This is a genomic window from Caballeronia sp. TF1N1 (assembly GCF_022878925.1).
Classification (GTDB): Bacteria; Pseudomonadota; Gammaproteobacteria; order Burkholderiales; family Burkholderiaceae; genus Caballeronia.
In genome coordinates, this window is sequence record NZ_CP084628.1 from 401,694 (window position 1) to 459,364 (window position 57,671).

The following is a 57,671-nucleotide window of genomic DNA, read 5'->3' on the forward strand; positions in this document are numbered from 1 at the left end:
GATGTCTGCGTCACGCTGGTCGCCACTATGGACGATGCCCGCCGCGTGCGCCATCGAGCATTTATGTCGCGAGGTTTCACGTCTTTCGCGGCCTTCGCGGCCCGCGCCGGCGCACCGCTTGTGCAGAGGTGCACCACTTCTGGTTACCATGACCGCCAGGCGTCGCGCGAAGTGGCGCGCCGCATCCACGAATCGTTTTCAAGGAGCGCATATGGACCTCAAGATCGCCGGCAAGCTGGCATTCGTATCCGGATCGACCAAGGGCATCGGGCACGCCATCGCGGTGGGACTCGCGCGCGAAGGCGTGCGGGTGATCCTCAATGGCCGCTCGCAGGCTTCCGTCGATGCCGCCCTCGCCAAGCTCAAGGGGCAGGCGCCGGGCGCACAGGCCGAGGGTTTCGCGGGCGACGTATCGGATGCCGCTCAGGTCGCGGAACTCGTGAAGCGCTTCCCGAGTGTCGATATTCTCGTGAACAACATGGGCATCTTCGATCCCAAACCCTTCGAAGAAATTTCCGATGAAGAATGGCTGCGCTTCTTCAACGCCAACGTGATGTCGGGCGTGCGGCTTTCGCGCGCCTATCTGCCGAAGATGAAGGAGAAAAACTGGGGCCGCGTGGTGTTCATCAGCAGCGAGAGCGGTATTCAGATTCCCGTCGAGATGATTCACTACGGGTTGACCAAGACCGCGCAGCTGGCGCTGTCGCGCGGTCTTGCCGAGACGTGTTCGGGCACGAACGTGACGGTCAATTCGGTCTTGCCCGGTCCGACGAGTTCGGAAGGCGTCACGGAATTCGCGGAGAAGCTCTCGGGCGGCAAGAGCCTGAAGGACTTCGAAAAGCAGTTCTTCGAGGAAGCCCGGCCGACCTCGATTCTCAAGCGCTTCATCACGCCCGAGGAGATTGCGAACACGGTCGTGTATGTGTGCTCGGAACTGTCTTCGGCGACCAACGGAGCGGCGGTTCGCGCGGATGGCGGCGTCGTGAAGTCGGCGTTTTAGCGCGACGCGTTCACTTCGGCGGCCTTTTTGAGCGCACTGACGATAGCCGCGACGGTTTTCTCGCGCGCGGCTTCGTCGTTCTGCCGCAGCGCATACGAAGGGTGATACGTGGCGACGATGAACTTGTCGCCATACGGCACCACGCGGCCGATATGCGCCTGCAAGGTCGCCCGCTTGCCGAGCAAGGCAGTCAGCGCCGTGGCCCCGAGCGTGACGATCACGCGCGCGCCGGTCTCCTGAAGCTCCTTGTCGAGCCAGTACGAACACGCTTCGATTTCCTGCTGCCCGGGCGTCTTGTGCAAGCGCCGCTTGCCGCGCGGCTCCCATTTGAAATGCTTGACCGCATTCGTGAGATAGACCTGCTCGCGCGGAAGCTGCGCGCGGCGCATGGCGTCGTCCAGTAACTGCCCTGCCGGGCCGACGAATGGTTCGCCCTTCAAATCTTCCTGATCGCCCGGTTGCTCGCCGAGCAGCATGATGCGCGCGTCGGCCGGGCCGCTGCCGGGTACGGCTTGCGTCGCGTGCTTCCACAGCGAACAGCGGCGGCATTCATCGAGCGATGTAGGCGCGTCGCGTTCGGGTTGCGCGGCGTCGGCTTCGACCTGCACCGCCTTGCCGCCGAGTGCGCCGACGCTGCGCGCCTGGCCGACACGCCGCGCGCCGCCGCGCGCATCGCTCACGAGCTTGGGAATGAGCGCGCCTTCGGGCAAACCTTTCCAGAACCGCACCGGCATATGCTGTTCGAGCGCGTTCTCGTTCAACCGCGCCGGGTTGAAGATGCTTCGGTAGTAGGTCATCCAGAGCGCCTCGGCGGCGTCGGCGGTGTCGTTCGCGTGATCGGCGGCGAGCGCGCGGCGGCGCTCGAGTTGCAGGCGCTCGCCGTTGAAGAGCGCGGCGCCATCGGGCGTGGTGATGAGCCACGACGAGCGTCCCATGCGCGCCGCGAAGTGTTCGGCGGCCCAAGCGAGCACGTCGTGATCCGGCTCGTACCATGCGACGTACTCGGGTGCGCCGAGTGCCTCGTCGCGCTGCCGGAAACGCACGTAGGCGATCATGTCGTGCTGCGCGCGCCGCACGGCCTTGGCCATCTTGTAAAGCCGCGCGCCGTCTTCATCCGCGGGAGATGCCACCGAACGGTCGCCATGCGTCCAGCGCCATAGCACGAGATAGAGGAAGCTCCAGCGGCGTTCGTCGCGAAAGCAGGCTGCGTCTTTCAGCAACGCCGCCAGTTCCTTCGAAACCCGGATCTGTGCGGGCTTCACCTCGGAAGCGGCGGCGTCTTCAACGACGTCGCCGAACAGGGCAGGCGCTTGCGCCGCGCCTTCGGCCGTGCGCCATTCGATCGATTCGGGCGCGCGCTCTTTTGCCAGCGCGATGAGCGCCGCGCTCCGCCAGGAGTCGAAGTCGTCGTCTATCTCGATGACGTGCATGATCCGCTCAGATGAGCGACAACTGCACGGGCTCGGTCGCGAGCGAACGCCGCAACTGCTCCGTCGAAGCCTCGCGCAACGGCGGCCGATAATCGTCCGTCACGATGAACGGTTTCACCTTGTCCATTGCGCAACGCAGCCGCGCGACATCGTGATACCGCACGCGCCGAGAACGGCGCAACTCGACGATACGCTTGGCATTGCGCATGCCGATGCCCGGCACTCGCGAGATCATGCGCACGGGCGCGGCGTTCAGATCCACCGGAAAGCGTTCGCGATGCGACAGCGCCCAGGCGAGCTTAGGATCGATATCGAGCGAGAGGTTACCGGCCGTTCCGAGCAATTCCTGCGCTTCGAAGCCGTAGCCGCGCATCAGAAAATCCGCCTGATACAGCCGATGCTCGCGCAACAATGGCGGCGCCTGCGACGGCACACCCGACGGGCTGTCGGGGATCGGGCTGAAGGCCGAGTAATAGACGCGCTTGAGCTGATAAGAACCGTACAGCGTTTCCGCCGTGCCGAGGATAGTGCGGTCATCGGTCTCGTCCGCGCCAACGATCATCTGCGTGCTTTGCCCGGCGGGCGCGAAACGCGGCGCGCGCGGCTCCGCTTCCGACTCTTCGCGCGCCACGCGAATGTTGCCCATCGCGAGCTTGATGGTGCGGCCGCTCTTCTCCGGCGCAAGCCGTTCGAGGCTGATTTCGGTCGGCAGCTCGATGTTGACGCTCAAGCGGTCCGCATAACGCCCCGCCAGTTCGATGAGTTCCGGGTCGGCATCCGGTATGGTCTTCAGATGGATATAGCCGCGAAAGCGATGCTTTTCACGCAGCGATCGCGCCACTTGCACGAGCTGATCCATCGTGTAGTTCGACGAACGGATCACGCCTGAACTGAGAAACAAGCCGTCGATGTAATTGCGGCGATAAAAGTCCAGCGTGAGCTTGACGACTTCGTCCGGCGTGAAGCGGGCGCGCGGCACGTTACTCGACCGGCGGTTGATGCAGTAGCGGCAATCGTAGAGACAAAAGTTGGTCAGCAAAATCTTGAGCAGCGACACACAGCGGCCGTCCGGCGTGAAGCTATGGCAAATGCCCGAGCCCGTGCTCGCGCCGAGCCCGTCGATGCCGCGCGATTCCCGTTTCGGCGCGCCGCCGCTGGCGCACGACGCGTCGTACTTGGCGGCGTCAGCAAGAATTTCGAGCTTTTCGGACAGATCCATCTTGGCTTTTATACTGTATATACGTACAGTATTCTATGTGTGTGGGTAGCGGAAAGCAATCGACCGTTTTGGCGGCTTATTTGAGAGGATCATGGCCCCAGTTCATCAGCGAATAGCGCCAGTGCGAGTGCTCGACGTCACTCGGTCGTTGCGCGAGGTGTCGCTTGATATAGCCGACCACTTTGCGCATATGCGCGTAGTCGTCATCGCTCAGGTCGGCCTTCTTCTTGCCGAGTATGTCGATAATGTGCCGCCCCGACTTGTGTCCCACGGACTCGCTGTTGCCGTCTTTCTGGCCAACTTCGCGGGATTGATCCGTCGCGAGCCACTTTTCTATCTGGTGCGGCGTCATGTTCACGAGGTCCTTGAAAGCTCCGTAGATTTGGGCTTCATCTTCGTCCGCAGGGTGTCCATGCTGCGCGTGTCGAGTGGTCATGAGCGTTCATCCGTTAAGTTTCTCGTCACGAAAGAGCAAGCCTTGCACCCGGCAAGACGCCGCAAGCGTGCTAGCCTTTGTCCACTCACCTACGGAGAAATCAATGCGCTTTGATTACCGGTCCTTTCACATCGACTGCACCGCGCCACACGACGAAGACGGGAATTACCAGGCTCACGCGCGAATTACGCGCGCCTCGGAAGACGACACCGCGCATGTGGAAGTTTTCGATTCAGGCGATCTCGACTCCTTCCAGAGCCAGGCGGATGCGCTGCATTGCGCGCGCTCGTGGGCTATCGAGTGGTGTGACGAAGTGCTTGCCTAACCGCTAACCCGGTGTTCTTTCTTTCAGACGTCGACGGCTGAAAGCTGCTCGCTCGCAACGCGGCACGCCGATTGCGGTATGTAAGCAGCGACGTCGCTCCGGACACGAGGCGGCGCGCATCGAAATTCCACTCGGGAGGACATCATGAAGATTGCACAAAAAAGCTTGCTGGTATCGGCGCTGGTTCTGAGCTTGTCGGGCGCGGCATTCGCGCAGGGCGCGGGCGGCGGAGCAGGCGGCGGTGGCGGCACGGCAGGCGGTAATGGCGCGGGTCAAGGTGGCACGGGCATGAGCACACCGAACGCAAACGGCACGACGGGTTCGACCTCGGGCGCCACCGGTGGCGACACTTCCGGTTCGAACAGCAGCGGCTCGCACAAGATGGGCAAGATGAAAAAGGGCAGCTCGGGCATGTCGAACAACGGCATGTCGAACAACAGCACTGGCGGCCAGTCCAACTAAGTCGTCAACAGTTGAAAGCGCCCGGGCCTTGGTCCGGGCGTTTTCGTTTGTTCTTCAGCGAATCGATGAATCAGCGCACGTTGGTCGTGAGCGAAAACGATGCCGTGATCGACTCACCGGCCTGCAGCACGCCTCCTCCCTTCAGCGCTGGCTCGACGTTCAAATTGACCCAGTCCGCGACATTGCTCACCGGCTCCACGCAAAGCAGTGAAGGAAACACGGCCGGCGCATAGATCACCATGAAGTCCAGCGGTGCATCGGCGTTCAGCGTGACCGAGCGGCCTTCGTTCGGCCAATCGATTGTCGCCGTGTGCTTCCAACCCGTGAAGTGGTTATCCAGATCGAAGCCGTTTGCAGACATGCCTTGCGTCGAAGTCAGTGCATCGACGCTAGCATGCGGACCGGCGTGCAGCGGCAGCGGATCGGGACTTGCATGCCACATCGAATCGACATTTGCGTGAACGAAAGTCGCTTCGGTGCGCGGAAAGTACGGGTGATGTCCCATGCCGAAGGGCATCGCTCTTGGCGAGAGATTGCGCATCGTGATCGTCACATGGAGCGCATGTGCGTCGAGCGTGATGCGCTGTTCGGCTTCGTAAGCGAACGGCCAGTGATGCGCGGCTTCTTGCGAAGGCTCGTGCCGCAAACTCAACGTCGCCTGCGCCTCCGATAACGCGCTCACTTGCCACGGCAGCCGCCACGCATTGCCATGCAGCGCGTGCGCAAAACCGTTGCCGTCGCCGGACAGATCGATCTCCACGCCATCGAAGGCAAAGCGCGCATCGCGAATGCGGTTGCAATACGGCAGCAACGGAAAACTGCCCATGCCGAGCGGATTCCTTGCAGCGAGCGCATCCGGCGTGGCGGGCCGCAGCCAGTGAACCACGCCGTCATCGCGCGTTTCAAAGAACGCCGCTATCGCGCCGCCGATATGCGGAGCGAGCACAACACGCCGCGCGCCATGACGCAGTTCGACGAGCGCTTCATTCCCGCGAGCGTTGGAGTCTAGAGCGGCGTTCAATATGCAAACTGCCGGTAGCTTTCGTCGAAGGTGCGCGCCGTGCTTTCGACTTGCGGGTTGTAACGCAGCAAACGCTTCGCGCGAGCGGGCAAGCTGGCGAAGACATCGCGCGGCACGTCGATCCGCACTTCGGGCCGGAAATACCACGCCCGGCTGTAGCCGACCACGACCATAGGCCGGGGCGCACCGGAAAGATTCGGTGTGCCGCGATGCAAGCCGCGTACATCGCGAATCATCACGTCGCCAACTCGCATTGGCACGCGTTCGGCGGGGAAGCGGCCATCGGCGAGACCGGCGAGCGCTTCTTCGCGCGACATGCGATGCGTGCCGCGCGTGGTTTCGAGCGGACCGTTGCTGTCGTCGACATCGACGAGCGGAAAGTTCACCGCAAGCTGGAACGAAGGCGTTTCCGGCGCATCGTCGAAGAGCGCGGGCGTATCGCGATGCCAGTCTTGAAAGTCCGAACCGCGCACGGGCGTATCAGTTGCGAGCTGGCACATGACCGGATCGGCGCCGGCCACGCGCTCGACGATGGCCACGATGTCCTCGTCGCAAAAAATCGATGGATCGGCAAATGCGCCTTCGAAGGGCAAGGTCACGTAATAGCGGCCTGGCCCGCGGTTTCCGTCCGCTGCTTCTCTATGCGGCGCGAGCAAAGGCATGAACGCATCGCGCCAGGCTTCGATGGTTGCGCGTGGAAAGTGTGCCCGCAACAAAACGAAGCCATCTCGTTCGAAGTCCTGCGCGAGCGCATCTCTTGCGCTCTCGTCGTATCGGCCCATGCGTGTCGTCTCCTTGTTTTATGTTTGCCGAAGTGAAGCCAAGAATGGCATGGGCGTAATCCGTCCGTCAATATTATTAGTAATCTTCCACGCAAAACCAGTGAAAACCCCGAGCGGCATTTCGCGGAATCATCATTAATATTAGCGGCACGCTCACGGATGAATCGCCGCCGTTACGACGGCGCGCCAGATGAAGAAAACCACCCAACGCCGCCCGACGATGACCGACATCGCGAAACTCACCGGAGTCTCGCAATCGACGGTATCGCTCGTGCTGAACAACGCGTCCGGCGCGAAGTTTTCCGACGCCACGCGCGACAAGGTGCTGCGCGCCGCGCACGAACTCGGCTATCGCATGACGCAGCGCGAGCCGCTTTCGTTCGCGCCGCTGGATACGGCGGAGCGCAATCTGATCGTCTATTTGGCCGATGAAATCTCGACCAGTCCGCATCCGGTGGTGAGCATCGACGGCGCGCGCGATGCCGCCTTCGCCCACGGCCGCATGCTCGCGGTTTATTCGACGCACGGCAACGCGGAAATCGAGGCGCGCGTGCTCGACGCGACGCTCGGCAATCCGGACGTGCTCGGCGTGATCTACGCGACGGTCTACACGCGCCGCGTCACGGTGCCCGCCGCGCTCGAACAGGTGCCGACCGTGCTGCTCAACTGCTATGCGAGCGAAGCGAACGTGTCTTCGGTCGTGCCGGCGGAGGTCGCGGGCGGTCACACGGCGACGGATCATTTGCTGGCGGCGGGGCATCGGCGAATTGGTTATATCAACGGCGAACCGTGGCAAGACGCGGCGCGCGACCGGCTCAAGGGTTATCGCACGGCATTGGCGACGGCGGACCTGCCGTTTGCGCCGGAACTGGTCCGCGAAGGCGACTGGGGACCGGCCACTGGATTCGAGCAGACGCTTTCATTGATGCGCGAGGCGAATCCGCCGACGGCCATCTTCTGCGCCAACGACCTGATGGCGCTCGGTGCAATCGAAGCGCTCAAGCAACTCGGACTGCGCGTGCCCGACGATGTCTCCGTGCTCGGCTATGACGATCAGGAGATCGCGCGCCATACGCATCCGCCGCTGTCGAGCGTGGTCTTGCCCAACTACGACCTGGGCCGCTGGGCCGTGGAAACGCTACTGCAGGAAGAACACAACCGCGCGGCCGGCGCACCGGTGCGACGCCGCACCGTGAAGCTGGACGGCCCGCTCATCGAACGCGGTTCCGTCAGGGAAATTACCGAAGCAAAGCAACTCGCAATTAATAATATTAGCGATGACGAGTCATAAGCCGACCACGCATTCGCTGGAAATCAACTCTCGCAGCAATAGACCGGGCAACACATAAGCATCGGCATCAATAGAAGAAGGCACCCATCCCTATCGGAGGAAGACATGCTGTCGCTAGAAAAGAACACTCGCCTGGGCTTGCGCCCGCTCGCCGCCACGCTTGCCGCCCTGACGCTTGCCATGGGTTTCAGCGCGGCCCATGCCGCCGATGACGGCTTGCCGAAGATCGCCAACAAGAAGCCGCTCAAGGTCGGTTTTGCGCAGACCGAGAGCAACAATCCGTGGCGGCTCGCGGAAACCAAGAGCTTCAAGGATGTCGCCGCGAAATGCGGCTGGCAGGTGGTCATGACCGACGCGAACAGTTCGGCCGCGAAGCAGGTATCGGACATTCAAAGCATGATCGCGCAGCACGTCGATCTGCTCGTGTTCCCGCCGCGCGAAGAGAAGCCGCTCGTGCCGGTCATCCTGCAGGCCAAGAAAGCCGGCATTCCGGTGATACTCGTCGACCGCAACGTCGATCAATCGACGGTGAAGGCCGGCCGCGACTACATCACGTTCATCGGTTCGGACTTCATCGATCAGGGTCAGCGCGCCGCCGACTGGCTCGTGAAGGCAACCAACGGCAAGGCGACGATCATCGAACTGGAAGGCTCGACCGGCGCCTCCGCTGCAAACGACCGCAAGAAAGGTTTCGACGATGTCATCGCGAAGAACTCGGGCATGAAGATCGTCGCGTCGCAAAGCGGCGATTTCGCGCGCGACAAGGGTCGTCAGGTCATGGAAACGCTGTTGCAGGCGCATCCGGACGTGACCGCCGTCTACGCGCATAACGACGAAATGGCGCTCGGCGCAATCGCGGCGATCAAGGCGGCCGGCAAGCAGCCGGGCAAGGACATCGTGCTCGTGACCATCGACGGCACCAAGGGCGGACTCGAAGCCATTCAGGCGGGCGAACTGGGCGCAAGCGTGCAGTCGAGTCCGTTCTTCGGCCCGCTCGCGTGCGACGTCGCGCAGAAGTTCGCGAAGGGCGAAACCATCCCGCCGTGGGTCAAGGTTTCGGACCGCTTCTACGACAAGAGCAACGTCAAGGAAAGCATGCAGTACGGGTATTGAGCGCAGTTGGCTGGTTCGCGGGCGTCTATTCACGGACGCCCGCTCTTTTCTCCGGACGAACACCGACGCCATGCCCAACGCTCCCCTCCTCGACATGCAGGACATCGACATCGCTTTCGGCGGTGTGCCCGCATTGAAGCGCGCCCGCCTCACCGTGACGGCGGGCGAAGTGCACGCGCTCATCGGCCAGAATGGCGCAGGCAAGTCCACGCTCATCAAGATTCTCACGGGCGCGTATAGAAAGACCGCGGGCACGATTCGCTTCGATGGCCGCGAAACCGATTTCCGCACGCCCAAGGAAGCGCGTGAAGCGGGCATCAGTACGATCTATCAGGAGATCAACCTGGTGCCGTTCCGGTCGGTGGCCGAGAACATCTTTCTCGGACGCGAACCGCGCCGCTTCGGACTCATCGACTGGAAAACCGTGCAGCGGCGCGCGCATGAATTGCTCGAATCGTTCGGCCTTCACATCGACGTCAAAAAGCCCGTGCGCGAATATTCCACCGCCATTCAGCAGATGGTCGCGCTGGCGCGCGCGGTATCGTCGGATGCGAAGATGGTGATCATGGACGAATCGACTTCCTCGCTCGACGAGCGTGAAGTCGAATTGCTGTTCACGGTCGTGCGCCGCTTGCGTGACGACGGCCGCGCGGTCATCTTCGTGTCGCACCGGCTGGATGAACTCTATGCACTGTGCGACCGCGTCACGGTGATGCGCGACGGCCAGACCGTCGCCGAAAGCAGCATGCAGGAGATGGACAAGCTCAAGCTCGTCACGACCATGCTCGGCCGCACGCTTGCCGCCGTCGTACACGAAGACGATACCGTGAAGGAAGCGAATCTCGCCAAGCGCGGCGCGGTGGCGTTGCGCGCGCAGGGTCTCTCGGCGGGCGCGAAAGTCACCGACGTCACGCTCGATGTCCACGCGGGCGAAGCCGTCGGACTCGCCGGATTGCTCGGCTCGGGCCGCACGGAAACCATGCGCCTGTTGTTTGGCGCGGACCGTCCGTCCAACGGCACGCTCGCGGTCGACGGCGCGGAGATCGCATTCAAGTCGCCGAAAGACGCCATCGCGCGCGGCATCGCTTATCTCACCGAGGATCGCAAGGCCGAAGGCATCGTGCCGGAGCTTTCCGTGCGCGACAACCTCACGCTCGTGTGCCTGCCGGCGCTGACCAGACGCGGCGTGATCGACGTGGCCAAACAGCGCGAAATCGTCGATGGCTTCATCACCTCGCTCGGCATCAAGCTGCGCTCGCCGGATCAGCCGATCCGCGAGCTATCGGGCGGCAATCAGCAGAAGGTGCTGCTCGCGCGCTGGCTCGCGACCAACCCGCGTCTCTTGCTGCTCGACGAACCCACGCGCGGTATCGACGTCGGCGCGAAAGCCGATGTCGCGAAAATCGTGCGCGAGTTACGCGATGCGGGGCTTGCGGTGCTGCTGTCGGCATCGGAACTGGAAGAGTTGACGGCGGTGGCCGATCGCGCGGTCGTGATCCGCGACGGCGAAACGGTCGCGCAACTGGACGGCGCGCAGATGACCGAGACCTCGATCATGGATGCGATCGCTTACGGCACGGGCGAGGAATCGACATTGGCTTCGGCCGCTCAAGGAACCGAGTCGTGATAGAGAAAACCGGCGCACCTATCGTCGCGGATACCGCGCCCGCGCGGAAGAAAAAACGCGGCATGGCGATTCAACGCGAGATCGTCGTGCTCGTCGCGATGATCCTCTTCAACCTGCTCTTTACCGATCACTTCTGGTCGCTGCAGACCTTCAACGTGAACCTTACGCAGGTGGTGACGATCGTGATCGTCGGCATCGGCATGACGCTCGTGGTGGCGACAGGCGGCATCGACCTGTCCGTGGGCGCTTCGATGGCCATCTCCGGTGCGCTCGCGCCGATGCTCTTCATGAACATCGACGGGCCGGGCGGCTTGCTGCTCGCATTCACCTTGCCGATCGTGGCGGCGGCACTATGCGGCGTCTTCAACGGCTTTCTCGTGACGCGGCTGAATGTGCAGCCTATCGTCGCGACGCTCGTGCTGTTCATCGCGGGACGCGGCATCGCGCAGGTCGTCACCGATGGCAGCCTGCAGGCCTTCAACAATCCCGCGTTTCAGTGGATTGCGCTGGGCCGCGTGGCGGGCGTGCCGTTTCAGATCCTGCTCATGCTCGCGCTCGTCGCCATCTTTACGTGGATCGTGCGTAAGACGCTCTTCGGCAAATATCTGCTCGTGACGGGCGGCAACGAGGAAGCGGCGTATCTTTCCGGCATTCCGACCGCGCGCGTGAAGATGATCGCGTACACGGCGTGCGCGGCGCTCGCGGGTCTGGCCGGACTGATTTCGATCTCGGTGAATTCGTCGTCGGATGCGAACGTGGTCGGCCTCGGCGTGGAACTCGATGCCATCGCGGCCGTGGCCGTCGGCGGCACCGCGCTCACGGGCGGCAAGGCGTATATCACGGGCACGCTGATCGGCGCGCTCATCATCCAGTTGCTGCGCTATACGCTGCTTGCACACGGCATTCCGGATGCCGCCGCGCTGGTGCTGAAGGCCGCGATCATCATCGCCGCCGTGTACGTGCAGAGAAAGCGAGGCTGACGACGACATGAAGAAGAACCTCCCGATTCTCATCGCGCTCGCGGCGCTGCTCGTGCTTGGCGTCGTGCGGTACGAGCACTTTGCATCCGAATACAACGTGACGTCGTTCTGGCGCTACAACTCCATGTTCGCGCTGATTTCCATCGGCATGGCGTTCGTCATCATCACGGGCGGCATCGATCTGTCGGTGGGCGCGGTGGCCGCGCTCGCAAGCGTGGTCGCGGCGCTCGCGAGTCCGCATGGCGGCGTCGCGGCGGTGCTCGCGGGGTCGGCTGCCGGTCTCGCGGTGGGCCTGCTCAACGGGCTAGTGATCACGCATCTGCGGATACTGCCCTTCATCGTTACGCTGGCGACGAGTCTCGGCGCGCATGGCCTCGCGCTTCTGCTCGGCCATAACGATGCCGTCGCCATCTCGTCGGACACCGGCTTCGCCAACTTCGGCCAAGGCGATCTCTTCGGCTTGCCAATTCCGGGGCTCGTCGCGGCCGCGGCGGCGATTGTCGGCTGGATCGCGCTGCGCAGCTCACGCTTCGGGCGGCATGCGCTGGCTATCGGCGGGAGCGAGGAAGCATCGCGTCTGATGGGACTGAATGTGGATCGCACGCTCGTCGCCGTGTATGCCGTGAGCGGCTTGCTCGCGGGCATCGCCGGCGCGATTCTCGCGGCGCAATTCGGCGCGGGACAGCCGAACGAAGGCATCGGCTGGGAACTGTTCGCGATCTCGGCGGTGGTGCTCGGCGGCACGCGTCTGACAGGCGGCGACGGCTCTATCGCGATGACCATTGCGGGCGTCGCGCTGCTCGGCCTCGTCTTCAATCTGCTCAACTTCGAGAACGGCCTGGGCTATATCTCGTTATCGGCTTACTGGCAGTCGGTGATTCGCGGGTTGTTCCTGCTGCTCGTGATCGTGCTGCAGGCGCGAGTGCTGAACAGGAAAGCGGTGGTGGCCAAGGTGGCGCGGTAGAGTTTGGATGTTGCACGAGCGTTGGAGCTTGATGAAGTCTATCGCGACGAAACGCCGCTTTAGCAAGCAGCGCCGCGCTTTGCGATCGATGCAAACGGCAAAGTGCGGACCCTTCCCCGCGAACGCGTGAAGGGTCCGGTCATGCCTGGGGCACTCTGCTCGCTGCATCGCCATGGAAAGTGGCACGGAGCAGCGAGAGGTGTTGTGGTCGGCATGCTCCTCGCAGGAACAATCGCCCGGCTTACCCAAGCATTAGGGCGACGTCTTCTGGTTCGGCGGGACTGCGAACACCGTTCCCGGCACAAGCGGGGCCGGTTTGAGTTGACGCGTAAGAACGAAGTTGAGCGCATCCTTCGCGCGCATGTCGTCGGGGCGAATGGCCAGCGCCTGACGCAGCGCACCTTCCGCCTCGGCGAATCGGCCGAGATTGAGCATGGCCATGCCTAAACCGATGCTCGCCTCGAAAAACGGCTGACGCCGTGCCAAAGCTTTCTTGAAGTGCGCCTCGGCCTCGGCCGGATTGAAGCGTCGTTCCGACACATTGCCCAGACCGCAATAGGCTTCCGCCGATTTGGGATCGATGTCCAGCGCACGATGGAATGCAGTGTCGGCTTCGGTTAGACGAACGGCGGCGCAAAGGACATCACCGAGCGCAAGATAGCCGGAGACCGACTGCGGCTGCGCTTCGATGGCAGCATGCGCTGCAACCTCGGCTTCCGGCAGACGCTGCCGACGGCGCAGCAGATCAGACAGCGCACAATGCGCCTGAACCATGTCCGGCTGATGATGGATAGCCTGGCGAAAAGCGTCCTCGGCTTCCGACTCGCGCTTTTCGTCGCTGAGGATGCAGCCGAGCATCCAGTGCGCGAGTGAGGAATCCGGCCTGATAGCCAGCGCTTCACGGCAAAAGGATGCGGCGTCGGCGAAACGCTTTTGATCTGCCATGACAAGCGCCAGATTGACGACAATCTCGGCGGACGTGGGCTGCAAAGTCCGCGCCTCGTTCAACAACGTCTCTGCTTCGGCGAAGCGGCCAAGCTGGCGCAGCACCAGCGCGAGATTGTTTTTTGCTGCAACCGAGGAAGGATTTGCCTCGATGTCTTGACGAAACTTCGCTTCGGCTTCAGCAAATGTCATCGTTACGTTTCGATCATTGTCTTCAAGCATGGTGATTATTTCTCTTGCGTAGGAAACCAAACTAATTCGATCTCAGGTAGATCTCTGTTATTTCGTCTTGCGGACGGGAGATGAGGCGTTCGCTTGATCCCTCTTCGCGAATCAAGTCGCGGCGTTGTTTCCACATTCGTACCGGTGCCCGCAAAAACGAAGGCCGAACGATAACGCATCGATTTCAGTATAGTGCAAAAAGTTATGACCAAATCCAACCTGGCCCAGCCATTGAACCACCAAACAAGCCGCCTATGAAACCACTCTCCTCAAGACTCGCCGCATTCGTTTTTATCGCTTTCGGCGCCATTGCCGCGCCTGTTTCCTCGCAAGCCGAGGAGCTTCATGTCATGAGTTCAGGAGGCTTCACCGCCGCCTATAAAATCCTCGGCCCGAAGTTCACGGCCGCAACCAGCAATACGCTCGATACCCAACTCGGCCCGTCGATGGGCAAGGCGCCCGAAGCCATCCCCAATCGACTCGCGCGCGGCGAACCCGCCGATGTCGTCATCATGGTGGGCTATGCGCTCGACGATCTCATCAAGGAAGGCAAGGTCATGCCGGACTCGCGTGTCGAACTCGCCGATTCGCGCATCGGCGTATCGGTGAAAGCGGGTGCGCCGAAACCCGACATCGGCAATGTCGATGCATTGAAGGAAACGCTGCTGCACGCAACATCGATCGCTTATTCGGACAGCGCGAGCGGCGTCTATATCCAGAACGAGATGTTCAAGAAACTCGGCATCGAAGATCAGGTGAAACCCAAGGCGAAGATGATCCCGAAGATTCCCGTGGCCTCGGTCGTCGCGGACGGTCAGTACGAACTCGGCTTCCAGCAAGTGAGCGAACTGTTACCGGTACAAGGCGCGGATTTCGTCGGCAGGATTCCGGAGTCCGTGCAGTCCGTCACGCGTTTCGCAGCGGGCATTCCGGTTGGCTCGAAGCACCCGGAGGAGGCGCGCGCCTTGCTTCGCTACCTCGCTTCGCCGCAGGCACAAGACACCGTGCGCGCCACCGGACTCGACCCGATCGCCGCGCATTGAAGCGCAGGCAGGTGCCACGCGCCGGTTCACCTTGCGTTTCATGCGTATTTGCGAAGCGAAAACGGCGTTCCGTGCGAAAATCGAGATGCTCGCGCAAGCGCCTCCACAGGCAGGATTGGTCCGCTCAATAGTTGAAAAGCCGTTCGCTGGGCCAAGCCGGGTTGAGCCGATCCACACGCGAAACGACATGCAAAAAAGACATGCAGCGAGGAGAACCTGCGTCAATGGAAGCTGACAAGCTGATACCGGACACGCGCACCGACGCGCCCGAGCCGAGCTTTCTTCTCGGCGGCGGCGAGATGGGCGCGCTCATCCGCGCTTTCGACTGGACGCAAACCTCGCTCGGCTCGCCCGAACAATGGCCGCAGAGTCTCAAGACGGCCGTGCGCATCATGCTCACCTCGCGGCAGCCGATCTGGGTCGGCTGGGGTCCCGACCTCCTGTTCTTCTACAACGATCCTTACAAGTCGATCATCGGCGGCAAGCATCCGCAAGCGCTCGGTCAGCCGACGTCGGTGGTGTGGCGCGAAATCTGGAACGAGATCGGCCCGCTGCTCGACACCGCGCTTGCCGGCATCGAAGGCACCTTCGTCGAGCAAAAGCTGCTCATCATGGAACGCAACGGCTTCCCGGAGGAAACGTACTACACGTTCTCCTATAGCCCGATTCCGGACGATCGCGGCGGCGCGGGCGGCATCATCTGCGCCAATAGCGACGATACCCAACGCGTGCTTGGCGAACGCCAGTTGCTCGTACTGCGCGAACTGGCTGCGTCGGCCGCGAACGCGCGTTCGTGGCGCGAGGCCTGCGAACGTTCGATGAACGTGCTCGCGAATGCCGCGCGCGACATGCCTTTCGCGTTGCTCTATACAGCCGAGCCCGGCGACGAAAGCGCCACGCTCACCGGCGCATGCGGCATCGCGCCGGGCAGTGCGGCCGCGCCGGAAGTGCTGCATGCGGCGCAAGCGGGCGCGTGGCCCGTTCACGAAGTGCTGCGCGACAACCAAGCGCGGCTCGTGACCAATCTGAAGGGTTTCATCGAAGGACCGCTGCCCACCGGCTCGTGGAATGCCGCGCCGACGCACGCGGTGCTGCTGCCTATCGCGCCGTCGGGCGAGACCGGGCGCGCGGGCGTGCTGATCGCCGCGCTCAATCCATACCGTCTCTTCGACGAAGGCTATCGCGCGTTCCTGAACCTCGTGGGCGGCCAGATCGGCGCGGCCATCGGCGCCGCGCATGCCTATGAGGAAGAACGCCGCCGCGCCGAGGCGCTCGCCGAAATCGACCGCGCCAAGACCACCTTCTTCTCGAATATCAGCCACGAGTTCAGAACCCCGCTCACGCTGATGCTCGGCCCGCTCGAAGACCTGCTGACGAAGCCGGAGCGCGCGGGCGACGAAGTGCGTCTGCTCGAAATCACGCATCGCAATGGTTTGCGCCTGCTCAAGCTCGTCAACGCGCTGCTCGACTTTTCGCGCATCGAGGCCGGGCGTATCGAGATTCATCGGCAGACCACCGACATCGGCGCGTTCACGGCGGAGCTGGCTTCGTTGTTTCGCTCGGCCATCGAATCGGCGGGGCTGCGCTTTTACATCGACATTCCCTCGACGCCGGTGCTCGCCGACATCGATCGCGACATGTGGGAAAAAGTCGTGATGAACCTGCTGTCGAACGCGTTCAAGTTCACGTTTCGCGGCACGATCGAAGTGACGCTGCGCACGAACGCCGCGCAGCGCGTGGAGATGAGCGTGCGCGATACCGGCATCGGCATCGCGGAGGCGGAACTGGCGCGCGTTTTCGAGCGCTTTCATCGCGTGGCGGGCGCGACCGGGCGCTCGGTGGAAGGCAGCGGTATCGGCCTTGCAATGGTTCAGGAACTCGTCAAGCTGCATGACGGCGCCATCAGCGTGCAAAGCAGTCCCGGCGAGGGCACGCGCTTTACCGTGACGCTGCCCGCCGCGCATGAACGAGTCGACGCGCAACATGCCGATACGCCGCGCGCGCAAGCCAGCAGCGGCGCGCGCAGTTATGTCGATGCCGCCTTGCGCTGGATTCCCGACGCAAGCGAACCGGCGCTCGCCCTCGACGACGAAACGCCGCTCGGCGCGGGCGCGAACGCCAGCGCATCCGCCGATGAAATCCGCGGCCGCGTGCTGGTGGTCGACGACAACGCCGACCTGCGCGAATACATGCGTCGCATGCTGGTCGCGGCGGGCCACGAAGTGAGCGTCGCGGCCGACGGCGAGAACGCGCTCGAAGCGGCGCGCACCGGGCATCCCGAAGTGATCGTGTCGGACGTGATGATGCCGCGCCTCGACGGCTTCGGCCTCTTGAACGCCGTGCGCGCCGACGAAGCGCTGCGCGAGACACCGGTCGTGCTGCTGTCCGCGCGCGCGGGCGAGGAAGCGCGCCTGGGCGGTCTCGAAGCCGGCGCGCACGACTATCTGACCAAGCCCTTCGCCGCGCGAGAATTGCTTGCGCGAGTCGCGAGCAATCTGCGCATCGCGCGGCTGCGGCGCGCGTCCGAGGAGAACCTGCGCGAAGAGTCGCGCATGCTGGAGATTCTGAACGACGTCGGCACCACGGTCGCGGGCGAGCTCGATCTGTCGCGCGCCGTGCAGGTCGTCGTGGATGCCGCCACCGAGCTCACCGGCGCGGCCTTCGGCTCGTTCTTCTACAACCTGCTCGACGACAAGGGCGAGAGCTACACGCTCTATTCCATCTCCGGCGTGCCGAAAGACGCGTTTTCGCGCTTTCCCATGCCGCGCAACACCGCGCTCTTCGGCCCGACTTTCGCGGGCGAAGGCGTGGTGCGTTCCGACGACATCACGAAAGACCCGCGCTACGGCCAGCGCGCGCCGCATTACGGCATGCCGGAAGGTCATCTCAGCGTATGCAGCTATCTCGCCGCGCCCGTCATCTCGCGCACGGGCGAAGTGCTGGGCGGGCTGTTTTTCGGTCATCCCGAACCGGCGATGTTCAACCTGCGCGCGGAGCGGATCGTCGTGGGTATCGCCGCGCAGGCGGCTATCGCCATCGACAACGCGCGGCTCTTTCAGGCGGCGCAGGACGAGATCGCCGAGCGCACCAAGGCGCAGGCCGCGCTGCACGATCTCAACGATACGCTCGAACGCCGCGTCGCCGACGCCATCGCGGACCGCGACCGGCTGTGGGAACTGACCGAAGACCTGTTCGTCGTGACGAGCTTCGAAGGCGCGCTGCTGCGCGTGAGCCCGTCATGGTCGACCGTGCTCGGCGTCGATCTGCAGCGCGTGCATGCGCGAACCATGCTCGACCTCGTCCATCCCGACGACGTCGAAGCGGTCGCGAGCGCGATGGAAAGTCTGCGCCAAAGCGGCGCGTCCGTGCGTTACGAGTGCCGGCACGGCTTCGTGGAAGGCGGCTGGCGCTGGATCGCGTGGACCTTGTCGATCGACCCGGCCACGCGCCGCATCCACGGCGTGGGGCGCGACGTCACCGCGGACCGCGAAACCGCCGACGCGCTGCGGCACGCCGAGGAAGCGCTGCGCATGGCGCAGAAGATGGAAGCCATCGGCAAATTGACGGGCGGCGTCGCGCACGACTTCAACAATCTGCTGCAGGTGATCGGCGGGAATCTGCAATTGCTGGCAAAGGACGTCGCGGGCCAGGAACGCCCCGAGCAGCGCGTGAAGAGCGCGCTCGCGGGCGTGGCGCGCGGCGCGAACCTCGCCTCGCAGCTGCTTGCATTCGGCAGACGCCAGCCGCTCGCGCCGAAGGTCGTCAATCTGGGCCGCTTCGTGCGCGGTCTCGACGACATGTTCCGCCGCGCGCTGGGCGACGGCATCGAGATCGAGACGATCGTATCGGGCGGCTTGTGGAACACGCTCGTCGATCCGTTCCAGGTCGAGAACGCGCTGCTCAATCTGGCGATCAACGCGCGCGACGCGATGAACGCGCACGGCAAGCTGACCATCGAAGCGGGCAATGCATCGCTCGATGAAAACTACGCCAAGCGCCACGCCGACCTGTTGCCCGGCCAATACGTCATGGTCGCTGTTACCGATACCGGCTCGGGCATGTCGCCCGAAGTACAGGAACGCGCGTTCGAACCGTTCTTCACCACCAAGCGCGAGGGCCAGGGCACGGGTCTCGGACTCTCGATGGTGTACGGCTTCGTGAAGCAGTCCGGCGGCCACGTGAAGGTGTACAGCGAGGAAGGACACGGCACGACGATACGCATTTATCTGCCGCGCGCGCGCCAGGAAGAAGACCTCGAAACCACGATCGACGCCGGCCCCGCGCACGGCGGCGACGAAACCATACTCGTGGTCGAGGACGACGAAGAAGTGCGCGCAACCGTCGTCGCCATGCTTGGCGACCTCGGTTATCGCGTGCTTCGTGCAAAGGATGCGCAAAGCGCACTGGCTATCGTCGAGAGCGGCGTGCCCGTGGACCTGCTCTTCACCGATGTCGTGATGCCCGGTCCGCTACGCAGCCCCGAACTGGCACGAAAGGCGCGCGAACGCGTGCCGGGTATCGCGGTGCTGTTCACGTCGGGCTACACGGACAACGCCATCGTGCATGCGGGACGGCTCGATGAAGGCATCGATCTGCTGAGCAAGCCTTATATGCATGAGGCGCTCGCCCGCAAGGTGCGTCAGGTGCTCGCGGCTAGCGGCAAGGGCGCGAGTTCCAGCGCACCGCCCGCGACGGTCACCGGCAACACGGTTTCCGATGCCACGCCTGCCGACGCCCTCTCGCACATGCGCGTGCTGTTCGTCGAAGACAACGAACTCGTGCGCGTAAGCAGCGCCGAGTTGCTGCGCACGTTCGGGCTCGATCTCGTGGAAGCCGGCAGCGTCGCCGAGGCGCTCGCCCTGCTGCGCGAAGAGCGCTTCGAACTCTTGCTGACCGATGTGGATCTGGCGGGCGAATCGGGCATCGAGCTGGCCCTTGCGGCTAGCCGTGAGGCGCCCGGAATCGGCGTGGTGTTCGTCACCGGATACGACCTCGTCCTGAGCGCCGACGAACGCAAGGCCTTGCCGCGCGCGACGCAGTTGCGCAAGCCCTACGACCCGCTGGCGCTGATCGAAGCGTTGAACGCAGCGGTGATGCGTTGATCCGCTAGCCGTCTCCGAAAGCGGAGACGGCTAGGTACGCACGCCTAGCCGCGACGACGCTGTCTCACCGCATCGGCAAGCAGGTCGAGCACCGGCTCGGTCTGGCTCCAGCCGAGACACGCATCCGTGATCGAGACGCCGTGCTTGAGCGGCACGCCCGGCTTGAGGTCCTGCCGCCCTTCGTCCAGATGGCTTTCGATCATCACGCCGGTGATGCGGCTTTCGCCCGCGATCAGTTGCCGCGCGATGTCTTCGGCCACATCTACCTGCCGCAGATGCGACTTGTTCGAGTTGGCATGCGAGCAATCGATCATCACCTGCTCGCGCTGTCCGAGCGCCGCCAACGCCGCGCAACTCGCCGCGACGCTGGCCGCATCGTAATTCGGTGCTTTTTTGCCGCCGCGCAGGATCACGTGGCAGTCGTCGTTGCCGCGCGTTTCGAAGATGGCGGCAAGGCCCATCTTCGTCATGCCCATGAAGGCATGGCTCGCGCGCGCCGCGACGATCGCGTCCGCCGCGACTTGCACGCCGCCGTCCGTGCCGTTCTTGAAGCCGATCGGGCAACTGAGCCCCGACGCCAGTTGCCGATGGCTCTGACTCTCCGTCGTGCGTGCGCCGATTGCGCCCCACGCGATCAGGTCCGCGATGTACTGCGGACTCAGCAGGTCGAGAAATTCGGTGCCCGTTGGCAGACCAAGCTCGCTGATTTCCAGCAGAAGCTCACGCGCGCGGCGCAGACCTTCGTTGATACGGAAACTGCCGTCCAAACGCGGGTCGTTGATATAGCCCTTCCAGCCGACCGTCGTGCGCGGCTTTTCGAAGTACACGCGCATGACGATCAGCAAATCGTCGCCGAGACGATCCGCGACGGTCTTCAGATGGTGCGCGTATTCGATCGCTTGGTCGTGATCGTGAATGGAACACGGTCCGACCACGACCACGAGGCGGTCATCGCGGCCATGCAGAACGTCCGCGATGCGTGCACGGCTCGTTTCCACGAGCGCCTGCACGCCGGGCGTGACCGGCAGTTCGTCGAGCAAAAGCGCTGGCGAGATCAGCGGGCGCACCGCGCCGATGCGCGTATCGTCGATACGGGTCGTGTCTTGCGTGGAGTCGGCCACGCCGGCCTCCTGATCGCGGGAGGGGTTGTCGATGCGGCTCAAGGTCAGCTCCGTCGGGCGTAATGAATGCGTAAAGAGTGCATGTTGCGGCTATTCGATGCGAGAAAACCGCGCACTTTTGGCCGCGCGGTGCAAACATCGATTATCGCATTTGAAGCGCATGCGTCGCGCATTTCCGAAAGCGGACGAGGATCGTGCGTATCATGAAAGGAACCGGAACACGCCATTCATCAAGGGAGCAGACCATGCGAATCGAAACATCCTTTCTCTTCGATCTCGACGGAACGCTGGTCGACAGCGTCTATCAGCACGTGCTCGCGTGGAAAGAAGCGCTGGATAGCGAGGGCATCGAACTGTCGGTGTGGCGCATTCATCGCAAAATCGGCATGAGCGGCGGCCTCTTCACCGATCAATTGCTGCGCGAAACGCATGGGGAGATCAACGCGGATCGCGTGGAACGTCTGCGGCGCCTTCATGCCGACGCTTATCAACGTCTGCGCGCACAGGTCTGCCCATTGCCGGGCGCGCGCGAATTGCTCGACGCGCTGACCGAGGCGGGCACGCGCTGGGCGATCGCCACGAGCGGCCGCATGGAAACGGCGGCGTTCAATCTCGAAGCATTGGGCGTGGACCCAGGCAAGCAAGTGGTCGTCACGCGCGATCAGGTGAAATACGCCAAGCCCGATCCCGACTTGTTCCTTGCGGCGGCCGCGCGTCTGAACGTGCCGATCGAGCATACGGTGGTGGTTGGCGACAGCATCTGGGACATGCTCGCGGCGCGTCGCTGCCGATCGCTCGGCGTCGGCCTGCTCTCGGGCGGTTATGGCAGCGACGAACTGGAACGCTCGGGCGCGCTGCGCGTCTACGAAGACCCCGCCGACCTGCTGTTCCATCTCGACGAAGTGGCCGCGCGCCCTTGAATCATGCTAAAACGCGTGCCGCAAGCCGACAGTGACGCCGACTTGCGTACCTGTCGATGACGGCGACAACGTATTGAGCATCGCCTGCCCGAGCACGGAATCGGGCGGCGCGCCCTTTACGTGCTGATAGACGCCTTCGAGATAGACATCCGTGCGTTTCGAGAGCGAATAGTCGGTCTGCAACATGACCGTATGCCACGACGGATAAGCGATGGATGCCGCGTTGCCGTAAGCGCCGTCCGTGAACGTGTAAGCCGCCGATACGCTCAACACGGGCGTGAGCGCGTAATGCACGTTCGCTTCGTAATTGTCGAGACGCAGGGTGCCATCGAGCGGAATATAGTTGCCGAGCCCGATGGAAAGCACGCTGTTCATGTTGTCGAGCTGCGTGTGCGACCAGACGAGACCGACCGTCGCTGGCCCGAAGGTGGCGTTGGCGCCCGCGCCCCAGATGCGCTGCCGTTGCGCGACGAAGTTCGCGCTGCCATCCCCTTGCGACACCGCGCCATTCAAATTCGTCCCCGCAATGCCGCCGCCCGCGTTGTTCAATTGCAGATAGCCGCCCGCGACCGTGAACGGCCCTTGCGCATACGATGCCGAAAAGCCATACGCGCGGTTATCCGCGAAGTTTCCGGCGCTATTGCCGAAGGAATACATGCTCTCGACCGTCACACCGCGATAAGTGGGGCTGACGTATTTGACGGTGTTGTTGATGACGACCGAGTTTGCCGCCAGATTATCGTTTTCGAACGGATGCGCCGAGATGCTGCCGCCCCACGTATTGAATTCGGCGGTGAGCGGACCGAGCAGATCGTTGAGCACGTCGTATTGACGCCCGGCCGTGAGCGTGCCGTAGTCGTCGTGTTGCAGGCCGACCCATGCTTGCGAGCCGAAGCCATCGCCCGCGAATGCATTGGTGCCGTTATTCAGATTGAAGCCTTGCTCCAGCTTGAAGATGGCTTTAAGGCCGCCGCCGAGATCCTCACTGCCTTTCAGGCCGAAGACCGTGTTCTGCGTGACGCTGCTGAGCATCTGCCAGTTGCTGTGGCCGGTCTGATTGTTGGTGTAGACGATACCCGTGTCGATCAGGCCATATAGCGTGACACTGCTTTGCGCATGCACCGAAGCTGCGCATAAAGCGGCAGGCAGCGCGACGATCAACATTGACCTTTTCATTGCTGAAAGCTCCATGAACGATTGAAAGCGACGGCCTGCCCGGAGAGCGGCGACTGGCAATTGATCGTACGACGCCAAAATTGTGCGGGCGCAATATCGGCATGGCGTTGCATAAATGCTATTCCGGCGCGGTACTGAATTCTTGCGGGTCTCGAATTAAGGCAAGACTGCGTCAATATCCCGTTGCTGGTGCTGCATAAGGTCGTAGAACGTCTAAAACATGCGAGGCCCGCACGGCAGTTACAGCGAATGCGTTTGACGCCTCCGCATGTGCGACATCAGCACGAATAAGAAGACGACGACGCCGAGCCAGCAGGCCACGTGAAGACATAGGAGATATAAAGGCAAGAGCGCACTTGGTTCTGCGGTCGGATCGAGGTTGAATTCGGCATAACGCAATCTACTGCCGCAGATCTGCAAGTTTGGGCGCGGACAAGCTACCGTCCGCGCAAGACAAGGTCGACTAACTCCTCACCCCCACCCCCGCCGCCCCAACTCCACTACGCCCACGCAACACACACCCTACCGCCACCGCGCCGACCAACAAACCCGCCGCCACGACGATCAACGCCACATCCGTGCGTCCCGTCACGTCCTTGAGATAGCCGATCATATAGGGCGACACGAAGCCCGCGAGATTGCCGATGGAGTTGATCATCGCAATGCCCGCTGCCGCCGTCACGCCGGTGAGAAACGCCGTCGGCAAGCTCCAGAACAACGCGGGAATCGACAGCACGCCCATGTTGGCGATGCACAGCGCGATCACGCCCAATACCGGCTGGTTCTGCCACACGACGCACAACGCAAAGCCAAGCGCGGCCATCGAGAACGCGGCAATCAGATGCCACTTGCGTTCCTTGCGACGATCCGCCGAGAATCCGAACGCCAGCATGCTGATGATCGCGCACACGCCCGGCAACGCCGTGAGAAGCCCGATAGTGAATGGATCGGCCACGCCCATCTTCTGCACGAGCGTCGGCATCCAGAAGCTGATCGCGTACAGCCCCATGTTGTAGACGAAATAGATCAGCACCAGCGCCCAGATGCGTCCATGACCCAGCAGGCTCATGAAGCCATGCGCGATCTTGTCGCGATTCTCCGCCGCAAGCACCGTGCTCAGATGCGTCTTCTCGCCATCGGTCAGCCACGTGACGCGGCGAATATCCTCGCTCATGCGGAAGTAGATATAGATGCCGAGGAGTATCGTCGGAATGCCTTCGCACAAGATCAGCCACTGCCAGCCGCGCATGCCGCCGACGCCCGACAGAAAGCCGAGAATCGAGCCGGACACGAGTCCGCCGATTACGCCCGACGATGCCAGCGCGATATAAAACACGCCCCATGCGCGTCCGCGTCGCGCCGCCGGATACCACTGGCTCATGTAATAAATCGCGCCCGGAATGAAGCCCGCTTCGGCAAGACCCAGCAGAAAGCGCATGACATAAAATTGCGTCGGCGTGCGGATGAAAATGGTCGCGCACGAAAGCAGGCCCCACGTCACCATGATTCGCGCAATCCAGCGCCGCGCACCCACGCGATGCAAGATTACGTTGCTCGGCACTTCGAGCAGAAAGTAACCGAGAAAAAAGATGCCCGCGCCGAAGCCATACACGGCATCGCTGAAATGGAGGTCGCTCGACATCTGCAGCTTGGCGAACCCCACGTTCACGCGGTTCAAATAGGAAAAGAAAAATCCAAGCATCAGCACGGGCAGAATGCGCAGGGATATCTTTCTGAAAAGCCTGTTTTCGTCGATGGCGGGCGTCATGTCAGTCTCCTTGATTTCGTGCGGTCATGTTTTTATTCGACGCGATAGAAACGTCGCGCGGTCCCTTCGAACAACGCGCGTAAATCGGTTTCGGTGGCTTGCGGCAAGGCGCCGAGCACATCGGCGACGATCTCCGTGAAGCTCGCCGACAAGTTACCCACCGGCAGATTGCTCGCGAACATCGAACGCTCGTAGCCGAATAGATCGACGGCTTCGCGAATCACGCGGCGATTGCTCGCGCTGTCCCACGTGCCGTTCGGCAAGCCGAGTTCCGATACCTTCAGATAGACGTTCGGACACGCCGCGAGCTTCTCCATTCCACGGCGCCAGATCGCGACGCCTTCGTCCGATCGATCGAGCGGCAAGCCGAGATGGTTCGTGACGATAGGCGTCTTCGGGAATGCACGCGCCACTTCCGCCGCTTCTTCCAAGTGCCAATACGGCACGCGCAAGTCCCACGAGAAGCCGTACTTATCGAGTAAAGCGAGACCCGCAAGCCATGCTTCGTCTTGCATCGTGCCCGGTTGGCCCGCAACGGATTCATGCGGACCGCTGGAGATTTCAGGCTTCGAGCGCACGCCGCGCGCGAGCGGGCTGTTTGCATGACCTGCGAGAATCGCATCGCAATCAGGCTGCACGAAGAACACATGGCCGACGATCGCGCTGGGTAATCCCGTTTTCGCGTTGAGCGCGGTGAGCCAGTCGGTTTCGCGCACTTGTTGCTTGCGCGAACGCTCCGCTTCCACATGCACGGTGCCGATCACGTTGAAGCCGGCCGTCGCCTGGCGATACTGCGGCGGCAAAAAGTCCTGACACATTCGGCGATAGTCGCCGAGGAAGAAGGCGTCGTCGTACTCGTTCGTGAGCCAGGGAAAGTCGCCGTCCGACAGGTCCCAGAAGTGATGATGCGCATCCAGTATCGGCAAGTCGAAGCCGAGCGTGTTGGTGGTCATCGCGATGTCCTTGCGTGAGTGCCGCGTGCGTTGTCGTCGAGCCCTTCCGGGCGATAGATGCGCACGGCCGTATCGTGAAAGAAAGCCTCTTGATCCGCGCGCGGCCAAGCGCGCACCAGTTCGGCAAAGCCGCGTAGCAGACCGTCGAGCGAAATGAACATGCCATCCACGGGGAAGTTGCTGCCGAACATGAGACGCCCGGCGCCGAAGACTTGATGCAGCGTATCGAGCACTGGCTGGTTTGCGGCCACGCTCCACGGCTTGCCCGCCTCGCACAGCCCCGACACCTTCACGGCCACGTTCGGCAGACGCGCGAGTTCTTCCAGCGCCACGCGCCAACGCGTAAGCGTCGCGTTCGATCGATCGCCGGGCACGCCCGCATGATTGACAATGAGCGTGGTGTGTGGAAAATCGCGGGCGAGCTGTGCCGCTTCGGACAGTTGCCGCCACGACGCCTGCAAGTCGAAGTGCAGGCCGTATCGTTCGAGCAAGGCATAGCCGCGACGCCAGCGTTCGTCGGACATGAGCGTGCGGCCATCCTTGTCCGGTACGCCCGGCTTGTGACGCACGCTGCGAACGCGAGCCACGCGGGCTTGCGCGGACAACACGTCGTCCACGTCGGCGCGGTCGAGCCACGCTTGCGCCACGATCGCGTTGGGGCGACCCGTCTCTTCGGCAAGCTCGCGGACATAGCGCGTTTCGCCAAGCGGATCATCCGGGTTCCACTCGGCCTCGACATACACGCTGCCGATCACGCGATGCCCCGCCGCATCGCGCAGATAGTCCGATGGCAGGTACGTCTCTTTGATCGGCGTGTAGTCGCCGTAACGATGTTCGACCAGCACGCCCGGCATGAGCCACGGATAGCGATTCGCTTCGAGGTCCCAGAAGTGCTGATGCGCGTCGATGATCGGTCCTTCGTACAACTCGTTCATGCGCGCGCTCCCGGATCGTTGCGGCCGAAATCGATAAAGAGCGAGCCGACGAGATAAGCGAACGCCGCCGCCGCGAAGAACAGGATGACCGCCGTGAAACCGCCTGTCATATCGACGATCACGCCCACGACGATAGGCACGATGATCGCGCCGCCCGTGCCCGCGAAGTTCATCACGCCGCCGACGAGGCCGACTTGCTCGCGCGGTGCGAGCATCGCGGGAATGAGCCAGTACAGGCCGCCCCACAAGTGAAAGAACACGCCGAGCGACAACACGGCGACCGCGAACCGGATATCCGCCACGAACGGCAAAGCCAGCAGACAAAGAAGCGACATGCCGCCCGACACGCCGAAGAGGATCTTGAACGCCGTCTTGCGTGCGAAATGCCGTTGCAGCCAGTCGGCTGTCACGCCCGACAGAATCTCGCCGACCGCGCCCGCGAGAAAAATGATGAAGGTCGCGAAGCCCATGCTGCGGATATCGAGCCCGCGTCCGACCGACAAATAGTTCGGCCCCCAGGTCACGAGGCCGAAGAACACCATCGCCCAACCGACACGGCCCACCACCATCGCCGAAATGATGCCGCGTGACAGCGGCGCCATCTTCGCGCTAGGGGCTTCGCCAGCAACGAGCTTCTGCTCGCGGATATACGCGACTTCCGCCTGGTCGATACCCGCGTGCCGCTCGGGCGTCTCGCGCAGCATGCGATAGACGACGAGACCGAAGACGATCGTCACCGCTCCCACGATCAGGAACGCCGAACGCCACGATCCCGAGAAGCCGATCAGCGCGCTGATGAGCAGGCCACCGAGCGCCGAGCCGAGCGGCGCGCCGCTATCGATGAGTGTCACGCCGCGCGCCCGTTCCGCGGGCGGCAGCCACGCCGCCGTGAGCTTCGTCGCGGCGGGCATGTAAGGCGCTTCGAACACGCCGAGACCGATACGCGTAAGCAACAGCGTCACGCCGTTCATGGCGAACGCGGCAAGACACTGGAAGCCGCCCCACAGCACCGCCGAGATGCCGATCATGCGGCGTGCGCCGAAGCGGTCGGCGGCCCAGCCAGCGGGAATCTGGAACGTGCTGTACGTCCAGAAGAACGCAGAGAGGATCAACCCCTGCATCGTCGCGGCGAGATGAAACTCGCGCACGATGGTCGGCATTGCAATGGACAGCGACATGCGGTCGATGCAGTTGATCGTATAGAGCACGAAGAGCAACAGCACCATGCGCCAGCGGGTGGTGCAAAGAAGCGCGCGCAGCGAACTGCCCGAGGCGCTCGCGGATAAATTGGTTTGCATGTCTCCTCCTGTATGGGTCGAAAGCCCTCGTCGTATCGCAGGCCGTTTATAGCGACGGATTGCGCTTCCACGCTTCGTAAAGCGCCGAGCCTTGCAAGTCGAGCGCATCGAGCGGAACGAGGTCGCCCTGCTTTACATCGGCGAGAAGACGCTTGTTGGCCGCGAGATAGAACGGCGCCGCGACACCCGCCTTCGCGCGTTCGATGAGCAACGGCGTCGCGCCCTGAATGGTGTGATGATGACCGCCCATGGCAAGCGTCTCGCCCGCCTTGAAGTCGCGTTCGGCACGCGCCACCATTTGCGCGTGCGGCAACTGCTCCGCGCTGCCGGTCGGCTGATTGAGCAGCACCGCCGAAAAAATGCTCATCGGCGTTTCGAGACCCATCAGGTGATACGGCAAGTAGATGCATGCATAGCGGCCGTTCTTGCCGACCACATGGCCCTTTTGCTTGAGCAACTCCCAGGTTTCCTCGTCCTTGCAGCGCACGATGACGAACACGCCGCCACCGAAGCTCAGATCGTCCGGACGACGCAGGCAGTTGAAGACATCGACCACGCCGGTGCGCTCTAGAATGCCGCCGTCTTCCTTCGGCACGAAGATATCGGCGAGTTCATTCAAGCGCGCGAGCGGATAGTTGAGCGCATCGGCAGCCGGCACGAAGCCGATCGAATTGGCGACGACGTTCATCTCGCAGTAATCGGGCGTCGCGCTTTGCGGCAGCATCGAGAGCGCCTTGCTACGGGCGGCGAGCGTCGCGGCGATGTCGTCGCCTGGCGTCCAGCACGCATCGAGCGAGACTTCGTGGCGTTGATCGAGATAGTCGATGGTATGCGCGTCCGGATCGTAGATGAAGTCGTACTCGCTCGACTTGCCAGCCACGATCACTTCGAAACCGAGCACGCGCGCCCACGTCACGAGGCCGATCAGATTGCTCGGCTGATCGCCGTCGGGCGTGGTGTACGTCACGCCGTTTTCGAGCGCGAGCCGGTTCAGATACGGGCCCACGACCGAATCGGTTTCCTTGGTCGCCATCGCCACGTGCACGCCGCGCTTCAATGCGTTTTCGGCGATCTGCACGCTCACTTCAGGATGCCCCGTCGCTTCCACGACGATATCGAGCTCCACGTTCTTCAACAGCAGATGGTCGCCCACCAGCGCGATACGGCCATCGGCACGAGCGGCGCGCACGTCGTCGGCGTTGTTGCAGACGCGCGCCGTATCGTTCGCGAAGCCGAGCGAAGCCAGGGCGGCGAGCGTGCCTTCGATATCGATATCGCACAGCGCGGCGATCTCGAGGCCCGGCAACGCGCGGCATTGCACGAGCAGCGAGCGGCCGAAGCCGCCTTTCGGACCGACGAGCGCCATGCGGATCGTGCGGCTGCCGAGCGACTTGAAGAGATGTTCGTAGTTCATGGCGATGTCTGTCCTTTAAGGCCTGATCTTGTGGGGAACGTGAACGGCACGTTTAGCCGATCACCGAGTTGATGAGGAGAATCACGCCGAGCGCGACGAGCGATTGAAACGAGACGAGCAGCGTCCAGGTCTTGAGCGTATCGGCGACCGAGAGGCGGAAATATTCCTTGAAAAGCCAGAAGCCCGAGTCGTTCAGATGCGAGAGCATCAGTCCGCCCGAGCTCACGGCGAGCACCAGCAGTTCGAGATTGACGCCGGGCGTGGCCGCCGCGATCGGCGCGACAATGCCCGCCGCCGTCACGGTTGCGACCGTCGCCGAGCCGATCGCGATACGGATCAGCGCCGCGACCGCCCAGCCGAGCACGAGCGGCGAGATCGACCAATGCGTGGCCCAATGCGCGATGGCGTCGCCGATATGCGTGGCGAGCAGCATCTCTTTCAGGCCGCCACCCGCGCCGAGGATCAGGATCACGGCGGCAGCGGGCGCCACGCTCTTGCCGAGGAGCTTTTGAATCTGCGGCAACGTGAGGCCGCTCTTGACGCCGAGCGACCAGATTGCGAACAGCACGGCAATCAGCAACGAGACGATAGGATCGCCCACGGTTTCGAGCAGTTCGCGCATCGGCGTGCCGGTCGGCGCGTAGTTGCGGCCGAACGTGCGGATCATCATCAGAACCGGTGGCAACAGGACCGTGATGAGCACGAGCGCGAGCGGCGGCGTGGCGCGGCCGGCTTTCTTGTCGTCGGCGGCAGCGGGCGAATAAAGACCCTCGCCTGGCGTAACCGGCAGAAAGCGCATGACGAAGGCCGTGAAGAGCGGGCCGGAGAGAATGGCCATCGGAACTGCGACGATCAGGCCGAAAAAGATCGTGCGGCCCGCGTCCGCATGCAACGCGGCAAGCGCGAGCGTCGGCGACGGATGCGGCGGCAAGAGTCCGTGCGAGACGTAGAGGCCGGCGGCCATCGGAATGCCGACGGCCATCAGCGGACTTTTCGTGCGATGCGCGATGGCGTAGACGAGCGGGACGAGCATCACGAAGCTCACATCGAACAGATGCGGCAAGCCGATGAGCAGCGACGCCGCGCAAATGGCCGCCGGAATCCAGCGCTTAGAACCGAGTCCGATGAATGCGTTGGCGATGCGATCCGCGCCACCCGATTCGAGCAGCAAGCCGCCGAGCATGGTGCCGAGTCCGACCACGAGCCCCACGGAACTGAGAATGCCTCCAAAGCCTTTTTCAAAGCTCTTGATGACGGCGGTAGGCGCGAGTCCGGCCGCGCAGCCGAGAAAGCCGGCCGTGAGAATGAGCGCGAGAAACGGGTGAAGCTTGACCTTCGTGATCAGCAGTACCAGCAGAAGGATCGCGATAACGGGCGCGATCAACGTATAGAGCGAAGGCGACATGAAGTAGTGCGGCTCGAAAAGCGTGGCGCCCCGCCGGTGTCGACGAGGTTTTCATTGCGGTATACCGGACGAATGCGGCGCCCGAACGATGGAGTTATTTGCCGAAAACACGGACGAACTACGCGGGCATCGGCAAGAAACCCTTATTCAACGGTGTTTTCGGTCGATTGACATGTAGGTCTCCAAGTCGCGTTCTTATGAATTTCGCAGGCGCCGGACGACGTTCTGCGCTCTGCCTAATTCTGGTATACCGAAATTTAGTTCTATCGTCGTGTACCGTCAAGTGCGGGATCGCACCTAGGCGGGGCGATTGTCGGCCGCAAATCTCAGGTGACGCGTTCGCTGGTAAAGTGGCATACCAGAGCGGCCGAGGATTTCGCCGCGACAAGGGAACAAGCAAAAATGAAGGACTTAGACGACGAGCAGGAAGGCTTCGACGGTGCCGACGAGCCGGATTCGCTGCTCTCCATGCAGATTGCGCAACGCTTGCGCACGATGATCGCGACCGACGAACTCAAGCCCGGCGAGCGCCTGCGCGAGCGCACGCTCGCCGAACGGCTGACGGTCTCGCGCACGCCGTTGCGCGAGGCGCTCAAGGAACTGGCGGGCGACGGCCTCGTCGTCGTGCTGCCTAAGCGCGGCGCGGTCGTGGCGGACCTGAGCGCGGCGGAAATCCGCGAGAAGCTCGACGTGTTGGGCGCAATCGAGGCGTTTGGCGGCGAACAGGCGTGTCGTTTAGCGACGGATGCGGAGATCGCCGAGATTCGCGCGCTCCATCACGAGATGCACGCGGCTTACGAGCGGCGCGACCGCATGAATTACTTCCGGCTCAATCAGGCGATCCACGCGAACATCATCGTGGCGGCCAAGAACGCCACGCTCACGCAAGTGCACGAGCGGCTCAACCGGCAGCTTTATCGCTATCGCTTTCAGGGTAGCGTGACGTCGGAGACGTGGCATACCGCTATAGATGAACACGAGATCATCGTGCAATTGCTCAACGCGCGCGATGGCGCGCGGCTGGGGGAATTTCTGAGGCGGCATGTGCATAGCACCTGGGAGCAGATTACGCCCGAGCGCGACCACGAAGTGAAGGAGCAGACGCTGCAACGCGTATGATCGAGGAACCCTCACCCACCACAAAAAACCATGCTGCCGTCAGGAGACACCTACGAAGCAGTCGATGCCGCCTTCACCTGGCGCATCCCCGCGCGCTATAACATCGCGCAAGACGTGTGCGACAAATGGGCGGACGGCTCGAACCGGCTCGCGCTGATCGTCGAATCGAACGATCTCTCGCAGCAACGCTATACCTTCGACGACCTGCAACGCCTCTCCAACCGCTTCGCCAACGCGCTTGCCGAACGCGGCGTGCAGCGCGGCGAGCGCGTGGCCATCTTCGTGCGGCAATCGGTCGAAGCGGCGATCGCGCATCTCGCGGCCTATCGCATGGGATGCATTGCCGTGCCGCTCTTCGCGCTCTTCGGTATCGATGCAATCGAGTTCCGGCTCGCGCATTCCGGGGCCGCCGCCGTCGTGACGGACGCCGAAGGCGCGGCGAAGATCGCGTCGATTCGCGCATCGCTGCCGGAGTTGCGCCACGTCTTCGCGACCGATGGCAGCGACACTACGTTCTGGCCCGCGCTCGAAGCGGCATCGGAAGAAGACGCCCTCGTCGATACTTCCGCGGACGATCCCGCCGTCATCATCTATACGTCTGGCACCACGGGCAAACCGAAAGGCGCATTGCACGGACATCGCGTTCTGCTTGGGCATCTGCCGGGCGTGGAGATGTCGCAGCAGTGCTTCCCGCTCGACGCGACGCTCATGTGGACGCCCGCGGACTGGGCGTGGATCGGCGGCCTCTTCGATGTGCTCTTGCCTTCGTGGCATCACGGCGTGCCGGTACTCGCGCGGCGCTTCGACAAGTTCGATGGCCACGCCGCGTTCGATCTGCTCGAACGGCATGGCGTGAGCCACACGTTCCTGCCGCCGACCGCGCTCAAGATGATGCGCGCGACGCCGCAAGCGAAAGCGCCGGCGCTCGCGTTGCGTTCGGTGGCGAGCGGCGGTGAATCGCTCGGCGAGGAGTTGCTGTCGTGGGGCCGCGCAACGCTTGGCGTCACCATCAACGAGTTCTACGGGCAGACCGAATGCAACGTGGTGCTCTCCTCGTGCGCCAGATGGTTCGAACCGCGCAACGGCGTGATCGGGCGCGCGGTGCCGGGGCATCGCGTGGCCGTCGTCGACGATTCGGGTATGCCGCAGCCTTTGGGCACGCCCGGCAATATCGCCATTGCCGCGCCCGATCCCGTGATGTTTCTCGGCTACTGGCGCGACGAGGCCGCGACCGCGCAGAAGTTTCGCGGCGACTATCTGTTGACGGGCGACCTCGGCATGCTCGACGCGGAGGGCTTCTTTCGCTTCATCGGCCGCGACGACGATGTCATCACGAGCGCGGGTTATCGCATCGGGCCGGGACCGATCGAGGACTGTCTTTTGAGGCATCCCGCCGTGCGCTTCGCGGCGGTCATCGGCGTGGCGGATGAACGGCGCACGGAGATCGTCTGCGCGGTCGTCGTGCTCAACGACGGCTTCGAGCCGGGCGATGCCCTCGTGCTCGAACTGCAGCAGCACGTTCGCACCCGGCTTGCGGCGCATGAATATCCGCGCGAGGTGCGCTTCGTCTCCGAATTGCCGATGACGGCGACTGGCAAGATCATCCGCAAGTCGCTGCGCTCGCAGTTCACGTCTTAGCAATCGCGCGTCATACCGATCCGGCGATGAAGTCTCGCAACCACCGATGCGCCGGATCGCGATGCACGCGCTCGTGCCAGAACATCGACATTTCATAGCCGGACACTTCGATTGGCGCATCCACCACGTGCAGCGCCGCATCGTGCTCGACTAGCCGCAATGGCAGCATGCCCACGAGATCGGTCGATGCAATCAGCGAGCGCACGAAGAGAAAATGCGGCGCGGACAGCACGACGCGACGCGCGACGCCGAGTGCCGCGAGCGCTTCATCGGTCGGACCAAAGAAGCCTCCGCCGTCCGGCGACACGATCACATGTTCGAGCGCACAGAACTGCTTGAGGCTGGGTTTGCGCTTGAGACGCGGATGCCCCTTCTTCGCCACAAGCACATAGCGTTCGGTAAAAAGCGCCTGCCGATGCAGACCCGGTGGCGCGCCTTCGGTGATATGAAACGCAAGATCGATCTCGCCGCGTTCGGCTTGTCGCGCGAGACGCGGCGGCGTGGCTTCGAGCACGGCAATGCGCGTCCGCGGTGCGGCCAGCCGCAAGCCGTTTATCGCCGGCATGAGCACGGTGGACTCGCTGTAATCGGTTGCGGCGATACGCCACGTAAGCTCCGCGCTCGCCGGCTCGAATGCCTGCTCCGGCGACACCGCGCGCGCAAGTGCTGCAAGCGCTTCGCGCAATGGCTCGCGCAAACCCTCGGCGCGCGCAGTCGGACGCATGCCGCGCGGGCCGGGCAGCAATAGCGGATCGCCGAAGATATCGCGCAGTTTCGCCAGATGCACGCTCACCGAAGGCTGCGAGAAGTTCAGCCGTTCGGCCGCGCGCGTGACGTTGTGTTCGGCGAGCAGCGCGTCGAGTGTCACGAGCAGATTGAGATCGAGTCTGCGGAGGATATTATTCATTGTAATGCCTGGCATATTGACTATTCATTTCCAATATACCTTCATCCGCACTAGTCTGGCGGTCATACGAACCAGGAGAGTTGCAGCCATGAATGTGCTGATCGTCTATGCCCACCCCGAACGCCGCTCGCTGAACGGCGCGCTCAACGACTTTGCCGTGCAGCGCCTGCGCGATAACGGCCACACGGTGCAGGTGTCGAACCTGTATGAGATGAACTGGAAAACGACGCTCGACGCGAACGACGTGCGCGAGCGCAGCACCGACGCGCCGTTTCATCCCAGTCTCGATTCGAAACACGCGTTCGCAAACGGCCTGCAAAGCCGCGACATCGAAATCGAACAGGACAAGCTGCGCTGGGCCGACGCATTGATCCTGCAATTCCCGATGTGGTGGTTCTCCATGCCCGCCATCATGAAAGGCTGGTTCGAGCGCGTCTATGCCTATGGCTTCGCTTACGGCGTGGGCGAACACTCGGACACGCACTGGGGCGATCGTTATGGCGAAGGCATGATGTCGGGCAAACGCGCGATGATCATCGTGACGACCGGCGGTTGGGAATCGCATTACGACGCGCGCGGCATCAACGGCCCGATGGACGATATCCTCTTCCCGATCCAGCACGGGATGCTGTTCTATCCGGGCTTCGACGTGGTGCCACCGTTCGTGGTGTATCGCACGAGCAAGATGGATGAAACGCGTTTCGAGGCCACGCGCGATGCGCTCGGAGAACGGCTAGACACCCTCTGGGACAACGCGCCGATTGCTTATAGACGGCAGAATCATGGCGACTACCGCATTCCGCAATTGACCTTGCAAGACGAGCATGCTGCGGGACAGACCGGATTTGCCGCGCACGTCGAATAAAAAGAAGCGGGCTCCTTTTGCAAGAGGAGCCCGCTTTGCCTTGCACGAGGATCAGTTCGGGTCCGCGTACTTCAAGGTCCAGCTAAAGTTGCGTTGCGCGCCACCCGCAAGAGAGAAAGCATTCGTCTTGCATGCGAAGTTCGAATGCAACTGGCCGACAGGCGTAGTCGACAGCGGATTGGTGACACCGTTCGCGACATCGAAATTCGACAGCGCGCAAGCATCGAAGCCGCTCGTGGCATAGCTCGTCGCGGCGCTATTGGCGTAGGTGACCGAGTTACCGTTCGCGCCCGCCGCCGTGCTTTGAAAGTCCGCGAACGAGGTAAAGTCCGTTTCCACCGCGAGCTGCGCTGCAAGGGTGGCCGAACTCAATGTGTCCGTACGCGTGATCGTGCCATGCGCGAAAGTCAGCACCGTATGCGCTTGCAGGTCGATATCGGTCGTGTACGCCGCGTTCTTGGTCGCTTGACGGAACTTCGTCGTATCGAAGGAAACGGTCACCTGACCGTTGCTCTCCTGCACGCTCAGATTCTTGTAGTACGTCACCGGAATGTACGTCTTGCCGTTGTACGTCACTTGCGGAATCAGCAAGGCGTAACCCAGGTCGGTCGTGCCGTAGATGAGCTTGTCGGAGAACGGCACCGGATAGTACGGTGAATACGAGTTATAGTCTGGCGCCTGACTCAGATTCAGGTTGATCACACGCTCGCCATCACGCACCGTCAGCAACGCCGCGTTATACGGATGCGCGCTGTCGCTCGGCAAGTTGTAATACGTGAGCGTGTAATGAGGCAATGCATCGCGCCATGATTTGAAATCGCTGTCGCTCATGGGGGCTTGGCCGCCGAAGCCGAGCTTGCTCCACCACGCGTTGACGTACATGTACTGATGCAGCAGGCTGAAGTTTTCGCCCATCACGCGAGGCTTGCCGCGATATGTGTCCGTGCCGCGCCCCTTCACCCACATGTTCACGGACGGCGTCGGCAGGTTCGGGTCGTACCAAAAGGTGTCGAAGCGCAGCGCTGCCTTGTAGATGAACGTGTAGGCGACCTGCATCTCCTTGGCACTCAGCACGCCCGCGTTGGCTGCGGCCGTGAGAATCTCCATGAAAGCGGAATCGCCGTAAGGTCCGATCGAGCGGCCGTAGTTGAAGCCCTGCCCGTCCGGATTGATCTGCGGCAGAATCAGATCGATCGACTTGCGCAAATAGCCCTTCAATTCAGGCGTCAAATTCGCTTCGTTGCCCATCTCGAGACTGCGCTCGACCGTCTCCGCGATAAGCAGCGTGCTGTAGCGGTCGAAGCGCGCCTGATCGTAGTAGGTCGTATGCGTGTTCGATGCCTCATCCGAGAAGCCGCCCGACGAATCATTGCGGATATGCTTGGTTAGCGTGTAGAGCAGCGCATCGCGCGCGCCCATGGTCGCAACCGCCGGGTCCGAAGTGGAGACGAAGCCCGGATTACTCCAGCCGAGCTTCTGTCTCAGCCCGGCAATGCCATATGACACCGCATAGTAATTCTGCGCCGTGTTGAGCGAAGCCACGTCGATAGACGCGCCGCCAGCCGGGCACGTATTGTCCTTGCCGCTTGCATCGGGGCCGAACATGTCGCAGAACGTGAGGCGGCCTTGCAACGTGTTGAGCATGGCATCGCTAAAGACTTCGTTCAGCATGCCGTTCGCCTTCAAATTGTTGAGGGCGACGAGATAGTAGTACTCGCCCCAGGACGTGTTCGCGTAGACGTAGTCGCCGCTCGCGGACTGCGCCATCATCGCCGTGGTTATTTTCTGATAGGTTGCAAGATAGTCGGCGTACTTGGGGTCGCCCTTCTTCTTCATGTCGATGAGGATGTAAGACAGACCGAGCGCCAGCTTGCCCGGCAGGAACTTGTCGCCCGTGTTGGTATCGAGTACGTGCACGGGGCTGCCATCGCCCAGATCCATCACGACCTGAGTGAAATCCGGCGACTTGCGGATGAGGTCGAAGAGCGCGCGCATCTGGCCCATCATCGTGATGGGGACGCCGGCGCCGGCGGGCACGCTCGTGTCGTTCGCGCCGTAGACCACGGCTTGAAGCGAATTAGCCGCCACGGCGGCGGGCGGCGGCGTGGAACCATCCGATGAGTCATGGCCACCGCATGCAGCGAGGACGAGCGCCGAGAGCGTGCCGAGCGCGAACGCACGCGTGATTTGCCTGTTTCGATTCATGTTGTCTCCGTCTTTAGTTATGAATGTGGGTAGTGCGGGGTTTGCTTTTTGCGCGTCCTTTGAGCGCTCGATCGACACCGGACGTTATTTGGCCTTCCGAAGTTTTTCATCGGAATCGGTGAAGATTAAAAATGATTTGAATGAAGCCCCGAGCTTGAGTCAGCGAACTTCATCGGAAAACGTTTTCCAAATTTAGGCTTTGTAAGCCGATGCTGTCAAACGTTTTATCCAACGACCTGATAGGGGATTACCCGGCACGAACAAGGCATGGTTTTGCATGGAGTCGGAGTTTCCGAAACAAAAAGGAAATCGTTTACTTATTTTTCGGCTGCGAACCAATGTGAGCTTTCACCGCGAAGTGACGAGAAAGTCGACTTCTGCGCGAGATTAAAGAAACGCGGCATGCGTCTTCTGCCATGCCGTCTGCTTTCGCGCTGCAATAAGGGAATTTGAAACAGATAACAGCGAGACTCAATCCGCGAACGGCTCATGCGCCTCGAACGAGGCAAGCCGCTGCGGACCGATCGATAGGCTAAACGCCTAACGCACTTCCATCTTGCGCTTTACGATAAGCGCGAGCGGCACAGTGAAAAAGATATGCGACATGAATCCGCCGATGACGACAGCCGGATCATAGTAATTCGGGTGATTGTCCGAAGCGATCATGATGGCGACATGCATCACTATCCACGCGAGCACGGCATAGAACAATGCGATGAACGTCGCCTCGTAGCCGCGTCGGCGAAAGTACGGCCAGACGAGTGCGAAGAGAATGCCCCAAGCAATGGCGAACACGAAGTGAATACCCGTTCCAATCACATACGCCCAAATGCCGCTCGCTTCCTGAAACGCTTTTCCGAAGACCAGCCCGGTCGCGTTACGCGGAATGCCCGCGAGGGGCATCAGATGCTGTACGCCTACCCAGATCAATGCTTCGTAGATCCAGATGACGACGGCGCCCGCCAGACCACCGGCTACACCGGCGCGTATGGCCGACGACACGCTCGTGGGCTTGGGCGTTGCAATGCCGTTCGGGAACTGACTGCCGCTCGGATGCAGGTTGCTACTCATGGACGCTTCTCCGGAATGGTTATCAGGCGATGACGCAAGCTAGTCCCTGTGTTTGATAACGCAAAGGATGGGTAAACCATGCCCATGGGCCGGAAAATGCACGTCAGCGTGATTTGGCGCGGCGTTGCGCAGCAAGACCATGCGGTGCCCGATAAACAGATTCGATGCCTTCGAAGCGTTTTCGCATGAGTCAGGCGAAGGTCTCGGTTAAGCCGCGTATGGCATGAACGACGCTTTCCTTGCGTATCATTTGCCTGGCTATCTGTTTTGTTTATCGGTCACCGGAAGCGCGGTATGTCCGCTCCGCCTTGGTGCAGCATGCGGGCGCCGCAAACGTTGACGCTTTAGAGCGCCGACTAAGCAGGGTTGCCGGGTATACGCCCCCTCCCTATCGCGAAACTCTTTCGTCATCCTCCGTACTCGCTGGAAAGTGACCCGACGACCTCAGGAGACGATGATGCGATTACTCTGCAGCAACCCCGCCCTACTCAGACGATGCATCCGCACGCTATATGCGTGGCTTGCTCTTTTGACGACATGCGTATTCATGGCGCCTCAAGCAATGGCGACCAATTCAAGCGGTCTAGCCGACCTCCCTTCGATCCTTCCCGCGATGAACTGCGCGGCAGTCGCCACGCTCGATCTAAGCGGCGTCACCGATGGTACCGTCACCATCACCTCGGCCACGGTCCTTGCAAAAGGAACGGTCATCAGCAACCCCGGCATGCCTCCAGGCGCGACGGCTGGACCCGGACTGCCTTCCGAAGTGTGCGATATCAAGGGAACCATAGGCCCTGGCGCATCGCTCTTTGAATTGCGCCTGCCGACGCAAGGCTGGACGCAGCGCTACCTGCAAACGGGATGCGGCGGTCTGTGCGGCAATCTCTCGATCAGCGCGCCGATGGCATCGACCTGCGTGCCGGTCACGAACGGCCAGATCGCCATCTCCGCCACCGACATGGGCCACGAAGGCGGCAACGATGGCGCATGGGCGCTGGATCCGAAAGCCAAGATCGATTTTGCTTATCGCGCGGAGCACGCCACGGCGCAGGTATCCAAGGCGATCATCAACAAGTTTTATGCGCGCGCTCCGAAGTACTCGTATTTCGACGGCTGCTCAGACGGCGGACGCGAAGCGCTGATGGAAGCGCAACGCTATCCCGACGACTTCGACGGCATCGTCGCGGGCGCGCCGGCCAACGATCTAATCGTGCAGAACACGTTCCACCACGGCTGGGCGGCGGCGGTCAACATCGACCAGAAGACGGGCAAGTACATTCTGCTCGCCGACAAGTTGCCGATGATCCACGCCGCCGTGCTGAAGTCGTGCGACGGTCAGGACGGCGTGACGGACGGCATCATCGACAATCCGCAGGCTTGTCATTTCGATCCCGCGAGTCTCGTGTGTGCGAAGGGGCAGCCCGACGCCACGTGTCTCACGCCCGCGCAAGCCGCGGTGGTGCGCAAGATTCACGATGGCGCGACGGATCAGTATGGCCGTCATCTCGAACAGCCGATCGCGCGTGAATGGGGTTCGGAATTGCAATGGTCGCTCTTCGTGCCCGCGACGGACGCCGGACCTAGCGGCAGCATCAACTTCGTGATGCCGTTCCTGGCATACCTCGACTACTTCAACGACTCGCGCCCGAACGCCGCGTTCAGCGATCTGAAGTTCACTGTCGAATCGTTCTGGAAGACCGTGCAGACGTCGAACTATCTCGCTGCAACCGATCCCGATCTGAGTGACTTTCATCGACGCGGCGGCAAGCTGATTCTCTGGCACGGCCTGGAAGACCAGCACATCTCGCCGCAATCGACGCTGCAGTACTACGCGAAGATGAAGGAATACATGGGCGACGAGCGCGTCGAGAAGTTCGCGAAGCTGTATCTGTTCCCGGGCGTTGCGCACTGCGGCGGCGGCGACGGTCCCAGCACCTTCGACATGCTGACGCCCGCCATGGCGTGGGTGGAAACGGACGCGAAGCCGGGCAAGATCGTGGCATCGCTCGTCGATACGACCGGGCAGACCACGCGCACGCGTCCGGTGTTTCCGTATCCGCTGGCAGCGCGCTACACGGGCTCGGGCAGCACGGACGACGCAGCGAACTTCGTCGCGTACAACCCCGGCAACACGAACGTGAATCCGCATTGGGTCGGCGAGTTTCTTTATTCGCCGGGCTATGAAGCGTCATGCAGCGCGATCGGATCGCAACTCGTGTGCAAGGGCGGCAATCACTGGCGCGCCGCTCATAACGGTCATGACGACGACAACGGCTGGAACGACGGCCGCTGGGAGCACGATCATAGGTGATCGCACTTGATTGCATTTGATCGCACGTGAGGAAAGCGCCGGCGCCTACTTCGAAGTCCGGCGCCTGGTCACCGCCCTCACGATCAACAAGCCGCCGACCATGACCGCCAGCGACATCAGCGTGGTCATGGTCCCGAGCGCATAGATGACCGGCGTGGTCACCGATGTCGTCAGGCCCTGCAATTCGAGCGGCAACGTATTCTGCTCGCCGATAGCCTGCGACGTCCGCGCGATTTCATCCCATGACAGCGTGAAGCCAAACATTCCCACGCCAATGACAGATGGCCCGATGATCGGCAACACTACATTCCTGAAGCTCTGCCACGGCGATGCGCCCAGATCGCGCGCCGCTTCCTCGTAAGCCGGATTGAAGCGGTTGAAGACAGCGAACATCACGAGCAAACCGAACGGCAGCGTCCACGTCAGATGGGCGCCGAGCGCGGAGGTGAAGAGGCCCATCGACGTGGTCCACGAATCCGCGAAAGAAGTAAAGCCCCACTCGTTCGCCAGATACTTGATCACGTTGTCGAGCAGACGAAACGTGAGGCCGATACCGAGCGACACGATGATCGACGGCATGATGAGACTCGCCACCGACACGTAGAACACGGCCGTATCGCCACGAAAACGCCTTCTGAAGGCGAGACCCGCCGTGACCGAGAACAGCACGGTCAGCACCGTGACCGCGAGCGCGAGCTTCACGGAGCGGCCGAACGAAGCCCAGATATCGATATCGCCCACACCCTGACGCAATTGCTCGAACCAGTGCAGCGAGACGCCGCGCATGGGAAACGTCAGACCGCCTTCGGGACCTTGAAACGAGAGAATGAAAATGGTGATGACCGGTCCATACAGGAATAGCACGAACAAGCCGAACAGCAACGCGAGCCAGTAAAAGCTGGCGGGCCGGTGCTCCCGATGTTTTTTCAATCCCGCAATGCCGCTGGCCATGTCAAAGCTCCTTCCTGATATCGACCACACGCGTGAGCGCCCATACGATCATCAGCACGACGGCCAGCAGAATGATCGCGTTGGCCGCCGCGGCGGGAAATTGCAGATAGCCCGTCTGCACCTGAATGATCTTGCCCACCGACGCAATCTGCTGTCCACCCATTACGCCCACTGTGAGAAAGTCGCCCATCACGATGGTGATGACGAAGATCGAGCCAATGACGATTCCGGTCTTCGAGAGCGGCAACACGACATCGCGGATCACCTGCCAGCCGCTCGCCCCGCCATCGCGCGCGGCTTCCAAGAGCGACTTGTCGATACGCATCATCGCGTTGAAGATCGGCACGATCATGAAGAACGTGAACAGATGCACGAACGCGAGCACCACCGAAAAGTTCGAATACAGCAGCCATTCCAGCGGTTGATCGATGAGATGCGCGTTGATCAGCGCCTGATTCACGAGCCCGTTACGGCCGAGCAGCGGAATCCACGAGATCATGCGGATGACGTTGGACGTCCAGAACGGAATCGTGCAGAGCAAAAAGAGAATGGTCTGCATGGCCGTGGTGCGCACGTGAAACGCGAGGAAGTACGCAATGGAGAAACCGAGCACGAGCGTCACGGCCCATACCATTGCGCAGAACTTGAGCGTCGACCAATATGTCTTGAAGGTCACGCAGACATCGGTGAAGGAGCTGCAACCGTCGAAGATCGCCACATAGTTCTTGAGCGTGAACGCCGGGATGATCTGATATTCGTTGAAATCCCAGAAGCTTACGATCAACGTGATCACGAGCGGCACGATGAAGAACAGCACGAAGGTGAGTGTGAGCGGCGTGGCCTGCAACCATGCGCTCACGCGCCGATGACGCTTCGGCGCTTCCTTCGCTTGCGACAGATACTCGACGGATGCCATCAGCAAATGCTCCTTGTGTGCATCATGCGAACCTCACGTGAACATCAGGCGGCGATGAACTCGTTCCACTTCTGCACCATGTAGATGTTCTCGTCCATCACCGCGTTCCAGCATGCAATGGCGCCCATGCGCTGGGTATAAGAGCCGCCGTCGCGCACCGCGCCGGTCTTTTCGAGCAATTGGCCATCGGGTGCCTTGATGTCCTGTGTCGCGGGCTTGCCTTCCATCCAGTAGTCCCACTCGTAAGCCTGCATGTGCGTCTTGGCCGTCTCCGTCACGCCGGGGTAATAGCCCTGACGCATCAGATAGGCGCCCGCCCAGCCGTCCTGGAACCAGTTGACGAATTCATAGGCCGCATCGAGTTTCTTACCTTGCAGCGAACGCGGAAAGCCGAAGCCCGACGCCCACGAGCGATAACCTTCCTTCAGCGGCTGAAACGTGCAGGCGATACCCATGGTGCGCACCTTCGTGACCGCGGGCGACCACATCGACTGAATGACCACTTCGCCCGATGCCATCAGGTTCACGCTTTCGTTGAAGTCGCGCCAGAAGGCGCGGAACTGACCTGCGCGCTTCGCTTCGATCAGCACCTTGATGGTCTGATCTATCTCGGCCTTGGTCATGTTGCCTTTGTCGCCGTACTTGACCTGACCCATTGCTTCGATGGCCATTGCCGCATCCATGATGCCGATAGCCGGAATGTTGAGCAGCGCCGCCTTGCCCTTGAATTGCGGATTCAACAAGTCGGCCCAAGTGTTGACGGGACGCTTGATGAGGTCCGGGCGAATGCCGAGCGTATCCGCGTTATACGTCGTGGGAATGAGCGTCATCCATTCGGTAGGCGTCGCGGAGAACTCCGTCGAGCGCGCGCCCTTCAAGAACATCACTTTCTTCGGGGCCGTGCCCTGATCGCCAATCTTCTTGCCATTCACTTCGCCCTTCGTGAGCACCGGCGTGATCTTGTCCGCGAGCTTGATGCGCTTCGCATCCATGCCGGCCAGCGTGCCCGCCGGAATCAGCTTCTTGAGGGAAAAGTATTCGGTATCGACGATATCGAACGAGTTGGGCTGCGTGATGATGCGCTTGGTGACGTCATCGGTCGTCACCGGAATGTATTGAATCTCGATGCCCGTGTCTTCCTTGAACTTCTTCGCAATGTCCGCGCTCTGGTTGACCGCCGTGCCGAGATAGCGCAAGGTGATCTTCTCTTGTGCATGCACGTAAGGGAACCCGGCAATGCCCGCCGCCGCCACGGCGCCCTTGATGAAAGTGCGGCGCGTGCGGCCGCGGCTTTCCAGTTCCTCTTTGGTCTCTTTGATTTCCTGAGTCGCTTGCGGACGTGCATTGTCATTGCTCATAGCCTTCCTCCTCGTTTCGGGTTTTGATGTGTTTGGCTCAAGCGCGCATCACGCCGCGAGCGGATGCGCGTTGCGTTGATCCCACCAGACGGTCACGCGCGCATCGGGGCCGAGGCGCTCGGCGTCGTAGTCGGCATCGCTGACGATAGAAACGAGTTCGGGGGAACCGTCGAGCGGCACGAGCGTCATGCGCACATGCGTGCCTTGATACTCGGCCTCGCGCACCGTGCACGCGAGTCCGCCGATACGGCTCAGTCCTCCCTCGCCCGCACTCGTGCCGGGGGTCGTGCCCTGCGGCGCGATCCGCAGATGATCCGCACGCACCGTGAAAAGCCCGCCCTTCGAACCGAGCACGTTATGGCCGCCGAGAAAGCGCGCGACGAATTCGGTGCGCGGCCGGTTGAAGACTTCGAACGGCGTGCCGCTTTGTTCGATATGACCGTGACTCATCACGACGACGAGATCGGCGAGCGCCATTGCTTCTTCCTGCGAGTGCGTGACGTGCACGAAAGTGATGCCCAGTTCTTTCTGCCAGCGCTTGAGTTCGGCGCGCATCTGCACGCGCAGGAAAGGATCGAGCGCGGAGAGCGGTTCGTCGAGCAAAAGACAGCGTGGTTCATTGAGCAAGGCGCGCGCGAGTGCCACACGCTGCTGCTGCCCGCCGGAAAGCTGCGCGGGCTTGCGGTTCGCGTAGGGCGACATGGCGACGAGTTCGAGCAGTTCGCCCGCGCGCTTTCTGCGTGCTTCCTTCGCGACGCCGCGCATCTTGAGGCTGAAGGCGACGTTATCGAGCGCGGACAGATGCGGAAAGAGCGCGTAGCTTTGAAAGACCATCGCGGTGCCGCGTGCGGCCGGCTGTTCGCGCGTGACGTTGCGCCCGCCGATCAGCACATCGCCTTCGGAAATCCACTCGTGCCCCGCGATCATGCGCAAAGTCGATGTCTTGCCGCAGCCCGAAGGACCGAGCAGGCAACAGTACGCGCCGCCGGGAATGCGCAGGTCGATCGCATCGACGGCGACGGAATCCGCATAGCGCTTCGTCACGTGAACGAGTTCGATATCGGCGGCTGTCGCGTGAACCACGGTTGATGCCGGCTGAACCATGAAGGCTTGTCCTTATGAACGCGCTGACGGGAAATGGCTTGCAGCGCGAAGCCATTGCAAGACATATGCCATTTGCTGTCGTGGTTCGGCTTCATCGCATGCAACGCGTAGCGCAGCATGCGTGTCGACACGTTGGCTCGCATATTGCACACGATCGCAAACCTCGATCGTCGGCACGTCGCGACGCGAGGCGTGTACGTTCGCGGTGCGCAACAGGTCCGCCTTGGGGCACGACGTAACCAAACCGGTTCATGCATTCATCGACAATGAGCGACTTCAATCCCGATGTACTCAGATCGCACGGCCGTTTCGACTATCAAGCGATTCATCATGGCGAGCCGTATTGCTGGCCGAACGGCGCGCGTCTCGCGGTTTATCTCGGCTTCAACCTCGAACACTTTGCGTTCGGCGAAGGACTGGGGGCCGCGCTCGGACCACTATCGCCGCAACCGGATGTCCTCAACCATAGTTGGCGCGAGTACGGGAATCGCGTGGGCGCGTGGCGTTGCATTGAATTGTTCGATGCGCTCGACATGCCCGCGGGCACGCTCATCAACACGTCGCTCTACGATCATTGCCCCGAGCTGATCGAAGCATGTGTGGCGCGGGGCGATGAACTCATCGCGCACGGTCACACGAACGCCGAGCGTCAGAGCGATCTCGACGAAGCCGGCGAGCGCGCACTGCTCGCGCACTGTCGCGAACGCATCCTTGCGGAGTCGGGCGTGATGCCGCAAGGATGGCTATCGCCGTGGATCTCGGAGACGCATCACACGCCGGACCTTCTTGCTGAAACGGGTTACGGCTACACGCTCAACTGGTGTCACGACGACCGGCCCGTGCGCATGAAAACACGTCACGGCGCGCTGTGGTCCGTGCCTTATCCGCAAGAGCTGAACGATCTGCCGATGATCATGGCGCGGCATCTCGACATGTGCGCGTTCACCGACATGATCGTCGACCAGTTCGATGAAATGCTCGAACAGACGCAACGCGCGAGCACGCCGCAGGGCCTCGTCATGGGAATTGCGCTGCATCCGTATATCGTCGGGCAACCGTATCGCTTGCGTCATTTACGGCGCGCGCTCGCGCATATCGCGGCGGCGCGCAACGACATCTGGCTCACCACGCCCGGCGCAATCGCGCGGCACATGGAACAGGCGGCGAGCACGGCCGCGCGCGCCGCATGAGCTCGCCGCGCATGCGTGATAAAGCCGATGCCGCCGATATGCGCATCTATCGAAGCATCTTCGACGGTGTGCTGAGCCGGCGTCTCGCGCCCGGCACCAAGCTGCCCGAGCCGGAACTGTGCGAACTCTTCGGCGTGGGCCGCGCAGTGGTCCGGCGCGCGCTCGAAAAGCTGGCGTACGACGGCATCGTGGTGTTGCGGCCCAACAAGGGCGCGGTGATCGCACAACCGACGCGCGAGGAAACGCGCGAGGTGTTCGAAGCGCGCCGCTCGGTGGAACGCGCGCTCGTCGAACTCGCGGCGGAGCGCGCGAGCAGCGCGGAAATTGCCGCCTTGCGCGAGCAACTCAACCAGGAACACGAAGCGATGCACCGCTTCGATCAACCGTCATGGGCGCGCCTCGCGAGCGAGTTTCATCTGCGTATCGCGGCGCTCGCGGGCAATGCCATCCTGCTGCAGTATCTGAACGAACTCGTCTCGCGCTGCTCGCTTATCGTTGGCGTCTATGAACCGGCGGGCAACGCGCCATGCGAGCACGACGAGCACACCGCCATTCTCGATTGCCTCGAACGACGCGACGCAAAAGGCGCGGCGGCGCATATGAGCGCGCATCTGCAGGGACTCGAAGCGCGTATAGAAACCACACGGATGCCGGGCACCAAGAGCCTTGCGCATCTGCTCGGCATTGAAAAGGTGCAATGACATGGAAATCGACTTCGAGGCCATCACCGAATACCAGCGCTACAAGCTGATGGCGAGCCTCATCGTGCCACGGCCCATTGCGCTCGTGACCACGCTCGGTGCGGATGGCACCGTGAATGCCGCGCCTTTCTCGATGTTCAACATGCTCGGCGAAGAACCGCCCATCGTGATGATCAGCATCAACCGGCTCGCGGATGGCACGCTGAAAGACACAGCCGCGAACGTCCCGCGCGAGAAGGAATTCGTCGTGCATCTCGCCGATGAAGCAATCGCCGAGCAGATGCATCGCTGCGGCGAACGCTTCGCCGCCGATGTCAGCGAACTCGACGCGGTTGGTTTCACCGCGCTGCCGTCCCTGCGCGTGAAGCCGCCGCGCATCGCCGAGGCGCCCGTCGCGTTCGAATGCGTGCTGTGGGAAACGCTGGAAACCGCAAGCCGGCACATCTTCATCGGCAAGGTATTGATGCTGCACGCACGCGACGAACTCATCGACCTCGACACGTGGCGCGTGCGCTTACAGCATTACTTTCCGGTCGGGCGCTTCGGCGCAAGCGATTACGTGACGACCCGCGACCGCTTCGAGTTGTAACATGGAGACCGTCAAGGCTCGCGACCGCCATCATGCCCTCCACCGTCCGCAATTCGTTGCTATGGGTTTTCGAGCCGCTCGAGAGCGATGACACGTTCATTCAAAAGCGCATGTTCGGTTCCGACGCCGCGTATATCGATGGACTGATGTGTCTCGTGGCCGCGGACCGCGACAAGCCCTGGAATGGCGTGCTCGTATGCACCTCGCAAGAGCATCATGCAGCGCTTATCGAAGACATTCCGGCTTTGCAGCCACATTCCGTGCTCGGAAAGTGGCTCTACGTGCCGCAGGACGATCCGGCGTTCGAAGACACGGCGCGTCGGCTTTCGGAACTCGTACTCGCTCGCGATCCGCGCATCGGCGTCCTGCCGGGTGCGCGCAAACGGCGCAAACCAGCGAAGCGCAGCGCGCTTGCACGGACTTGAGCCTGTCCGATAACGCACGGCGAACCAGCGTACACTGAGCGACTGCGCACGATCAGGTTCCATGATCGGTCAGCGCCTTTCGCTACCCGTTCTGCCCTCGTACTCATGCCCAAATCAACGCACAGTGGCGCGGCCGTGCCCGCCACCGAAGCGGAACGTCTCTATACGCTGCGAAGCTTCGACGTACTCGATTCGTTGCCCGAACCCGCTTTCGACGACATCGCCACGCTGGCCGCGACGATCTGCCAGTCGCCTATCGCGCTCGTTTCGCTGATCGACCGCGACCGGCAATGGTTCAAGGCGTGCATCGGTCTCGGCGCACGCGAGACCCCACGCGATCAGGCGTTCTGCGCGCATGCCATTCTGGAACCCACCTCGCTGCTGGTGATCGAGGACGCGACGCTCGATCCGCGTTTCAGGGACAACCCGCTCGTGCTCGGCGAGCCGCATATCCGCTTTTATGCGGGCGCGCCTATCGTCACGGACGACGGTCACGCGCTCGGCACCGTCTGCGTGATCGACCGCGAGCCGCGTGCCTTGAGTCAGGAACAATGCACGGCGCTCGAATCGCTCGCGCGTCAGGCTGCCGTCATGCTGAAGCTGCGGCGCATGGGCATTCAGCGCGGCGAGGAGAAACGCGAACTGCAGCGCAAGATCACCGACGCACTCGCCGATGACGACGCCGCGCACGAAACGTTCAAGCAGAATCAGCGCGTGGGTTCGGTCGGGCAGTTGACGGGCGGCATTGCGCACGACTTCAACAATCTCCTGCAGACCATCAGCACGTGTTTGCAACTCGTCGAGCATCGCGCGCACGATGCGGATCAGGTGCGCCGTTGGAGCGCCAACGGTCTGCAGGCGGTCACGCATGGCGCGGCGCTCATCAGGCAATTGCTGACGTTTTCCCGGCAGGAATCGGTCGAACTGGAGTCGCTGTGCGTCACGCGTTCGGTGCACGGCATGAAGGAACTGCTGGCGCGCGTGCTCGGGCCCGAAACCCAGCTTGCGTTTCAGCTTCGCTCCGAAGGCGTTCGTGTGCTGACCAACGCGACGCAACTCGAAGCGGCGCTGCTCAATCTCGTCATCAACGCACGGGACGCAATGCAAGGACGCGGGCGAATAGAAGTCGCCACACGTGTTTTCGAAGCCGAGGGCGACCCCGATCTCGCGAATGGCAATTACGTGGAGCTGCGCGTGTCGGATACCGGCCCCGGCATGCCGCCCGAAGTCGCCCGGCGCGCGTTCGAGCCTTTCTTCTCGACCAAGCCCGAAGGCAAGGGCACGGGGCTCGGGCTTTCGCAGGTGTATGGCGTGGCGCTCAAGGCGGGCGGGATCGCGCGTATCGGCACGGAACCGGGCGCGGGCACAACCGTCTCGCTGTATCTGCGAACGGCCGTTCAGGATGCGGGCGATGCTGACGGCGAATGCGAATCGGCGAGCCCGGTCGCGCTGCGAAAGCGCGTGCGCATCATTCTGGTCGATGACGAAGCCAACGTGCGCGAAGCGTTATCCGAACTGCTGCGCGACGCGAACTACGATGTCGAAGCGGTGAGCGGCGGCATTGCGGCGCTGCAGGCGATCGATCGTTCGCCGCCCGATGTCGTTGTGACCGATCAGGCCATGCAGGGCTTGAACGGCGGCTTGCTCGCGCGCATTCTCGCGGAAACGCATCCGCGTCTGCCGGTGATGTTCATGACTGGCTACGACGATATCGATGCCGTCAAGGCGACGCTGCCCGAGGACGCCATCGTATTGCGCAAGCCCGTCTTACTCGATGAATTCGCGCAGGGCGTACAGACGTTGCTGGGCGACTAGCGCTGTGGCTCGTTGCGCGGCCAGCTGCAAGAAAACGACTGAGCGTTTGCGCAGTGCAGGGAAACAAGGTAAGGACTGATGGAGGGATAGTTCGCCGGTTTCCCGGTTGCTCGTCTATGGATTTTCCTGACGGTATCGATTGCAATCCACCGGTGGCTGCGCGCGCGAGCTTTCGTCGAGTTTAACGAAATACCGCTAAACGTGCGCCGGAAGCGTGCAAATTCCGTGGCAGTCCCGCAAAAAACAACGCCATTGTTGTTTTAACGAGCGCTGATGTTTTCCCCAAGTTACACTCCGCTTCGCAGTCTCTACAGTGCTCACCGCGCATGCGGCGAAGGCCTCGCCGCCGCGCATTTCCAAGCCTTTCTTCTCTGCGAGTTCCTGATGAAAATGTCTCTCAAGAAAGCTGTTGCCCTGTTGGCGGTCGCCGCTATCTTCGCACCGAGCGTGTCGTTCGCCGAAGCGCAATATCCGAACAACAAGCCGCGGCCTGCTTACAAGAAGCACAGCCACAAGCATCACGCAAAGAAGGCCGCCGCAGCATCGCAGTAAGCAGGATCATGAATGCCGGGCGCGGCATTCAGCGGACTTCATGCTCGCCGATTGCCGCGCTCAACCTGCATCGCCTGAACTGATCACCGTCTGCATGCTCTTCAGAAGCGTGCGCAGATATCGCAGTAACCCCACCGTATCGCCAAATTCCATGAAGCCGGGCCTTTCTCCGTCGCTGAAAAGCCGTGCGCCGTCGAGCGCTTCGTCGATGATGATTCCGCCATACGCCGCGTGCGGACGATAAACGCCTGTCTCCACATGCAAGGTATTGGCATTGACGGCGGCATCGCGGATACGCATCAGAAACTGCACTTCGGGCGTGCGCGAACCGGACAGGCGATGCGCGTCGAAGAAATCGGCGACGGCGAGAATCGCGTTTGTCGACGGCACGCGAAGCGCGAAAGCCATGCGTTCGGCGGGATCGTCGAGTGACGGAAGCGACGGCGGCGGATCGTCCGGCGCGCGCTTGGCAGGCATGCCGTCTTCACTATGCGTGTGCGCTTCGGGATGCGCGTGGCGCATCGTCAGGAGCCGCTCCACGCCGCTGAAATCGGGCGCAGGACCGCCGTTCTCGATCCATCCGCTCAATAGCGCCGCGTGGATATAGAGCGATTGCAACTGGGCGTCGATAAACGCGACACCCATGCGGCAGACATCGGGGGACTGATTCTCGGGCATGTCGTCTCCTGTGAGGCGGAGTCAGCGCAAGCGCGCTAACTGCGGTCCTTCTTCGAATAACACGAAAGATCGCAATATTCGCACCCGCAAGAGGCGACATTGGCGGCGCGGTGCGAACGCGCCGTCATCGATAGCACTTAGAAAATATTGCGCAGCCCGATGGAAACGCCCGTTTGATTCGAGCGTCCCGGCAGTTCCACGAAGCCCGCGCCCGTTACCTTGTTGAAGTCCACCGTGCCGTAGACTTCGGTGCGCTTGGACAACGCGTATTCCGCGACCGCCACGCCCGTATAGCGATTGCCGCTGCCGACTTCTCCACCGCCGATCGCCGCATTCTTCATGTGGTCGTAGTAAAACGCGCCGGTGAGCAAGAGCGCGGGCGTCACTTGATAGGTGATGCCGGCGAAGGGCCCATCGTCGCGACGACCCGAGCCTTTGAGGATATCCACGCCCGACACGAGATCGCGCTGCGACAGCGTGCTATCGACGAAACCGGTGTCATCGGTCGAATGCAAATAGCCGACGTAGAGCTTTGCCTGACCGATGGTATAGACCGCGTTGGCGTTCCAGATCTTCTGCTTGTTGCTTGCGTTGTCGCTGTTCTGCTGGTAGCCGCCGCCGATGGCAAGCGGCCCCACGGCATACGAAGCCGTGAAGCCGTACATGTTGCCCGCGCCCATGTGACCCGGCACCTGGCCCGAGAAGCCGCCCGCGCCCGTCGACGTGTAGTTGGTGCCGAACGAGTACATCGCCGCGACCGTCAGGCCCGCGAACGTGCCGTTGTACTTCACCGCGTTATCCGCGTAGAGACCGGCGCCGAGCGCGACCGGCAACCACGCATTCTCGAAGTAGTTGCCGACCGTGAGCGGGTCGTAGGTATCGCCCAGCATGTCGAAAAGCGGCGTCTTCTGGCGGCCGAGCGTGAGCGTGCCGTACTGGTTCGACAGACCGACATACGCCGCGCGATTGAACTCGCGCTGGCTATCCGAGTACTGGCCGTTCTGCAATTCGACGCCGCTTTCCAAACGGAAAATCGCCTTGAGACCGCCGCCGAGATCTTCGGTGCCTTTCAAGCCGATCCGGCTATTGGTGATTGCGCCGTTGGTCATGAACACCTTGCCGTCGTTGTTGGCATTGGCGTTGGTGAGATAGCGCACGCCGACGTCGGCGACGCCGTACAGCGTGACCGAACTTTGCGCGAATGCGGTGTGACAGGCGAGTGCAATGGCCGTGATGCCAAGGGCGGATACGGCACGCGATGTGATCGTCTTCATGGATGTCGTGAACTGGATGCTTTGATCGATGTTGTATGTCGCGCTTTGCCGATGGCTCTCGTGAAGCCGATCGAAAAAAGCACACGGACTTTTATCACATCGAATATCGCAGCGGACACGATGGGGCAAGTCATCGCAAAAAGGTGTGGTGTTTTGCGCAACTGACGCGCGTTGTTTAGTCGATCACGTAACGCTGGCGTTTTTGTAAAGATACGTTATATCATCTCACCGCCTGCGGTGGATGCCGTTCCTTACGCCTCCGTACGCTCATCGTATGCAACGTTATATCATTTCGACAGGAGTAGTGAATCTTGCACCACACGCCTTTCGCTCATCCAGCGCCGCGCAGACAGCGCCTCTTGCCACTCGGCATGCTGCTGGTCACCGCCGTGGCACGCGGCCAGACGGCCGCCGGCAACGTAACGGACACCGCGCTCACGCCGGTATTCGTCACGGCGAATCCGCTTGGATCGAACCAGTTGATGTCGCCATCCAGCGCGCTCGACGGCGACGCCCTCGCTCTGCGACGCGGCGATTCGCTCGGCGAGACGCTCAACGGTCTGCCCGGCGTCTCCACGACGACTTACGGTCCGATGGTCGGCCGGCCGATCATCCGTGGCATGGACGGCGACCGCATCCGCATATTGCAAAACGGCGTCGCGGCCTTCGATGCGTCGTCGCTCTCGTACGATCACGCCGTCCCGCAAGATCCGCTTTCAGTGGAGCGCGTCGAGATCGTGCGCGGACCGGCGGCGCTGCTATACGGCGGCAACGCGATAGGCGGCGTGGTGAACACCATCGACAACCGCATTCCGCGCGAGCCGATCAAAGGCGTCTCCGGTCAGGCCGATGCCAGCTATGGCGGCGCCAACGATGCGCGCGCGGGCGCGGCGCTCGTGGAAGGCGGCAACGGGCAGTTCGCGTTTCACGTCGATGCCTTCGACCGCGAAACCAGCAAGGAGCGCGTCCCCGGCTTTACGCACTCGGATCGCCAGCGCGCGCTCGACGGACCGGACGCGCAAGAGCCCTACGGCAGCATCCCGAATAGCGACGGGCGCTGGCACGGCGGCGCGGTCGGCACGTCCTACACCTGGGCCGACGGATATGCGGGTGTGAGCTACAACGGCTACGAAGCGAACTACGGATCGGTCGCCGAAGACGATGTGCGTCTGCGCATGCATCAGGATCACGTGACGGCGGCATCGGAGATACGCAATCTGCAAGGACCGTTCAGCCAGCTCAAGTTCAACTTCGGCTATACCGATTACGAACACAAGGAGATCGACGACGGCGAAACCGGCACGACCTTTCGTAACCACGGCTACGAGGCGCGCATCGAGGCGCGTCACAAGAAAATCGGTCCGTTCGATGGCGCCATCGGCGTGCAGTTGAGTCAAAACACATTTTCCGCGCTCGGCGACGAAGCGCTCGTGCCGACATCGCAGCCGACGAGCGCCGCGCTCTTCGGACTCGAGGAATGGGCCGTCAACGACGCGCTCACGCTCAGCGTCGGGGCACGCTACGAGCATGTGAAGATCGACCCGACGGCGGGCGGCAACGAGAAATTCGCATCGGCGATGTCGCGTGATTTCAACGCGGGAAGCGTGTCCGCGGGCGCGTTGTTCAAGCTGAATCCGATCTGGTCCGTGGTCGGCAATCTCGCCTACACCGAGCGCGCGCCGACTTACTACGAACTCTTTGCCAACGGTCCGCACGATGCCACCGGTCAGTACCTGATCGGCAATCAGGACGCGCAGAAGGAAAAGGCCGTGTCCACCGACGTGTCCTTGCGCTTCGCGAGCGGTCCCAACAAAGGCAGCGCGGGCGTGTTCTACAGCCGCTTTCGCAACTATCTGACCGAGTTCAACACGGGCCGTCTCGTCAACGACGACGACACGCCCGTGGCGCCGGGCACCGACGACGCGCTCGACGAAGCGGTTTATCGCGGCGTGCGCGCGGAGTTTTACGGCATCGAACTGGATGGCAAATGGCGCGTGCTCGATCAAGGCGCGCATCGGCTCGATGTGGAAGTCGTCGCCGATTACACGCATGCCCGTAATGTCGATACTGGCGAAGCCTTGCCGCGCATCTCGCCGTTGCGCACGACGCTCGCGCTCGACTACGGCTACGGTCCTTACGGCGCGCGCGCGGAAATGGTTCACGCGTGGGCGCAGCATCGCGTGCCGGAGAACGATCTGCCGACGGGAAGCTACACGACGCTCGGGCTCACGCTCACGTACAAGTTCCGCGTCGGACCAACGGACTGGCTCGCTTACGTGCGCGGACAGAACCTGACGAATCAGGAAGTGCGTTACGCGAGTTCGGTCGTAAGGGACATCGCGCCTGAAGGCGGTCGCAGCGTGATGATCGGATTACGCACGGCGTTTTGATCGATGCGAGGCGTGGGCGATGCTTCATTCATCCACGAACCTCGCGTCGCTCAAGCAAGATGAGCGCGCCATATACGATGCCTGCGGCAAGACTCGTGCATCCGCTAAAGCTCACGAGTCCGAGCGCCCAGCCTTCGCCGCCGACGAGGTATCGAAGCGCGAGCACGAGGCCGCACCATCCGGCGGTGCGAAACGCGCGCGACTGACCGCGTGACAGCTCGCGTCCGAAGAGGGTCTCTTGATGCCGCTCCATTGCCAGCGCAAGAAACGCGAATGACACGACGCAGACCAGCAAGGCGATTCCCTGCGTCACGTGCTTTCCTCCTCGGTTTCCTTCATCGTCACCTTGCGCTCGTCGACGGTTCTCGCGGGCTTCACGCGCGGCGTGTGACGTGCTGTGCGTATCGCCAATGCGGCATGCAACGCGGCGAACGCCCACATCATCAGATCGAATCCGGCGAACACCCAATCGCCTTCCGCGACACTGCGCCAGAACGGCCTTTGCGTCGTGAAGGCATTGAGCACCGGCAAGAGCGCGAGCAAGGCAGCCGCAAGCCAAAGCAGTTCTATCCACGCGCGCTTCGCGGGCCGCGCGAACACCCACGGCAACGTTGCCGCCCAGATGGCAAAGAACAGGTTGATCTCCGCTTCGGCGCGGTCGTGCATCGACACGGGCAATAGTCGATTCGCCCACAGATATCCGGTCATGGCGATGGAAAGTCCCGCAATGCTCACGATATTCAGCCGCTCGACGAGCCAGAAGCCGAAGTACGGCCGCGTCGGATCGAGCAGCTTTTGACGGCGTTTGACCGTCCACATGACGAGGCCGGTGCCGACCATCGCCGTGCCCGCGAGACTGACGATGAAATACAGCCAGCGCAGTTGCAGACCGCTGAAGCGCCCGAGATGCAACGCATAGAGCACACCGCGCGTTTCGGCGGCTGCGCCCACGCTGTCCTTCACGTCGATGAGTTTGCCCGTCACGCCATCGAAGAGAAGATACTGCGGACTCATCGATACACGCACCGCATCGCCACGCGATACGGCCACGCGTGCCGCGCCGTCGCCCGGATTCGTGATCGTCACTCGTCCCGCATTTTCCCGGCCCCAGCGCGCTTCGGCTTCGCGCACCATCGGAGCGATGGGCGCGAGCGGAACCTTCGTTCCATCGGGCTTGCCCGGTTGAATGAATGCGCTCAGTTGCGCCGTCATCTGCTGGCGTTCCGCGGGCGTCTTGAATGCGGCCGATGCGCCGAACGGCATGTACATCGCCATCAACGTAACGAGACCGGTGTAGGTGATCATCAAGTGGAACGGCAGGCCGAACACCGACAGCGCATTGTGCGCGTCGAGCCATGAGCGTTGTCCCTTGCCCCATCGAAACGTAAAGAAGTCGATGAAAATCTTTTTGTGCGTGATGACGCCGCTTACGATTGCGACCAGCATGAACATCGCGCAGAAGCCTGCAATCCAGCGTCCCCACAGCGCGGGCATGTAGTAAAACTGGAAATGAAAGCGATAGAAGAAGTCACCGCCGAGCGTCTCGCGCGTAGTCACTTTCTGGCCGGTTGCAGGATCGAAGCTCGCTTCCGAAAACGTGCGCCGGCCCTGCGCCGCGCCCGGCGTGCGCCAGAACGATCCCATCACGCTGCTGCGATCGTTCGGCAAGTCGAAGCTCCATTGCGAGCTTCCCGCAGCGATGGTGCCAAGCGTCGCGGCGACGCGTTCGGCAGCGGATGCCGCGTCGGGCAAGACCTTTTGATGCGCGACTTCCGGGCGCATCCACTGCGAGATCTCGTCCTTGAAGTAACTGACCGTGCCGGTGAGAAACATGGCATAGAGAATCCATCCGACGAGCAGACCGGCCCATGTATGCAGGTCCGACATGCTCTGGCGGATGCCGCGCGGTTTGACGTCTGCCTTCATACCGACCACGCCGCGATCAGGAGCGGTATCGATACGATAAGGCATCCGAACCATGCGCGCGTTGCGCTCCGCACCGCGAAGACCCAGATCACCGCGCATACGTAGACGACGAAACTTGCCAGCATGCCGGTGAGCACCGCTTGTGGCTTGCTCATCGGCAGCGCGAGCGCGGCGACGCTCGTCAGGGCGGCAAGCGCGTAACCGCCGAACATCGCGCAGACGATGCGCGATACGAGCGGCCCCACGCGGGCAATTCGGTTGGTAATCAAACCAGTCATTGGCTGGCGAATCCTTGAGTTCATGAGTGCGCTGTGTCCCGTCGCGGACACGCGCCGTGTGACCGACGCCGAAGGCATCGAAACAGATGGCCGAGCAGAAGTTGCAAGCGCCATGGTCACGCAAGCCAGCGGCGTGATCGATTCAGGATAAATGATAACCATTATTAATAACAGTTGCTGAACGAGGCTGTCAAGGAAAGGTCCTATCACGCTGGAGGACCGTGAGTCTGATCTCTTCGGGAGCGAAACCTGCTCGCCGCGATACCGAGCCATCTTTCACGGCATGAGTACTCAAGGAGACAAAGAAAATGTCCGCATTCGACCGTCGTAATTTTCTCAAGACCAGCGCAGCGAGTGCCTTGGCATCGGCTACCGTCAGTCCGGCCGCGTTCGCGCAATCTAACGCGGCTAAGGCTTCTTCACCTGCACCCGCAAGCGCATCCAACGCCCGCCCGC

Annotated in this window: 49 protein-coding genes (1 of these 49 only partly in view); 23 read left to right on the forward strand and 26 right to left on the reverse strand. The window is 62.1% G+C overall.

Annotated elements, in window-relative coordinates; all coding sequences use genetic code 11:
- Positions 1 to 211 precede the first annotated feature (211 nt).
- The gene (locus LDZ28_RS22615; protein WP_244830844.1) at positions 212 to 1,000 is read left to right on the forward strand and encodes an SDR family NAD(P)-dependent oxidoreductase; all 789 of its coding nucleotides are present in this window, start codon (positions 212 to 214) and stop codon (positions 998 to 1,000) included.
- Here LDZ28_RS22615 and LDZ28_RS22620 read toward each other — a convergent pair.
- The 3 genes from LDZ28_RS22620 to LDZ28_RS22630 form a co-directional block, all read right to left on the reverse strand.
- Complete coding sequence (locus tag LDZ28_RS22620; RefSeq protein WP_244830845.1) at positions 997 to 2,430, reverse strand: UdgX family uracil-DNA binding protein; 1,434 nt, start codon at positions 2,428 to 2,430, stop codon at positions 997 to 999. The genes LDZ28_RS22615 and LDZ28_RS22620 overlap by 4 nt on opposite strands.
- Before the next feature lie 7 nt (positions 2,431 to 2,437).
- Positions 2,438 to 3,649, reverse strand: a complete 1,212-nt coding sequence (locus tag LDZ28_RS22625) for a putative DNA modification/repair radical SAM protein (protein WP_244830846.1) — start codon at positions 3,647 to 3,649, stop codon at positions 2,438 to 2,440.
- 76 nt (positions 3,650 to 3,725) lie between these two features.
- A complete protein-coding gene (locus LDZ28_RS22630) occupies positions 3,726 to 4,085 on the reverse strand; it encodes a DUF3140 domain-containing protein (protein WP_244830847.1) in 360 nt (119 codons plus the stop codon).
- A 103-nt stretch (positions 4,086 to 4,188) separates the two neighbouring features.
- Between LDZ28_RS22630 and LDZ28_RS22635 the strand changes: the two genes are divergently transcribed.
- Entirely contained in the window at positions 4,189 to 4,410 is a 222-nt protein-coding gene (locus LDZ28_RS22635) for a hypothetical protein (protein WP_244830848.1), read from the forward strand.
- A 144-nt stretch (positions 4,411 to 4,554) separates the two neighbouring features.
- Complete coding sequence (locus LDZ28_RS22640) at positions 4,555 to 4,872, forward strand: hypothetical protein (protein ID WP_244830849.1); 318 nt, start codon at positions 4,555 to 4,557, stop codon at positions 4,870 to 4,872.
- A gap of 70 nt (positions 4,873 to 4,942) precedes the next feature.
- Here LDZ28_RS22640 and LDZ28_RS22645 read toward each other — a convergent pair whose 3' ends face one another.
- Together LDZ28_RS22645 and LDZ28_RS22650 are read right to left on the reverse strand one after the other, a co-directional pair.
- Positions 4,943 to 5,893, reverse strand: coding sequence for an aldose 1-epimerase (locus tag LDZ28_RS22645; RefSeq protein WP_244830850.1), 951 nt, complete (start codon positions 5,891 to 5,893; stop codon positions 4,943 to 4,945).
- Positions 5,890 to 6,675 carry a phytanoyl-CoA dioxygenase family protein gene (locus LDZ28_RS22650; RefSeq protein WP_244830851.1) on the reverse strand — a complete coding sequence of 262 codons (786 nt, stop codon included), beginning with the start codon at positions 6,673 to 6,675 and terminating at the stop codon, positions 5,890 to 5,892. The genes LDZ28_RS22645 and LDZ28_RS22650 overlap by 4 nt, the downstream gene beginning before the upstream one ends.
- A 190-nt stretch (positions 6,676 to 6,865) precedes the next feature.
- Between LDZ28_RS22650 and LDZ28_RS22655 the strand changes: the two genes are divergently transcribed.
- The 5 genes from LDZ28_RS22655 (at position 6,866) to LDZ28_RS22675 (ending at position 12,650) form a co-directional block, all read left to right on the forward strand.
- A complete protein-coding gene (locus LDZ28_RS22655) occupies positions 6,866 to 7,966 on the forward strand; it encodes a LacI family DNA-binding transcriptional regulator (protein WP_244830852.1) in 1,101 nt (366 codons plus the stop codon).
- A 105-nt stretch (positions 7,967 to 8,071) separates the two neighbouring features.
- Entirely contained in the window at positions 8,072 to 9,079 is a 1,008-nt protein-coding gene (locus tag LDZ28_RS22660; RefSeq protein ID WP_244830853.1) for an ABC transporter substrate-binding protein, read from the forward strand.
- A 70-nt stretch (positions 9,080 to 9,149) separates the two neighbouring features.
- Complete coding sequence (locus tag LDZ28_RS22665) at positions 9,150 to 10,706, forward strand: sugar ABC transporter ATP-binding protein (protein ID WP_244830854.1); 1,557 nt, start codon at positions 9,150 to 9,152, stop codon at positions 10,704 to 10,706.
- A 62-nt stretch (positions 10,707 to 10,768) separates the two neighbouring features.
- Positions 10,769 to 11,686, forward strand: a complete 918-nt coding sequence (locus LDZ28_RS22670; protein WP_244831005.1) for an ABC transporter permease — start codon at positions 10,769 to 10,771, stop codon at positions 11,684 to 11,686.
- A gap of 7 nt (positions 11,687 to 11,693) precedes the next feature.
- Positions 11,694 to 12,650 carry an ABC transporter permease gene (locus LDZ28_RS22675; RefSeq protein ID WP_244830855.1) on the forward strand — a complete coding sequence of 319 codons (957 nt, stop codon included), beginning with the start codon at positions 11,694 to 11,696 and terminating at the stop codon, positions 12,648 to 12,650.
- A gap of 252 nt (positions 12,651 to 12,902) precedes the next feature.
- On the opposite strand, the gene LDZ28_RS22680 is transcribed toward LDZ28_RS22675, so the two are convergent.
- Positions 12,903 to 13,817, reverse strand: coding sequence for a lipopolysaccharide assembly protein LapB (locus LDZ28_RS22680; RefSeq protein ID WP_244830856.1), 915 nt, complete (start codon positions 13,815 to 13,817; stop codon positions 12,903 to 12,905).
- Positions 13,818 to 14,071: 254 nt separating this feature from the next.
- Between LDZ28_RS22680 and LDZ28_RS22685 the strand changes: the two genes are divergently transcribed.
- Entirely contained in the window at positions 14,072 to 14,860 is a 789-nt protein-coding gene (locus LDZ28_RS22685; protein WP_244830857.1) for a substrate-binding domain-containing protein, read from the forward strand.
- Between the two features lie 224 nt (positions 14,861 to 15,084).
- Positions 15,085 to 19,962 carry a response regulator gene (locus LDZ28_RS22690; RefSeq protein WP_244830858.1) on the forward strand — a complete coding sequence of 1,626 codons (4,878 nt, stop codon included), beginning with the start codon at positions 15,085 to 15,087 and terminating at the stop codon, positions 19,960 to 19,962.
- Between the two features lie 44 nt (positions 19,963 to 20,006).
- On the opposite strand, the gene LDZ28_RS22695 is transcribed toward LDZ28_RS22690, so the two are convergent.
- Complete coding sequence (locus tag LDZ28_RS22695) at positions 20,007 to 21,125, reverse strand: 3-deoxy-7-phosphoheptulonate synthase (RefSeq protein ID WP_305038186.1); 1,119 nt, start codon at positions 21,123 to 21,125, stop codon at positions 20,007 to 20,009.
- Positions 21,126 to 21,328: 203 nt separating this feature from the next.
- Between LDZ28_RS22695 and LDZ28_RS22700 the strand changes: the two genes are divergently transcribed.
- The gene (locus tag LDZ28_RS22700; RefSeq protein ID WP_244830859.1) at positions 21,329 to 22,003 is read left to right on the forward strand and encodes an HAD family hydrolase; all 675 of its coding nucleotides are present in this window, start codon (positions 21,329 to 21,331) and stop codon (positions 22,001 to 22,003) included.
- 6 nt (positions 22,004 to 22,009) lie between these two features.
- Here the strand turns inward: LDZ28_RS22700 and LDZ28_RS22705 are convergent, their stop codons facing one another.
- From LDZ28_RS22705 to LDZ28_RS22735, 7 genes are all read right to left on the reverse strand, one after another.
- The gene (locus LDZ28_RS22705) at positions 22,010 to 23,179 is read right to left on the reverse strand and encodes a porin (protein ID WP_244830860.1); all 1,170 of its coding nucleotides are present in this window, start codon (positions 23,177 to 23,179) and stop codon (positions 22,010 to 22,012) included.
- 463 nt (positions 23,180 to 23,642) lie between these two features.
- Positions 23,643 to 24,947, reverse strand: coding sequence for an MFS transporter (locus LDZ28_RS22710; RefSeq protein ID WP_244830861.1), 1,305 nt, complete (start codon positions 24,945 to 24,947; stop codon positions 23,643 to 23,645).
- A 32-nt stretch (positions 24,948 to 24,979) separates the two neighbouring features.
- Positions 24,980 to 25,900 carry an amidohydrolase gene (locus LDZ28_RS22715; protein WP_244830862.1) on the reverse strand — a complete coding sequence of 307 codons (921 nt, stop codon included), beginning with the start codon at positions 25,898 to 25,900 and terminating at the stop codon, positions 24,980 to 24,982.
- Positions 25,897 to 26,835 carry an amidohydrolase gene (locus tag LDZ28_RS22720; protein ID WP_244830863.1) on the reverse strand — a complete coding sequence of 313 codons (939 nt, stop codon included), beginning with the start codon at positions 26,833 to 26,835 and terminating at the stop codon, positions 25,897 to 25,899. The genes LDZ28_RS22715 and LDZ28_RS22720 overlap by 4 nt, the downstream gene beginning before the upstream one ends.
- Complete coding sequence (locus LDZ28_RS22725; protein ID WP_244830864.1) at positions 26,832 to 28,133, reverse strand: MFS transporter; 1,302 nt, start codon at positions 28,131 to 28,133, stop codon at positions 26,832 to 26,834. The genes LDZ28_RS22720 and LDZ28_RS22725 overlap by 4 nt, the downstream gene beginning before the upstream one ends.
- A 46-nt stretch (positions 28,134 to 28,179) precedes the next feature.
- Complete coding sequence (locus LDZ28_RS22730) at positions 28,180 to 29,547, reverse strand: NAD(P)H-dependent oxidoreductase (protein WP_244830865.1); 1,368 nt, start codon at positions 29,545 to 29,547, stop codon at positions 28,180 to 28,182.
- Between the two features lie 52 nt (positions 29,548 to 29,599).
- On the reverse strand, positions 29,600 to 30,952 hold the full coding sequence (locus LDZ28_RS22735; RefSeq protein WP_244830866.1) for a gluconate:H+ symporter: 1,353 nt from the start codon (positions 30,950 to 30,952) through the stop codon (positions 29,600 to 29,602).
- Positions 30,953 to 31,354: 402 nt separating this feature from the next.
- Between LDZ28_RS22735 and LDZ28_RS22740 the strand changes: the two genes are divergently transcribed.
- A complete protein-coding gene (locus LDZ28_RS22740; RefSeq protein ID WP_244830867.1) occupies positions 31,355 to 32,071 on the forward strand; it encodes a GntR family transcriptional regulator in 717 nt (238 codons plus the stop codon).
- A gap of 30 nt (positions 32,072 to 32,101) precedes the next feature.
- Positions 32,102 to 33,709 (forward strand): acyl-CoA synthetase, encoded by a 1,608-nt coding sequence (locus LDZ28_RS22745; protein WP_244830868.1) that lies wholly within the window; start codon positions 32,102 to 32,104, stop codon positions 33,707 to 33,709.
- Between the two features lie 10 nt (positions 33,710 to 33,719).
- On the opposite strand, the gene LDZ28_RS22750 is transcribed toward LDZ28_RS22745, so the two are convergent.
- Positions 33,720 to 34,616: a LysR family transcriptional regulator gene (locus LDZ28_RS22750; protein WP_244830869.1), complete on the reverse strand. Its 897-nt coding sequence runs from the start codon at positions 34,614 to 34,616 to the stop codon at positions 33,720 to 33,722.
- Positions 34,617 to 34,704: 88 nt separating this feature from the next.
- On the opposite strand from LDZ28_RS22750, the gene LDZ28_RS22755 reads away from it, so the two are divergent.
- Complete coding sequence (locus LDZ28_RS22755; protein ID WP_244830870.1) at positions 34,705 to 35,481, forward strand: NAD(P)H-dependent oxidoreductase; 777 nt, start codon at positions 34,705 to 34,707, stop codon at positions 35,479 to 35,481.
- Between the two features lie 51 nt (positions 35,482 to 35,532).
- Here LDZ28_RS22755 and LDZ28_RS22760 read toward each other — a convergent pair whose 3' ends face one another.
- Together LDZ28_RS22760 and LDZ28_RS22765 are read right to left on the reverse strand one after the other, a co-directional pair.
- Complete coding sequence (locus tag LDZ28_RS22760) at positions 35,533 to 37,686, reverse strand: hypothetical protein (RefSeq protein WP_244830871.1); 2,154 nt, start codon at positions 37,684 to 37,686, stop codon at positions 35,533 to 35,535.
- Positions 37,687 to 38,226: 540 nt separating this feature from the next.
- Positions 38,227 to 38,757: a hypothetical protein gene (locus tag LDZ28_RS22765; protein ID WP_244830872.1), complete on the reverse strand. Its 531-nt coding sequence runs from the start codon at positions 38,755 to 38,757 to the stop codon at positions 38,227 to 38,229.
- Between the two features lie 454 nt (positions 38,758 to 39,211).
- On the opposite strand from LDZ28_RS22765, the gene LDZ28_RS22770 reads away from it, so the two are divergent.
- On the forward strand, positions 39,212 to 41,068 hold the full coding sequence (locus tag LDZ28_RS22770; RefSeq protein ID WP_370652253.1) for a tannase/feruloyl esterase family alpha/beta hydrolase: 1,857 nt from the start codon (positions 39,212 to 39,214) through the stop codon (positions 41,066 to 41,068).
- Between the two features lie 45 nt (positions 41,069 to 41,113).
- Here LDZ28_RS22770 and LDZ28_RS22775 read toward each other — a convergent pair whose 3' ends face one another.
- Genes LDZ28_RS22775 through LDZ28_RS22790 form a run of 4 tightly spaced genes read right to left on the reverse strand, consistent with a single transcriptional unit; the run spans position 41,114 to position 45,397 of the window.
- Positions 41,114 to 42,019 (reverse strand): ABC transporter permease, encoded by a 906-nt coding sequence (locus LDZ28_RS22775; protein ID WP_284503468.1) that lies wholly within the window; start codon positions 42,017 to 42,019, stop codon positions 41,114 to 41,116.
- 1 nt (position 42,020) lies between these two features.
- Positions 42,021 to 42,935: an ABC transporter permease gene (locus LDZ28_RS22780; RefSeq protein ID WP_244830873.1), complete on the reverse strand. Its 915-nt coding sequence runs from the start codon at positions 42,933 to 42,935 to the stop codon at positions 42,021 to 42,023.
- Positions 42,936 to 42,979: 44 nt separating this feature from the next.
- Positions 42,980 to 44,293 carry a PotD/PotF family extracellular solute-binding protein gene (locus tag LDZ28_RS22785; RefSeq protein WP_244830874.1) on the reverse strand — a complete coding sequence of 438 codons (1,314 nt, stop codon included), beginning with the start codon at positions 44,291 to 44,293 and terminating at the stop codon, positions 42,980 to 42,982.
- Positions 44,294 to 44,341: 48 nt separating this feature from the next.
- Positions 44,342 to 45,397, reverse strand: a complete 1,056-nt coding sequence (locus tag LDZ28_RS22790; protein ID WP_244830875.1) for an ABC transporter ATP-binding protein — start codon at positions 45,395 to 45,397, stop codon at positions 44,342 to 44,344.
- Positions 45,398 to 45,648: 251 nt separating this feature from the next.
- Between LDZ28_RS22790 and LDZ28_RS22795 the strand changes: the two genes are divergently transcribed.
- The 6 genes from LDZ28_RS22795 (at position 45,649) to LDZ28_RS22825 (ending at position 50,669) form a co-directional block, all read left to right on the forward strand.
- Positions 45,649 to 46,587 (forward strand): polysaccharide deacetylase family protein, encoded by a 939-nt coding sequence (locus LDZ28_RS22795; RefSeq protein ID WP_244830876.1) that lies wholly within the window; start codon positions 45,649 to 45,651, stop codon positions 46,585 to 46,587.
- Positions 46,588 to 46,598: 11 nt separating this feature from the next.
- Positions 46,599 to 47,288, forward strand: a complete 690-nt coding sequence (locus tag LDZ28_RS22800; protein ID WP_244830877.1) for a GntR family transcriptional regulator — start codon at positions 46,599 to 46,601, stop codon at positions 47,286 to 47,288.
- Position 47,289: 1 nt separating this feature from the next.
- Positions 47,290 to 47,877: a flavin reductase family protein gene (locus LDZ28_RS22805; RefSeq protein ID WP_244830878.1), complete on the forward strand. Its 588-nt coding sequence runs from the start codon at positions 47,290 to 47,292 to the stop codon at positions 47,875 to 47,877.
- Positions 47,878 to 47,909: 32 nt separating this feature from the next.
- Positions 47,910 to 48,302, forward strand: coding sequence for a hypothetical protein (locus LDZ28_RS22810; RefSeq protein WP_244830879.1), 393 nt, complete (start codon positions 47,910 to 47,912; stop codon positions 48,300 to 48,302).
- Between the two features lie 105 nt (positions 48,303 to 48,407).
- Positions 48,408 to 50,117, forward strand: a complete 1,710-nt coding sequence (locus LDZ28_RS32780; protein ID WP_305038187.1) for an ATP-binding protein — start codon at positions 48,408 to 48,410, stop codon at positions 50,115 to 50,117.
- Between the two features lie 273 nt (positions 50,118 to 50,390).
- Positions 50,391 to 50,669 (forward strand): hypothetical protein, encoded by a 279-nt coding sequence (locus LDZ28_RS22825; protein ID WP_244830880.1) that lies wholly within the window; start codon positions 50,391 to 50,393, stop codon positions 50,667 to 50,669.
- Positions 50,670 to 50,729: 60 nt separating this feature from the next.
- On the opposite strand, the gene LDZ28_RS22830 is transcribed toward LDZ28_RS22825, so the two are convergent.
- Together LDZ28_RS22830 and LDZ28_RS22835 are read right to left on the reverse strand one after the other, a co-directional pair.
- Positions 50,730 to 51,347, reverse strand: a complete 618-nt coding sequence (locus LDZ28_RS22830) for a hypothetical protein (protein ID WP_244830881.1) — start codon at positions 51,345 to 51,347, stop codon at positions 50,730 to 50,732.
- A gap of 137 nt (positions 51,348 to 51,484) precedes the next feature.
- Entirely contained in the window at positions 51,485 to 52,621 is a 1,137-nt protein-coding gene (locus LDZ28_RS22835; RefSeq protein WP_244830882.1) for a porin, read from the reverse strand.
- A gap of 371 nt (positions 52,622 to 52,992) precedes the next feature.
- On the opposite strand from LDZ28_RS22835, the gene LDZ28_RS22840 reads away from it, so the two are divergent.
- Positions 52,993 to 55,011 carry a TonB-dependent receptor gene (locus tag LDZ28_RS22840; protein WP_244831009.1) on the forward strand — a complete coding sequence of 673 codons (2,019 nt, stop codon included), beginning with the start codon at positions 52,993 to 52,995 and terminating at the stop codon, positions 55,009 to 55,011.
- 28 nt (positions 55,012 to 55,039) lie between these two features.
- On the opposite strand, the gene LDZ28_RS22845 is transcribed toward LDZ28_RS22840, so the two are convergent.
- Genes LDZ28_RS22845 through LDZ28_RS22855 form a run of 3 tightly spaced genes read right to left on the reverse strand, consistent with a single transcriptional unit; the run spans position 55,040 to position 57,215 of the window.
- Positions 55,040 to 55,324, reverse strand: coding sequence for a DUF3325 domain-containing protein (locus LDZ28_RS22845; RefSeq protein WP_244830883.1), 285 nt, complete (start codon positions 55,322 to 55,324; stop codon positions 55,040 to 55,042).
- Entirely contained in the window at positions 55,321 to 56,982 is a 1,662-nt protein-coding gene (locus LDZ28_RS22850; RefSeq protein ID WP_370652254.1) for a PepSY-associated TM helix domain-containing protein, read from the reverse strand. Before LDZ28_RS22850 ends, LDZ28_RS22845 begins: the two co-directional genes overlap by 4 nt.
- The gene (locus tag LDZ28_RS22855) at positions 56,934 to 57,215 is read right to left on the reverse strand and encodes a DUF3649 domain-containing protein (RefSeq protein ID WP_244830884.1); all 282 of its coding nucleotides are present in this window, start codon (positions 57,213 to 57,215) and stop codon (positions 56,934 to 56,936) included. Before LDZ28_RS22855 ends, LDZ28_RS22850 begins: the two co-directional genes overlap by 49 nt.
- Positions 57,216 to 57,523: 308 nt before the next feature.
- Here LDZ28_RS22855 and LDZ28_RS22860 point away from each other — a divergent pair, with 308 nt between their 5' ends.
- Positions 57,524 to 57,671 carry the start of an MmgE/PrpD family protein gene (locus tag LDZ28_RS22860; protein ID WP_244830885.1) on the forward strand. The gene runs 1,337 nt beyond the window's last position, so only the first 148 of its 1,485 coding nucleotides appear in the window; it begins with the start codon at positions 57,524 to 57,526; the stop codon falls past the right edge of the window.

Coding starts and splice junctions, on each gene's coding strand:
- LDZ28_RS22615 (WP_244830844.1), top strand. CDS start 212: ATGGACCTCAAGATCGCCGGCAAGCTGGCATTCGTATCCGGATCGACC.
- LDZ28_RS22620 (WP_244830845.1), bottom strand. CDS start 2,430: ATGCACGTCATCGAGATAGACGACGACTTCGACTCCTGGCGGAGCGCG.
- LDZ28_RS22625 (WP_244830846.1), bottom strand. CDS start 3,649: ATGGATCTGTCCGAAAAGCTCGAAATTCTTGCTGACGCCGCCAAGTAC.
- LDZ28_RS22630 (WP_244830847.1), bottom strand. CDS start 4,085: ATGACCACTCGACACGCGCAGCATGGACACCCTGCGGACGAAGATGAA.
- LDZ28_RS22635 (WP_244830848.1), top strand. CDS start 4,189: ATGCGCTTTGATTACCGGTCCTTTCACATCGACTGCACCGCGCCACAC.
- LDZ28_RS22640 (WP_244830849.1), top strand. CDS start 4,555: ATGAAGATTGCACAAAAAAGCTTGCTGGTATCGGCGCTGGTTCTGAGC.
- LDZ28_RS22650 (WP_244830851.1), bottom strand. CDS start 6,675: ATGGGCCGATACGACGAGAGCGCAAGAGATGCGCTCGCGCAGGACTTC.
- LDZ28_RS22655 (WP_244830852.1), top strand. CDS start 6,866: ATGAAGAAAACCACCCAACGCCGCCCGACGATGACCGACATCGCGAAA.
- LDZ28_RS22660 (WP_244830853.1), top strand. CDS start 8,072: ATGCTGTCGCTAGAAAAGAACACTCGCCTGGGCTTGCGCCCGCTCGCC.
- LDZ28_RS22665 (WP_244830854.1), top strand. CDS start 9,150: ATGCCCAACGCTCCCCTCCTCGACATGCAGGACATCGACATCGCTTTC.
- LDZ28_RS22670 (WP_244831005.1), top strand. CDS start 10,769: ATGGCGATTCAACGCGAGATCGTCGTGCTCGTCGCGATGATCCTCTTC.
- LDZ28_RS22675 (WP_244830855.1), top strand. CDS start 11,694: ATGAAGAAGAACCTCCCGATTCTCATCGCGCTCGCGGCGCTGCTCGTG.
- LDZ28_RS22680 (WP_244830856.1), bottom strand. CDS start 13,817: ATGCTTGAAGACAATGATCGAAACGTAACGATGACATTTGCTGAAGCC.
- LDZ28_RS22685 (WP_244830857.1), top strand. CDS start 14,072: ATGAAACCACTCTCCTCAAGACTCGCCGCATTCGTTTTTATCGCTTTC.
- LDZ28_RS22690 (WP_244830858.1), top strand. CDS start 15,085: ATGGAAGCTGACAAGCTGATACCGGACACGCGCACCGACGCGCCCGAG.
- LDZ28_RS22700 (WP_244830859.1), top strand. CDS start 21,329: ATGCGAATCGAAACATCCTTTCTCTTCGATCTCGACGGAACGCTGGTC.
- LDZ28_RS22705 (WP_244830860.1), bottom strand. CDS start 23,179: ATGAAAAGGTCAATGTTGATCGTCGCGCTGCCTGCCGCTTTATGCGCA.
- LDZ28_RS22710 (WP_244830861.1), bottom strand. CDS start 24,947: ATGACGCCCGCCATCGACGAAAACAGGCTTTTCAGAAAGATATCCCTG.
- LDZ28_RS22715 (WP_244830862.1), bottom strand. CDS start 25,900: ATGACCACCAACACGCTCGGCTTCGACTTGCCGATACTGGATGCGCAT.
- LDZ28_RS22720 (WP_244830863.1), bottom strand. CDS start 26,835: ATGAACGAGTTGTACGAAGGACCGATCATCGACGCGCATCAGCACTTC.
- LDZ28_RS22725 (WP_244830864.1), bottom strand. CDS start 28,133: ATGCAAACCAATTTATCCGCGAGCGCCTCGGGCAGTTCGCTGCGCGCG.
- LDZ28_RS22730 (WP_244830865.1), bottom strand. CDS start 29,547: ATGAACTACGAACATCTCTTCAAGTCGCTCGGCAGCCGCACGATCCGC.
- LDZ28_RS22735 (WP_244830866.1), bottom strand. CDS start 30,952: ATGTCGCCTTCGCTCTATACGTTGATCGCGCCCGTTATCGCGATCCTT.
- LDZ28_RS22740 (WP_244830867.1), top strand. CDS start 31,355: ATGAAGGACTTAGACGACGAGCAGGAAGGCTTCGACGGTGCCGACGAG.
- LDZ28_RS22745 (WP_244830868.1), top strand. CDS start 32,102: ATGCTGCCGTCAGGAGACACCTACGAAGCAGTCGATGCCGCCTTCACC.
- LDZ28_RS22750 (WP_244830869.1), bottom strand. CDS start 34,616: ATGAATAATATCCTCCGCAGACTCGATCTCAATCTGCTCGTGACACTC.
- LDZ28_RS22755 (WP_244830870.1), top strand. CDS start 34,705: ATGAATGTGCTGATCGTCTATGCCCACCCCGAACGCCGCTCGCTGAAC.
- LDZ28_RS22760 (WP_244830871.1), bottom strand. CDS start 37,686: ATGAATCGAAACAGGCAAATCACGCGTGCGTTCGCGCTCGGCACGCTC.
- LDZ28_RS22765 (WP_244830872.1), bottom strand. CDS start 38,757: ATGAGTAGCAACCTGCATCCGAGCGGCAGTCAGTTCCCGAACGGCATT.
- LDZ28_RS22770 (WP_370652253.1), top strand. CDS start 39,212: ATGATGCGATTACTCTGCAGCAACCCCGCCCTACTCAGACGATGCATC.
- LDZ28_RS22775 (WP_284503468.1), bottom strand. CDS start 42,019: ATGGCCAGCGGCATTGCGGGATTGAAAAAACATCGGGAGCACCGGCCC.
- LDZ28_RS22780 (WP_244830873.1), bottom strand. CDS start 42,935: ATGGCATCCGTCGAGTATCTGTCGCAAGCGAAGGAAGCGCCGAAGCGT.
- LDZ28_RS22785 (WP_244830874.1), bottom strand. CDS start 44,293: ATGAGCAATGACAATGCACGTCCGCAAGCGACTCAGGAAATCAAAGAG.
- LDZ28_RS22790 (WP_244830875.1), bottom strand. CDS start 45,397: ATGGTTCAGCCGGCATCAACCGTGGTTCACGCGACAGCCGCCGATATC.
- LDZ28_RS22795 (WP_244830876.1), top strand. CDS start 45,649: ATGCATTCATCGACAATGAGCGACTTCAATCCCGATGTACTCAGATCG.
- LDZ28_RS22800 (WP_244830877.1), top strand. CDS start 46,599: ATGCGTGATAAAGCCGATGCCGCCGATATGCGCATCTATCGAAGCATC.
- LDZ28_RS22805 (WP_244830878.1), top strand. CDS start 47,290: ATGGAAATCGACTTCGAGGCCATCACCGAATACCAGCGCTACAAGCTG.
- LDZ28_RS22810 (WP_244830879.1), top strand. CDS start 47,910: ATGCCCTCCACCGTCCGCAATTCGTTGCTATGGGTTTTCGAGCCGCTC.
- LDZ28_RS32780 (WP_305038187.1), top strand. CDS start 48,408: ATGCCCAAATCAACGCACAGTGGCGCGGCCGTGCCCGCCACCGAAGCG.
- LDZ28_RS22825 (WP_244830880.1), top strand. CDS start 50,391: ATGTTTTCCCCAAGTTACACTCCGCTTCGCAGTCTCTACAGTGCTCAC.
- LDZ28_RS22830 (WP_244830881.1), bottom strand. CDS start 51,347: ATGCCCGAGAATCAGTCCCCCGATGTCTGCCGCATGGGTGTCGCGTTT.
- LDZ28_RS22835 (WP_244830882.1), bottom strand. CDS start 52,621: ATGAAGACGATCACATCGCGTGCCGTATCCGCCCTTGGCATCACGGCC.
- LDZ28_RS22840 (WP_244831009.1), top strand. CDS start 52,993: ATGCTGCTGGTCACCGCCGTGGCACGCGGCCAGACGGCCGCCGGCAAC.
- LDZ28_RS22850 (WP_370652254.1), bottom strand. CDS start 56,982: ATGCCTTATCGTATCGATACCGCTCCTGATCGCGGCGTGGTCGGTATG.
- LDZ28_RS22855 (WP_244830884.1), bottom strand. CDS start 57,215: ATGACTGGTTTGATTACCAACCGAATTGCCCGCGTGGGGCCGCTCGTA.